Source organism: Arcobacter sp. F2176 (assembly GCF_004116465.1).
Taxonomy (GTDB): domain Bacteria; phylum Campylobacterota; class Campylobacteria; order Campylobacterales; family Arcobacteraceae; genus Arcobacter; species Arcobacter siniprincipis.
On the sequence record NZ_PDJV01000002.1, the window covers coordinates 57672 to 115342 of the forward strand.

Genomic DNA, 57671 nt, shown 5'->3' on the forward strand with positions numbered 1-57671 from the left:
CTATGGTATTAAATGGTGCTTTAGCAGGACTTGTATCTTGTACTGCAGGACCAGACTTAGGTATGATGGTTGCATTTATTGAAGGTATTGTTGGTGGTGCTTTAGTTGTATTTGCTGTTCCTATGTTTGATAAATTAAGAATTGATGATCCAGTTGGTGCATTATCTGTTCACTTAGTTGCTGGTATTTGGGGAACTTTAGCTGTAGGTATTTTCAATCCAGAAGTTACAATTATGGCTCAAGTAAAAGGTATCGTTATTGTTGGTGCATTTGTTTTCATAGCTTCATTTGTAGTATGGAAAATTTTAGATCTAATTGTTGGATTAAGAGTAAGTGAAGAGATTGAGGTTCAAGGTTTAGATATTCATGAAACTGGACTTGAAACTTACCCTGAGTTTAAAAGAGCATAAGTGCTTATAAGAAGGTAAGAAATCTTACCTTTTTAGAAAAGATGAATTTTTTGAAAAAATATTAAAAGGAACAAAGAATGAAAAAAATCGAAGCAATCATCAAGCCTTTTAAACTTGAAGATGTAAAAGAAGCTTTAGTTGAGAGTGGTGTTACTGGTATGACAGTAAATGATGTTAAAGGTTATGGTAGACAACAAGGTCACTCTGAGTTATATAGAGGTGCTGAGTATATTGTTGATTTTTTAGCAAAAATCAAAATTGAATTAATAGTAAATGATGAAGATGTAGATAAAACTATCGCAACTATTTCTGATGCAGCAAAAACAGGTAAAATCGGGGATGGTAAAATTTTCGTTACACCTATTGAAAATGTTGTAAGAATTAGAACTGGTGAAACTGGTAGCGAAGCAGTTTAGTTTTTAAAAAAAAGTAAAGTAACAAATTACTTTTGCAAGATACAAAGAGTGTTAACTTTAACACTTCTTTGTTTTGTATATAAATTATACAAAAAAATTTCCACTTGACTCAATATCTAAAATAATCACTTTAATTTGTGTATAAAAAACACCCACTTAAATAAACAAAAAATTAATTACATAATATATAATTTGTTAAAATATTAAAAGGATAATAATGGATGCAAATATTGCTTATGTGATTGACACCTTTTTTGCTCTTTTTGCAATGACTTTAATCATTTTTATGGTTCCTGGTTTTGCTATGTTGGAAGCGGGACTTGTGCGTACTAAAAATGTGAGTGCTGTCTTGATGGTAAATACAATGATTTATGCAGTGGCTTCACTGGCTTTTTTATTGCTTGGTTATTCTGTGGCATTTGGTGATTTTGGAAGTGATAGTATGAGTAAATGGGCTGCATTTTTATTTCAAATGGCATTTGTTGGTAAGGTTATCAATATTATGTCAGGGGGAGTTAGTGAAAGAGCAAAAGTTTTACCACTTGGATTATTTACAATTGTTATGGGTGCATTAATTTATCCTATAATTGTAAATTGGTCTTGGGGAAATGATATGTTAAAAAGTACAATATTAGATTTAAATATGTACGATTTAGCTGGTTCAACTGTAATTCATAGTACTGGTGGTTGGGCACTATTAGCTGCAATAATAATAATTGGTGCAAGAAGGGGAAGATATCCTAAAGAAGGAGGAGTAAGAGTTATACCAGCTTCTAATATTCCCCTTGTAACTTTAGGCGCTTTTCTTTTATGGATTGGATGGTTTGGTTTTAATGGTGGAAGTATTGGTTCAATTGCATCTAAACAGAGTGCTGATGCTGTTGCTTTGACTATTATGAACACAAATACAGCTGGTCTTTCAGGGGCAATTCTTGTAGGTATTTATATGTACTTTAGATATCATAGACTTGATATTACAATGGTATTAAATGGGGCACTTGGTGGTTTAGTTGCTATTACAGCAGGCCCAAATTTATATGATATTTATACTCCAATATTAATAGGTGCAATAGGTGGAGTTTTGGTAATCTTTGGAGTTAGTTTTTTTGATAAATTAAAACTTGATGACCCAGTTGGAGCATTATCTGTTCACTTATTAAATGGTATTTGGGGAACTTTAGCTGTTGGTATTTTTGCCTCAAACGGGAATGATATAACACTTTTAGGACAATTAAAAGGTATTGTTGTTGTAGGAGTATTTGCTTTTATTTCATCTTTTATCGTATTATATGTAATTAATAAGTTTGTGCCACTAAGAGCAGAAAAAGATGAAGAGATGCAAGGATTAGATGTAGATGAGTGTGGACTAGAAGCATACCCAGAGTTTAAACGAGCTTTCTAAGTCTGTATAAAAGCTAGTAAATTAAGCTTGATTTAAAAAGATTAGGTTTATTTAAAATTATTTTGTTAAAATAGAGAATCAAAAAAAGGATTAAAATTGAAAAAAATTGAAGCAATAATCAAACCATTTAAGCTAGAAGATGTAAAAGATGCATTAACTGAGGCGGGAATAACAGGTATGACAGTTTCTGATGTAAAAGGTTATGGTAGACAACAAGGTCATTCAGAACTATATAGAGGTGCTGAATATGTTGTAGATTTTTTACCAAAAATTAAAATAGAACTTATAGTTGCAAATAAAGATGTTGATTCAACTATACAATTAATTACTGAGGCTTCTAAAACTGGTAAAATTGGTGATGGTAAAATATTTGTTTCTCCAATTGAAAAAATTGTAAGAATTAGAACTGGTGAAGAAGATGAGGAAGCAATTTAGTGAGTAAAGAAATAACTCTTAATTCACCTTTAGATATGCATCTTCATTTAAGAGATGAACAGATGCTAAAATTAGTTGGTCCTCTTACTTCAAAAACTTTTGCAGGTGCTTTAGTTATGCCAAACCTTGTACCTCCTATTACAACTAAAGAGGCTTTATTATCTTACAAGTCTAGAATACTTGAAGCATGTAAAGGTGATACTTTTGAGCCTTTTATGACTCTATTTTTCCAAGAATATTCAAGAGAATTCTTGGAAGAAGTAAAAGATGAAATAATAGGTATAAAACTATATCCTGCTGGAATTACTACAAATTCTGAAAATGGAGTAGCAGCTATAGATGCAGAGAGTTTAAGACCTACTTTAGAGACTATGAGTGATTTGGGTATTCCTTTATGTGTTCATGGTGAAACTAATGGTTTTGTAATGGATAGAGAAAAAGAGTTTATGCCAATATATGAAGGTTTGGCAAAAAACTTTCCTAAATTAAAGATTATTATGGAACACATTACAACTAAAGATGCTGTTGATTTATTGGATAAATATGATAATTTATATGCGACAATTACTTTGCATCATTTAATAATAACTTTAGATGATGTAGCAGGGGGAATGCTTCAACCGCACCTATTTTGTAAACCAATAGCAAAAAGATATGAAGATAGAGATGCTTTATTAAATGCAGCAATTACTGGTAATCCAAAGGTTATGTTTGGTTCTGATTCTGCTCCTCATCCTAAGCATAAAAAAGAGTCTTGTGGTTGTGCAGCTGGTGTCTTTACATCTCCTATTGCCTTGCAAGTTTTAGTTGAACTTTTTGAGAAACATGATAGTTTAGATAATCTAAATGGTTTTTTAAGTCTAAATGCTCAAAAGATATATGATTTTAAAGCTTTAAAAAAAGATATTACATTGGTAAAAGAAGAGTTTACTGTACCTAATATCTATGAAGAGTTTGGTGAAAATGTTGTGCCTATGTACAATAATCAAAAACTAGCTTGGAGTTTGAAGTAAGAGACTTAATCGTCTCTTTCTGATAATAATTGAGCAATCTTATCTTGAGTCTCTTTGGCTTTTATAATTCGTTCTTCTCTCATTCCTCTTAAGGTTTCAAGTGTTTCCATTTTTTCATGATCAATATTAGCTTTTATTTGAACAGCTTTTCTATTATTTGATAATCCACTAATTGCTAAGAATTTCTCTTTTTTGTTTATATAAATTTTAGATGTAGCAGATGTTGAATTTTTGTTAAATACTATTACATCTCCTTCTTTTAAATCTAATATTTCTGAAGTTTTTAAAACGGTTTCAGCCATAATCGCTTCTATATTCATTTTTGCACCAGAAATTAAAGTTGTAATGTCTTTCTTTCTACTTGCTTTTTTATTTCTACCTTCTGCAAAGATTTTTGTTACAATTTTATTTAATAGAGTTTCTATGTAAGAAATTGGATAACAAATAGATAAAAATCCAGATTCTTCATCAATTGTAAATTCTAAAACAACAAGTAAAACAATCTCATGATCTGAAATAATTTGAATGGCATTTGCATTTGTATCTCTTGATTCTATTTTAAAATTTAAAGTTGTAATTTCATCCCAAGCTCTGTACAAATGTGAAACAATTAGTTTATAAAAGTGATCAAAAATCTCAACTTCAATTTCAGTTAATTCCCTATCTAAATTATCCCCTGATGCAACAGACCCACTACCTAATAACTCAGCAATTATCTTATGTGAAATTCCAGGATTACACTCAATTACTATTCTTCCATCTAGTGGTTTGATAGATAAAGTATTTAATGAAGTTAATTGTGGAATTGACAAAATAAACTCACCATAAGTCATCTGTTCAATTGAATATAGTTTTATATCAACAATTTTTCTAAGCATTGCAGAAAGGTCAGTAATAAGATCCCTAAGCATTTTATCATGTAATGTTGAGAATGCTTTAAATTGTTCATTTGAGATACGATTTGGTTTTTTAAAGTCATAAATAGAATAATTTTTTTCTTTTGATATAATAGGTTCATCAGCCGTCTTGTCAATATCTTCACCTTGTTCGGCTATGTCTAAAAGAGCATCTATTTCATCTTGACTTAAAAATTCTGCCATCTCTTATCCTCTTATCTCAAGTTCTGCATCAAGAGCACCTAACTCTTTTATTAATTTCAATGTATCTATTATATCATTCATTGGTAATTTCATAACTTTCATAGCTCGTACTAAATCAGAAACTTTAGGTTGTCCTTTAGTATTTACCATAGTATTATCTAAATCAACAATAGGCTTATCAGCAATTACTATATCATCACCAATATTCATTCCTTTATTTACTTCTATATTATCCCATTGTTCGTTATTTAAATCTGATTTTTTAATTCTTATAATGAAATTATCTTTTGAAACGGTAACAGGACCAATAGGAACTTCATTTCCTGATATTATCATTTGTCTATTTAAATCAATTATAATTCTTTTTTTGAATGATGAATCTAAGTTTATAGTTTGAACTTGGGCGATAAATCTAACCATAGAAATATTAGCTGGTTTTTTTACAGTTACAGTTCTTGTATCTTCTGCAAAAGCAATTTTATCACCAAATTTTTCATTTATCTTTCTTTGAATCATATCTGCATCAGTAGCAGATGCTTTTATTAAACTTAGTGTTAAATCTTTTTCATTTCTTAGTGTAAAAGGAACTTCATTTTCAATCATGGCTCCCTCATAAATCATACCTGTAGTTTCATTATCCCTATCAGCTATAATTGTTCCTTGTGCAAGGCCATATACATTACCGTCTACACCTTTTAATTGAGTTAATAAAAGTTCTCCATTATTGATTGATTTTGCATCCCCAATGGCAGAAATTTTTATTTTTATTTTATCGCCTTGCCTTGCAAAAGGTGGAAGCATAGCTGTAACCATAACAGCTGCTATATTTTTTGATTTAATAGATGAAGTTGGTATTTTTATGTATGAATTTCTAAGTAAATTTTGCAAACTTTGCATAGTAAAAGTTGACTTGTCACCAGTCCCCGCAAGTCCTACAACTAGGCCATATCCTAAGAGTTGATTTTCTCTAATTCCCACAATATTTGTTATATCTTTTATTGTTTGAGCGTAAATTGATGTAAAAAATAAAAATAATAAAAAAATGAATTTCAAATAGTTTACCTCGTATAAATATTGATTTATTTTATCTAAATTTATATAAATTTTAGATATTATAAATGAAAAAATAAATTAGGAATATCTTTGAATATTTATATTTATGGCAATCAAAACTTTAAAAAAGATATTAAAGGTGAATTAAGTAGAACTTTAATTGATTATAAATTAGAAGGAAAAGGATTGATTCAAGAAGTTCAATCTTTGAGTACATTAAAAGAACTAATTGAAGATAATAGTGATGATATTTTTTTAATAGATGATGCTAAAATAATAAAAGAAAATTTGATTAATTCAAAAATAAAGTTTTTAAAACCTAAAGATGGTATTGAACAAGAATATCTTAAAAATAAGGGAATTGAAGATTTTAGTGTTGATTCAATAAGTGATATTTCTAAATATATTTTAAAAAAAATGAAAGATTTAAATTTAGATGATGAATCTGATGAGGGGACACAAATTCATGACTCAATTACAAACATTGTAAATGATGCTTATGAAAGTGAAAATTTAGAGGAAGATTTAGATGAACATTATGAATTAAGTGATGACTTAAAAGAGTTATTATCACAAGATGACAATGAAATTGAAGAAGAAAATGAAATTATCAATAAAGATGAACAAATGATTGAAAATAATGAAAATCAAATTACCCAAACACAACCAAATGAGTCTATGAAATCATTAGAAGATATTGAAGAATATATTAATTTGGAAGATATCACATCTTTAGATGAACTAAGTGAAGATGATATTTTAAATGTATTTAGTGGAAAAGAGATTAAGCCAAAAGTTGCAAAAAAAATCCAAAATAAAGCAAAAGAGATGAGTATTAAACTTGATAATCCTAATGATATAAAAGAGTTCTTATCTAAATTATTAGAGAGCAAAGCCTTAGAAATCACGGTAAAGATTAAAGAATGAACATGGACTTAATGGGTATTGCTCAAAGTACAGTAAAAATTATTCTTTTACTAGCATTGCCTTCTTTACTTGTAAGTATGGTAATAGGATTGTTGATTTCTGTATTTCAAGCAGTAACTCAAATCTCTGATGCAGCATTATCTTTTGTACCTAAAGTTATTTTAGTATCTGTTTTTATATTGATCTCTTTGCCTTGGATTGGTGATAATGTAAGTACATATACTAAAGAGTTATGGAATATGATTTTAATGTATGGAAATAATGGATGATTAAAAAACTTTTTAATCTCAAAAAATCTCAAACAGATCAAAAATTGATGTTTAAAGCTGAGCTTTTAAATTCAATTTCACTCTTTGAAGAACAAATTGATGATTTAAAAAGAAATATAAATACCGCAAGTGTTGATAGATATGGAGCAATTTCAGATTTTATGGTGTTGGAAATTCATAAAGAATCACTCAGAAGAGAAGCTAAGAAATTAGAATCTCAGAAAAACTTTTTACTTTCAAAATTGACAAAAGTAAACTTAGAAATTGTACAATTACAAAAAGAGTCTGAACAGTACGATTATTTACTAAAAGAACAGAAAAAAGAGTTATACAAAAAATTACTTCTTGCTGAAGAAGAACAAGCAAGTGAGTTTATACAAAGTAAATATATTACAGGATGACAAGGACAAAGATTGAATAAATTTTTAATAATAATTTTAATTTTAGGAACACATTTATTAGCAGAAGATACAGCTGGAAGTTTTATAAAAGAGAAAAAAGAGATTATTGAGTTAAAAAAAGAGTTAAACCAATTTTATACAATAAAAGAAGCTGAGTATAAAACGAGAAAACAAGAACTAGAAACTTTATTAGCCAAAATAAAATCAGAAAAGAAGAATATTCAAGATATATATGATAGAAATCAACTACTTTTAAAAGATATAAAAGGGGAAGTTGTTACAAAAACTTCGAAAATATATAATGCAATGAAACCAAAAAATGCAGCTGAAATATTTAACAAATTGATAGATGATGGAAAAATTGAAGATGTTTTTGATATAATCTTGAAATTAAAAGAAGCAAAAGTCACTCAAATAATGAAATCAATGACTGTAAAAAATGCTTCGAAGATTACTGAAAAGCTTCAAAACTATTCAGTAATTGATGAAAGTAAGAAAGGGAAATAATGGCTGAAGAAGTTGTAGAAGAAAAACCAAAAAGTACTGGTGGAAAAGGTTTGATGATAGTGCTTATTGCACTAATTGTAGTTTTGTTATTAGCTGTTATTGGAGGTGGATACTTCTTGTATTCACAAGGTGTTTTTAGTCCTCAAGAAGAAAAAGCTATGCAAGAGATGGCTAAAAAAGAAGAGAGTAATTCTAAAGAGATGTATAAAGCTGCTATTAATGATTTAGTATTAAATATTACTAATGCAAAAGGTAGAGAAAAACTTATGAAACTATCTTTTACCATTAAAAGTAATGATCCTGCAATAGAATCAATAGTTGAGTCATATAAAGCAGAAATAGTAGATGTTGTTATTTCTCAAATTAGTGCTAGAAGTTCAGAAGAACTTTTAACAGTAGGTGGTAAAGCTTTACTAAAAGATGAATTAGTTGATGAAATAAATAAAGTTTTAAATGATGCTACAGCAACAAATTCTGATGTTCAAAAAAATAGTGTTAAAGAAGTTTTATTTACAACTTTTGTTATTAAGTAATAAAAATGATAGTAACAGTAAAAAATAGTGGACCAAAAAATTATGTAATGAAAATAATTTCAGTAGTTGCATTAGTTGCTATGTTTACTGCTTATTATTTTCATATGAGTGATGAATTCTCTTCAAATAATGGAAAATTAACTTCTAAACAAAGTGTAGAGGATATGAAAAAAGAAGACTCAAAAGAAGTTGAAAAATTAATATACAAAGAAGTAGAAACAGCAGTTGAATTGGTTGGACAAGAACATATTCAAGATGTAAAAATAGTGAAAAATAAAATACTTTTAGTTTGTGATACAGATACAAATTTAGATGCTTTAAAAGTAAGGTATGGGACTTTGGCTTTGATTAAAAACGATTTAAATAATATTAAAATTGCAATAGATATTAAATATATAATTGAGAGTAAATATAATGAAAAGTAAATATTTTTTAATTTTAGCATGTGCATTTTTTTTAAACTCTTGTGTTCCAACTGAACAAGAATTAAAATTTGATAAACCTCCGGCTCAAGTATTAAAACCAAAGCCTCAAGTTACATATAACAAAGGCTCTTTATATTCACGAAAAGGACCTTCTTTATTTGCTGATAAAAAAGATTTACAAGTTGGGGATATAATTCAAGTAGTTATTGATGAATCTTTAACTTCAAATACAAGTAATAAAAGAGAACTTACAAATACAAGTTCTGAGAAAATTGGAGGAGGATTAATTACTCCTGCTACTGGAAATACTCTTCCTTTGAATTCCACAGTACAATCTGTAGCAAATAAAATTAATAGTTTTGGTGGGGTACAATTTAATTCAAGTAGTGATAGTTCATTTAAAGGAAAAGTAAAAGCAAATGCTGATGAATCTTTTTCTACGACACTTTCTGTTATAATAGAGGAAACATATCAAAATGGAAACTATTATATAAAAGGTTCCAAAGAGATGTTAATAGATGAACAGAAGCAAGAGATAATAATTTCGGGGGTTATTAGGCCTTATGATATAAGCCCAGATAATTCTATAAAGTCATCTCAAGTTGCAAATTTAAAAGTTTTGTATAAAAAAGATGGTGAAGAACAAGATGTTATGCATCAGCCATGGGGTACAAAACTCCTAAAAATGCTTTGGCCCTTCTGATTTAATCTAATTTTAAGAATTGTAATGCAATAATTAGGGATATTATCCCAAAGGAAGGTACAAATGTTAGATGCGTTAAATGTAGCCCAATCAGGTTTACGAGCAGCACAAATAGCTGTTGAAAATACAATGAATAACCTTGCTAATGTAAATACTGAGGGATATAAAAAAAGAGTTGTAGAAACAAGTGAATTAAGTCAAAGTGATAATAGACAGTGGGGAAGAGGTGTATCAGTTGATAATACATCTAGAATCACTAGTCAATATTTGTATGATAATATTATAAAGCAAAATAGTAAAGATAATTATCAATCAGAAATGTCTTTAATGTTAGGAAATATCGAAGCAGTATTTAAAGAGACTGATACAGCTGGGTTATCATCAGACTTAGATGCTTATTACCAAACAATTGAAAGTATAAGAGCAAATCCTAATAATGAAGTTTACAAAAATCAATTACAAATTACTGGGCAAAAAGTAATTGATGACTTAAATAATCTTTATGATGGAATAGAAGAACAAGAAGCTACTTTCAAAAAGTCTTTAACAGAAGATGTTGGTCAAATAAACTCAAAACTCGAACAAATTCAAAGAATTAATCTAAAAATAAAAGAGCAGGGTTTTGCTTCTAATGACTTACTTGATAAAAGAGATTTATTAGAAAAAGAAATATCTACATATGCTAATATAACTGTTGATAGGGATCCTGATTTTTATGAGTTGAAAATTGGTAATCAAACAGTTATTTCAAATACTACAATGTCAAAATTAGAAGTAGGTGAAGAAAAAACTGCGCAAATTGATAGGTATGTTACACAAGAAGGAACTAAAAGTAGTATTTTAAATCCTTCAGATACTTTTGATGAAGAGGATGTAATTACTTTTGAATTGGACAATGAAAATTCAGTTAGTGTTGAATATGGTGAAACAATGGTTTTTGACCTTGATGGTGATGGAACTGATGATATTGTAAAGGTTGATGAAACTAACTATGTAAGAGCATTAGTTCATAAAATTAATACATCTGATTTAGCAGATAAAGTAAAAGCTTATAATGGTACATATGATGTCGATAAAAATGGAAATAAATCGACAATTGATAGTCAAGATAAGTTCTTATTAGTTGAATCAAAAACTCCTGGTATTGAAGGTAAATTTGATAGTAGAGTTACTTTTACAGAAGAACCATACTCTATAAATCAAGGTACAGTTACCGTTAGTCCTGTGATTAACAATAGTTCAGTCTCAATTGAAAGTAAATTTGCACAAGATGGTTTAAGTTTAACTCATACAGTAAATTTAGGAGCAACTACGACAGCCCCTGAAGTTTTTGATATTGATTTATCTAGTAATCCTTCAACATCAGGAGCTACACCAACTTTTGTTCCTTCAAGTATTACATATAATGCAACTACAAAAAAACTTACAATTCCTGCAGGTGTTGATTCTTTTACGATAACTATTAACTCAGCTGAAGGTGAAACAAGTACTCCTGAAGAAGCAGCTGCTTTGTTTGGAGTTAATCAAAAGTATACTTTATCTTTAACCGAAACTAATGGCTCAGATACTAGTAATATCACTTCTGTACTTAATGTTGTAAATGATGGCAAAGATATAACGCAAGATTTTGAACTTTCAACAGAAAATACGAATTCAAACCCATTAGTTAGTGCAATTCCTACTGTTAATCCAGTTACAGGTGCTACACAAGCTAGTGGAACAACACAAGTAAGTTCTATAAAAAGTTTAAGTGCAGTTGATGGAAGTAGTATTAAACATACTGTTGAATTAAAAAATACAACAACAACAGCACAAGTAATGAAAGTATCTTTTAGTGATGATACAGGTAGTTATTTTGACTTGTCACCTAAATTTACACCTGATTCGATAACTTATGATGCACAAACAGGAGAAATAACTATTCCTCCGGGAGTTAAGAGTTTTAGTTTTACTACAGATACGAATGAATTGGCACCTGTTAATACGAATCAAACATATAGCTTTTCGATAACAGATAATGCAGCACCTAGTGGTTCAACACCTGTTACTATGACATCAACTATGGTTATAAATAATAAAGAAGGTGTTGTTTCAAACTCTATTTATAAGAATGAGCAAAGAAGTGATTTAGCAAATTCTGCTGTAAGTATAACTTCAAAAGGTGATCCAATATCTTTTTCAAGTGGTAAACTAAAAGCTATAGTAGAAAACTTGACTACAGATTCTGGAAAAAATAAATTTCAAGAATACAAAAATGCATTAGATGCTTTTGCTAAAACTTTTGTTGATATGACTTCTAGTTATATCAAAAATGATGATGGTACATACATTAGCGGTGAAATTGCAACAGATAATAATATCAAAGTCGCAGATGACATAAACTTATTTAGTGGTTCTAGTGTTAGAACAATGACTTTTCATTCAGAAGTTGTTGGAACTTTAGAACAAAAAGATTATGATTATTTAGCAGGTCATCAATGGAAAGAGGATATTTCATTTTTAGGTTATGGTCAAGATAGCTCAAATGATAAAGTATCAAGTGATACTGAACGTATGTCATTTACTGAATATTTGCAAAATCTTAGAACAAATATATCAAGGGACAAAGAGAGTAGTGATTTTACAGTTGAGACTCAAAAGGCAGTTACTGAATCAATGAATAATTCATATGATTTAATAACAAAAGTTGACAACGATGAAGAGATGATTAATTTAATTAAATTTCAATCAGCATATACAGCAAATGCAAAAATGATAACAACTGTTGATGAAATGTTACAAACTCTTCTTGGAATCAAGAGATAAGGAGTAAATTATGGCTGAAGGTGTATTAGGATTAGGAGCAGGACAAGCCTCTTCTTTAAATCAAGAGTTAATTGATAAGTTAAAAGCAGCAGAGAGAAAAGCTACAGTTGAACCTATTGAAACAAGTCAAAAAGATTTGGATGAAGAAGGTGTAAAACTTGCAAATATTAAATTGCAAGTTCAAGATGTACTTGATGCAATTAAACCATTTGACTTATTTGCAGCAGGTGGTGTAAATGCATTTAATCAAAAATCAGCTACAACTACAGGTGATTCCGTAGTATTTGATGCTGTTGATGCAGGGAATTTAAATACAGGAACAACAAATGTAAGTGTAAGTCAAATTGCCCAAAGAGATGTTTATCAAACTTCAACATTTAGTGATAAAGATGCAATAATTTCAACTACAGCAGGTTCTATGATAACCGTAAATGGAGTTGAATACTCAACTTTTAATAAAACATATCAAGAAGTAGCTGATAAGATTAATTTAAGTTCAAAATTAAATGCTTCAATAGAAGCAGTAGGAACAAATTCTTATAGAATGGTTATAAAAAGTGAAGATTCAGGTATTGATAATGCTTTAAGTATAACTCAAACTGGTTCTGATTTAGGACTTAATGATTTTACTTCAAGTTCAACAATTGCTTCAGGAACAGTTCCAGCTTCTAATTTATCATTAACTTTAAATGGAACAACTTTTACTACCAATGGAACTGAAACAAATAGTCAATTTATTTCAAGAATTAATGATAATGCTTCATTTGATGCATCAATTGATGCCGATGGTAAAGTGATAATTAAAAAAAGTGATGGAAGTGCGCTTGAAGTCACAAATGATGATTTAGGCTTAAATTTAACTAATAATAACCACACTTTAACTGCACAAAATCTGAAAGCAAAAATTGATGGTGTTGATTATGATATTTCTTCAAATGTCGTAACTGTTGATGGAGGATTGAAGATTTCTGCTTCTAAACTTGGAGACTCATCTATTTCTATAGAAAAAGATAAAACACAAATTGGAACATTATTTAAAAGTTTTATTGATAAATTTAATACTTTGTCAAAATCAATTAATGATGAACTTTATTCAGGTAATTCAAAAATACAAGATAGATCAGCATTAAGAGACATAGAATCTCAAATAAAAAATATGATGTTTGGTAATTATGGGACAAACGATGATTTAAATTTATTTAACTATGGATTAGAAGTTGATAAAAATGGTAATTATTCATTAAAGGATAGTGATTTTAATAAAGCAGTTAGTGATGATTTTGATAATCTAAAAGATTTATTTATTGGAAAAGCTGAAAAAGAAGGATTTGGTACACAATTAAAAACAATAGTTGATTCTATGGATGCTACGGGTGGTGTTATAACTACATATGAAAATAATATGACATCAAGAAAGACAGAACTTGAGGAACAGTTGACAAAAGAGACGGAGAGTTTAAATTCAAAGTATTCTCAGCTTGCAAATCAGTTTTCAGCATATGGAGTAATCATAAATCAGTTTGAGTCGCAATTTTCTAGTTTGAAAATGATGATTGATCAAAGTTCTTCTAAGTAATTTAAGTTTGAATATACTATACTCCTATGTATAAATAAATGGAGATGATTTGTGGGAATAGAGGTTTATAATCAACAAAATGCAGTTAGTAATGATCCTTATGTTTTAATACTAAAGCTTTATGAGGGATTATTGAGATATCTATCTTTTGCAGAAGAAGCAATGGAAAATGGAGATGTTGAAGAAAAATTTATTTATATTAACAAATCTATCGCAATTTTTGATGAACTAAGAAATATATTAGATTTTGATGGGGGAGATATCGCTCATTATTTAGATGGTTTATATCTTTATCAAATAGAGACACTTTTTACATCAGGTATTAACGATAATGTAAATTTAATACACCAAGTTAAAAGAGTAACTCAAGGTCTAATTGAAGCATGGAAAGACGAGACTGGTCTTTAGAAGCACTAAAGAGATTGACTTATGTTGATTCTTTAGATGAGGAGCAAAGGGCTGAGGGCTTAAAGTCTTGGACTGAAACTTATTTAACTACTACAGATATTACTGATTTTGAATTATCACATGAAGAACTTTTAAAATTAAGAGAATTACTATTTAAAAATGCTAATTTTTTATTTACTCATAGAGAAAATATTTTAGAAGAGATGAAAAATATAACTACAATGAAAAAATTCTTAAAAAAATAAATCTTTTGGTTCAATACTTTTTTCAAAAAGATATGCTCTAATGTTTTTTGGGATTTTAAGTACCCTACAAACTTCTTTAAACTTTTTATCCATTGTATTTTTAGTTTTTGGGCAGATATAAATATACTCTGTTGAAATACAAATATTTATTTTGTCAGATATTGTTATTTCTTTTTGCTTAATTATTTCATCTCTTTGTGCTGATGATAAAAGTATTCCTCTTTTTTTTAAAGACTTATCTATTATTTTAATATTTAGATTGTCATCTTTTTTATTTTCAAAAATTTCTAAAGATTCTTTTTCATATATTGGCTTAAAATTTATATTTAAAGATTGAATATCATTTTTTAAATATGTGAAACTATTTTTAATACCGGTTTTGTATTCTTTTATTAACTCATTTACAAAGTTTTTTCTAAAGTAATTTCTTTTATATTTTTCATCGTAATTAGAATCATCAATAAAATACTTATGATTATTCTCTTCTAAAAAGATTAGAAGTTCTTCTTTTGATAACTCAAGAAGAGGTCTATAAATAGTGTAGTTATCTTTTTTTGTTTTTTCTTCCAATCCAATTAGTTCAACTAATCCAGCACCTTTGCTTAGCTGCATCATAAACCACTCTAATTTGTCATTTAGTTGATGTGCTGTGAGTAAAGTATCATAATTATATTCTTTGATTATTTCATCAAAAAAAGTATATCTTATATCTCTTGCTTCTTTTTCGAAGTTAGAAGTGTTTTTTAAAACTACTTCTTTAAAAAAACACTTTTTAGTATATTTTTCTGCTAATTCTTTTGCATAAGTAACTTCATCTTTTGATTGTTCTCTGATATTATAATTTACAATTGCAATATCAAAAGGAATATTTTGTTCTAGTAGTAAAAAAAATAACGCAGAAGAATCAATACCACCTGAAAATGCTAAAAGATTTTTAGTGGTATTGATATTAAATTTAATCATTAAATTTCTTTAATTGCTGTTCCAAGTAATTTATCACCTGCCAATTCACTTATTTTTACTTGGTATGATTTTCCTACTGTTAACTCTTTTCCTGTTTCATTGTCATTGATATAAATCTCTCCATCAATTTCAGGTGCCCAAATTGTTTTTCTAGCACTAAGTAAATATTCATGTTCTTCACTTTCTCCATCAATATATACATCTACTATTTGTCCAATCTCTTTTTCTAAAGATTCTAACGTTTTTCTTTGAATTATTTCACCCAAAATCTCAGCTCTTTTATCAATAATCTCTTGATCTACTTTTCCATCTAGTTCATATGCAGTAGTTCCATCTTCATCAGAATATGAAAATACATTTGCTCTATCAAAACTATACTCTTCTACATAAGAACATAACTCTTCAAAGTCTTCTTGTGTTTCACCTGGATGACCTGCAATAAAAGTAGTCCTTACAAAGGAATTAGGAGTGTTTCTCATGGCACTCATAAGTTCCTTAAGCTTTTCTACTCCTTTACCTCTTTTCATGATTTTAAGCACCTTAGAGCTTATGTGTTGTAATGGCATATCAAAGTAGTTTTCAAATACTGTAGACTCTTCTATTTTTTTGATAAGTGATAAAGTTGTTGTAGAGGGATAAAGGTATAAAATTCTGGCACTTTTGATTCCTTCTATTTTTTCAACTTCATTAACAAGTCTTTCTAATCCATCATTGATATTTAAATCTCTTAAAAAAGATGAACTATCTTGTGAAACAAAAGAAAAATCACAAAATCCTTGTGACACAAGATTCTTAACCTCTTTAACAAGTGATTCTAAAGTCCTAGAGTGAAGTTTTCCTTTAAATGAAGGAATAGCACAGAACGAACAAACTTGATTACACCCTTCAGATAATTTGATATAAGCATGGTAATTTGAACCAGTGATAACTCTATCGTTTGTCTCATTTAATAAAAACACTTCATCTGTAAAACCACTTCTTTTTTCTTTTACAAGTGTGTCGATTTTATCATAATCTCCAACTCCTGTGAAAATATCAATTTCTGGTAACTCTTTTTGCAACTCTTCTTTGTATCTTTCACTTAAACATCCAGCCATAACTAAAACAGAATCTTTTTTTCTTAGCCCATGTAATTCAAGAATTGTATTTATACTTTCCTCTTTTGCACTATCAATAAAACCACATGTGTTTACGATAATTACATCAGAGCTTTTAGCATCATTTGATATTGTATAATCTTTTAGTTTACCAAGCATGATTTCAGAATCAACTAAATTTTTAGTACAGCCAAGGCTTACTAAGTGTAGTGATTTCTGAGGATTTTGTGTTGAAAATTTCATATATAACCTATTAGTTTTTTTGGAATTTTAGCATAATAGTTTGAATTAATCAAAAATAGGAAAAATTATAATATTTAATTATAATTAAATATTATAATTAAATTTGACAATTTTATCTTTAATTTGTATAATTCAAGATAAGAAAAACTTATCTTGTAGGAAATGAAAAATGAACAAATTTGATAAAATAAAACTTTTTTGTAGAAAATTTAGAATAGCTATTGGTATTATTTTAATATTAGTAGGATTTTATACAGGGATTGCTTGGTTTTACTTAGGAATACTGCCTTTATTAGCAGGACTTACTAACTTTTGTCCTTTATGTATAATAAGCAAAAAATGTACGATATAAACTCTTAAAAGAGTTTATATCCACATATTATCAATAAGTCTTGTAGTTCCAACTTTACATGCAATAAGTATTATTGTATTTTTTACTTCTATTGTTTGAATCTCTTCAAAATTTCTATTTACTATTGCTATATATTCTACATCTAAGTTTGACATTACTTCTTGCATTTTTGTTTTTATAGTTTGGGCATCTCTTTCACCTTTTGTAACAGCAATAATTGTCATATTTAAAGATTTTGAAATAGCTAATGCTTCTTTTCTCTCTTCAGATGATAAATATATATTTCTAGAACTCATTGCAAGTCCATCTGCTTCTCTTACAATGTCACATTCAACTATATTTATAGGTAAAAAAAGATTTTTAACCATTTGAGAGATTAAAGAGAGTTGTTGAGCATCTTTTTTCCCAAAGTATGCATTTGAAGGTTGAACCAAGTTAAATAGTTTTAAAACAACTTGTAAGACACCATCAAAGTGTCCAGGTCTTTTTTCACCTTCTAAAATAAAGCCAGTTATTTTTGGAGCTTTTAGTGAAACTTCATCATTACTTTGATACATAGAAGTTACCTCTGGCATAAATAAATAATCAACTTTACAAAGTTCACAGATTCTTTTATCTGCTGCATCTTTTTTGGGATATTTATCCAAATCTTCATTTGGTAAGAATTGTGTTGGATTTAGAAAAATAGAAACTATTACAATGTCATTATTTATTCTTGCATTTTTGATTAATGAAATATGTCCTTCATGTAAAGCACCCATAGTTGGAACAAATCCAATTGTTCCCTTTAGCTCTTTTCTAATAGCTTGTAACTCTTCAATAGTATTAATTATTTTCAATAAATCTCCTTTAATAACTTTTTTTATTTTGTATCAAAATTTGGATTGAGTTTTAGTAGAACTAAATCAGCCAACATATTTCCAAGAAGCGTTAAAAAAGCTCCAATAATTAGTATTCCCATAATTACTGGATAATCATGAGCTAGGGCACTATGAAAAAATAGTAAGCCCATTCCATCTATTGAAAATATTGTTTCAAGTATAACAGAACCACCAATAATCCCTGGAAGTGATAATCCAAGTATTGTAATAACAGGTGGGTATAGATTTGGTAAAATATAGTATCTTAAAATTTGATTTTTACTTAGTCCTCTAGCTTTTGCAAAAAAGATATAATCACTTTTTAGTATTTCAATTGTAAGTGATCTAATATATAAAGTCAAACTTCCAATTCCACCAAAAACAATTATAAAAATCGGTAAAATTAAATGCTTCGCAAAATCTATGTAGTAAGCAAAACTTCCATCATCTTTTACGCTATGCAATCCAGATATTGGCAAAATTTCAAAATTAACAGCAAAAACTAAAACTCCAAGTAATGCCAAATAAAATGAAGGCATAGAAAAACTTAAAAGTGAAAGTTGACCAGTAAATTTATCAAAAAATGATGATTTATTTAAAGCTGATTTAATACCTAAATAAAGTGATAGTATAAATATAAAAATCATTGAAATAATATTTAAAGCAAGGGTAATTGGAATTCTATTTAAAATCTCATTTTTTACCATTTCTCCTGAGCTAAAAGATATACCAAAATCAAGATGAAGTATTGAAAAAAGCCAAGAAAAGTATTGTACATAAAGAGGTTTATCTAAGCCATAAATAGACTTTAGGTGTTGAATTGACTCTTCTGTGATATTTGGGTTTAAATCTCCACTTGCAAAAAATGAATTAGGAGCAAGATGTATAGCTAAAAAAGATATTAGACTAATAATAAAAAGCATAATTAATAAGTACAAAAGCTTGTTTATTAATAATTTCAATTCTATTATCTCCTAGGTTTTTTAAATAAAAAAGTATTTTAGCATTTGTTATATTATTTTCAGTACTAATTACTAACGAAAAGTTTGATACTGTTAACTTTTTATTAAAAAGCTATTTACAAAATTAAGATAGAATTATACAATTAATAAATTAAGAATAAATATTTAGGGTAAAAATGATTGGTATAGATGTAGTAAGTATAAAAAGAATTGAAAAAATGTATGAAAAGTTTGGGAATAAAGCTTATCAAAGATATTTAAATGATGATGAAATAAAACTTGTCAAAAAAGTAGAAACAGCAGCTGGCTTTTGGGCTGCAAAAGAGGCTGCAAGTAAAGCTCTTGCTTGTGGGATAGGAGAGGAGTGCGGTTTCCATGATATTATTATCTCTAAAACAGTTAAAAATGCTCCTCTTATAACTTTCTCACAAAAAGTTTTAGACAACTTTTCAATAAAAAATGCTCATCTTTCTATTACCCATGATACTGGCTTTGCAATAGCAGTTGTTGCTTTAGAGAAAAACTAGTTATGACTAAAAGAGGATTTGTAAAACTTTTTTTTACTAGCATATTTATATTCTCTTTTTATGGATGTGCTGTTATAAGTGGATATGAAGACTCTTTGAATAATTTTGATAACAATTTAGAATCAAAAAATTGTGATTACACTCAAATAGAAGAAAAGATAAAAGAGAATGATGATCCAATACTTTGGGGTATTCAAGGTGGCTCATTGGCTAGAAATTGTTTTGCTTATAAAAAAAGTAATGGCTTTTTTGATGAAGCAGAAGAGAAGTATAAACAAACAGTAGATAAAGATACAATTTTTGATAATACCTTAGAAGCTTCAAAAAGTATTTTAGTAAATAATAATGCAAATGAGTATGAGGGAAACACCTATGAAAAAGTGATGGTAAATACTTACAAAGCTTTAAATTATGTAAGCTTACATGATAATGTAAATGCAAGAATAGAGTTTAATAGAGCTTTGGATAGACAAAGAAGAGCAAAAGATTATTTTAGAAGTGAGATAGAAAAAGAACAAGTAAATTTAGAAAAAGAGAATAAAGCAGCCAAAAATACTGTATATAAACAATATGATAGCTTGTTAAATGATTTTAAAGCATATCCTGATTTTATAAATCCCTTCACAACTTATATGGCTGGAATATATTTTTTATTAGATGGAGATACAATAAAGGCAAGGGATTTATTAAAAGAGTCTATGGAAATGCAACCCTCAAATGAACAAATAAAAAGTGATTATGAACTTAGTAATAAATATTTTGATTCATCTTTGAGGGAATCAAAAGAAAAATATGCTTGGATTATTTATGAAAATGGTAAAGGAATGATAAAAGATGAGACAAGAATTGATATTCCACTGTTTATATTTTCAAGAAATGTGATATATACAGGCATTGCTTTGCCAAAGATTGTTGAAAGAAATAGTTCATATTCTTATTTAGATATCGCTGGAAAAAATACAAAAGAAGTTTGTAATATGGATAATGTAATAAAAACAGAATTTAAAAAAAGATTTCCAGCTATTTTAAGTGAAGCCATAGCAAATACAATTACAAAGACAATCACACAAAAACAACTCAATGATACTAGTCCCTTAGCTGGGTTTTTAGGAGTTTTGTATCAAGCTTTGACAAATAAAACAGATGTCAGGTCTTGGAGTGCTTTGCCTAAAAACTTTCAAAGTTTAAGGATAAAACTTGATGGAAAACCAATTGAAATTAAAAATAATGAAGGTAAAATTATAAAGGAAGTTTTTATTCCTAATGATAAAAATGCATTAATTTATGTAAAATCACAATCAGTAGGAAATAATATAATTCATAAGATTTTATTTTAAAGGAGATTTATGAAAAAGATATATTTAATTATGACAATAATAAGTGTTATACTTCTTAGCGGGTGTGCACAAAAAGAAGTAAAAGTTGAGCCTAAGCTAAGTGATGATTCACATATTGTCATTGATAAGACATTGGATACTTGGCTAAAACTTGAGAAACTAAACTATTTTCAAAAAAGTGATGGCTTTTGGGTTGTACAAGCTAGATTTAAAAACACAACTTATATGAATAGAAATGTAGCTTACAAAATAGATTGGATAGATAAAAATGGTTTTATTGTAAAAACAATTTTGTCTAAATGGAAAATGGCAACAGTGGAAGAGAATAGGGATTTTACTATTAATGGCGTATCCCCTTCAAATCAAATCAAAGATTTTGTAATAAGAGTGCAAGATACAAGTAGAGATGATGAACAAAGAAAAGATAGTAGCCATTATGAATATCAAAACTAAGGAATAAAATGAAAAATAAAAAACTAATAATTTCAACACTATTTATAGGAACAATATTTTTTGCAGGTTGTACACATAAACCTGAGTATTTACCAGAAAATTCCCCAAAATCTTCAGTTGTAACAATGGGAATTGATAGACAAGATTTTGAAAAAGCAGCTAGTGATATGGCTAAATCATTGTTATCAAGTGGTGCTTTAGATAAAAGAGGTGGTGGAAAAAATGTTGTTATGATGAGTGATATTATAAATGATACTACTCAAAGATTTGATGTCAAGTTCTTAACTAAAAAAATGAGAATATTAATATTAAACTCAGGAAAAGCAATAATCACATCAGCTGTTGGAACTCAAAGAGATGATTTAGCACAAGATAGTAGAAAATTAAGAGATAATGAGGAGTTCAAAAAAAGCACTACAATCCAAAAAAATACACTTTATGCTCCTAGCCTTTCATTATCAGGAAGTATCTTACAAAGAACAGCAAAAGCAAACAAAGATGATCAAATAGTTGAATACTATTTTCAACTCTCACTAACAGATATAAAAACTGGACTTGTAACTTGGGAAGATGAGGTAGTTATAGGAAAAATTGGCTCAAATGATACTGTGACTTGGTAGAGTGATTAATTATAGGGAAATCCCTATAATTAATTTTTAGCTAAATATCTCTCAAGTATAATTTTAGCAGCAAGGGAATCAACCCTTCCATCTCTTTTATATTTTATATCACCTTTCATTAGCTCTTCTGCTTCTATGGAACTCATGTTTTCTTCTTGAAAAATAATTTCACCTTCAAATTTCAGAAGAGTTACAAAGTGCTTAACTCTTTTTTGCATATCATCACTGGAACTAGGAAATCCTACGATTAATTTATCTATTTCCCACTCTTTTAAAAAGCTATCAACATCATTTGCCGCTTGATTTCTATTCTTTCTTAATATGGCTGTTTGTGGGGTAACTATGGTCTTTGTAAGGCTTAAAGCTACACCAATTCTTTTTAATCCTATATCAATAGATGCTAATTTCAATTATTATCCTTATGTTTACTTTGAAACCGTAAAGTAATCATTTTAGTATAATTTTGGTAATATATGTCTTTTTAAAATAAGAACAATGATATATAAATAGGGAAAATGATGAAATTAGCTGTATTTGATTTTGATTCAACTTTGATGGATGGAGAGACTATTGATTTTTTAGCAAAACCATTAGGTCTTGAAGAAAAAGTTGCAAAAATCACAGAAGAAGCTATGTCAGGAAGACTAGACTTCTTTGAATCTCTTATTGAAAGAGTAGCTTTATTAAAAGGATTGGAAAATTCTTTGGCTGTGGATATTTGTAAAAATCTACCACTTATGCCAGGTGCAATGGAAACAGTTGCAAAACTAAAAGAAAAAGGTTACAAAGTTGTATGTTTTTCAGGTGGCTTTAGAATAGGAACAACTCCTGCAAAAGAAAAACTTGGGCTTGATGCAGACTTTTCAAACATCTTACACCACAAAAATGGAATTCTAACTGGACTTGTTGGTGGAGATATGATGTTTGGCTTTTCTAAAGGTGATATGATTCAAAGAGTTCAAGCAATGCTAGGAGTTTCTAAAGAGAATACACTAGTAGCAGGTGATGGAGCAAATGATGTGTCGATGTTTCCATATGCAGACAAAAGAGTAGCTTTTTGTGCAAAAGATATTTTGAAAAAAGAGGCAAATATTATTGTTGATACAAAAGATTTGACACAAATCTTGAAGCATATCTAAAAAGCATTTTCTCAAAGAGAGTACAAGCACAGGATTCTTTTAATAGGAATTTATTTCCTATGCTAAAAAGAAGACATAAAAGAAAAGGTCCCTATTAATAGGGACTATTAAAAGGAATAAATATGAGTTTAAAAGAAGATATAAATTTTTCGTTATGGTGTGATTTTATTGAAAGAGATTTTTTAGAAAATCAGTTTCAAGACTTGGTAAAAGATGAAGTTATTCAAGGTGCTACATCAAATCCTGCTATTTTTGCATCATCAATTTCAAACTCTGTTGCTTATAAACAACAACTAGGAATTTTACAAGTAAATACAGCTAAGACTATTTATGAAGAAGTAGCTATGACTGATATTAAAAGAGCAGCTGAAATATTAGAACCTATGAATAAAAATGATAGTGATGATGGATTTATTTCACTAGAAGTTGACCCAACACTTAGTGATGATGCAGAGGGCACTATTGAAGAGGGAATTAGACTTTATAAAACAATTGCATATGATAATGTAATGATTAAAGTTCCTGCAACAAAAGCTGGATTCAAAGCTATGGAAGAGTTGTCTTCACAAGGTATAAATGTAAATGCAACACTAATCTTTTCACCAGAACAAGCTATTAGCTGTGCAAATGCTTTAAATAGAGGTATGGAAAAATCAATTACAGAATCAAAAGCTGTTATTTCTATTTTTGTATCTAGATTTGATAGATTGTGTGACAATAGATTTGGGGCAAAAGGTATAGAAAAAGCCAAATTAGGTATTATAAATGCTGTAAAATGTTATCACGAAATAAACAAATTCCATAATGATAACATTAGAACACTTTTTGCTAGTACTGGTGTAAAAGGTGATGAATTACCATCTACTTATTATGTGGATAATTTACTTTATCCAAACAGTGTAAATACTGCTCCTTTGGCTACTATTGAAGATTATGTACAAAGTGGTAGCACTGAACCTAGTAAAATAATTAGTGAAGATGAGTGTGATGAGTTTTTCAAAATGCTTACAAAACATGGTATTGATACAAATGAGATTTATGAGACATTATTAAGTGATGGATTAGAAGCATTTAAAGTATCATTTGAAGAACTTTTATCAAAGTTAAAAGTATAATAATTAAAATAAAAAAAGGCAAAGAGTATGAATAACTGGAACCCAACTACTTGGAGAGACTTTCCAATAAAGCAACAACCAACTTATAATGATTTAGAAAAACTTACTAAAGTAGAAAAAGAGTTAGCTTCCTATCCTCCTTTAATTTTTGCAGGTGAAGCAAGAAATTTGAAAAGTAAATTAGCAGATGTTGTTGAAGGGAAGGCTTTTTTACTTCAAGGTGGTGATTGTGCTGAATCATTTGATGCATTTAATGCAAATAACATCAAAGATTTATTTAAAGTAATGATGCAAATGGCAGTTGTTCTAACTTTCTCAGGTGGGTGCCCAGTTGTAAAAGTAGGAAGAATTGCGGGACAATTTGCAAAACCAAGAAGTTCTGATTTTGAAAATATAAATGGAATTGATTTACCTTCATATAGAGGAGATATTGTAAATTCTGTAAAGTTTGATGAAAAATCAAGATTACCAAAACCTAAAAAACTTTTAAAAGCATATAATCAAAGTGCCGCAACATTAAACCTTTTAAGAGCATTTTCAAGGGGTGGAATGGCAGATTTACAACAAGTTCATTCTTGGAATTTAGATTTTATTAAAGATCATGCTTTAGGTGTAAAATATGATGAGTTGGCAAATAAGATTTCTGAAACTTTAGCATTTATGAGTGCCTGTGGAATAACATCAGAAAATACGCAACAACTAAATCAAACTACACTTTATACTTCCCATGAAGCACTTTTACTTAACTATGAAGAAGCCCTTACTAGAAGAGATTCTTTAACTGGTGATTGGTATGATTGTTCTGCTCATATGTTATGGATAGGAGATAGAACAAGAGAATTAGATGGGGCACATTTAGAGTACTTTAGAGGTATCAAAAATCCAATAGGATGTAAAGTAGGACCTTCAATGAAAGAGGATGAATTAATAAAATTAATTGATGCTTTAAATCCTGAAAATGAAGCTGGAAGATTAAATCTTATTGTTAGAATGGGTGCCCAAAAGATAGGTGATATCTATCCAAACTTACTAAAAAGAGTAAAAGCTGAAGGTAAAAATGTATTATGGTCAAGTGATCCTATGCATGGAAATACAATCAAAACTGATAATGGATACAAAACAAGAGATTTTGAATCTATTTTAAATGAAGTAAAACAATTCTTCCAAATACATAGTGCCCAAGGTACAATTGCAGGTGGAATTCACCTTGAAATGACAGGTCAAAATGTAACTGAGTGTACAGGAAGTACAAGTTCTGCTATTACTCAAGAGGGACTTGCAAGTAGATATCATACACAATGTGATCCAAGATTAAATGCTGACCAAGCCTTAGAGTTATCATTTATGATTGCTGAGACTTTAAAGGAAGCTAGAAAATAAAACTTCAAAAGGGAAGACTATGTACAAAGAGATTATTAAAAGAACTTTAGACCTGCTTTTTGAAAAGAAGTATATTTTAATGAGAGCTTTGTTTATACCTTTTCTTATATTATGTGTTATTGAGTATTTTAGTACGCATATAATGATAAGTAAAAGCACTTTTTATATCTTAACTGCATTATCTTTTTTAGTGACAATTATTATGTCTATAAATGTACATAGGATATTACTTTTAAGTGAAGAAGATACCCCAAAATGGGGTGTTTATAAATTTGGTCAAAGAGAAATAAGTTTTATCTTAAAAGGTATTGGCTTAGGTTTACTTATGGCTTTGGTATTTTTCTCAATATATTTTATTTCACTATTTATTGGCAAGTTTATTCAAGGTTTCTTTGGCTCTAATGTTGCATATTTTTACAATATATTAGTTGTTGTAATTCTTGTAGGTTTTATAGGAATGATTACTTCAAGAATATCTTTAATCTTCCCTTCTATTGCTATTGATAAACCCTTAGATTTTGGTGATGCACTTGTTTTATCAAAAAACTATAAATTATTAGTGTTTATGATGGTGATTGTTTTTCCTATTGTTTTTGCCTTAGTTGTTAATTTTGTTTATGGATTAGCTATTAAGTTTCTTATGGCTTTAATTTCTCCTGATTTAAGTATTTTGTATTCATTATTAAATATTTTTATTACAGTATTCTCTATTGGTTTTTTATCTGTAACTTATGAATATATAATTTCCAAACAACCTATTATTGAAACCCAAGAGAAGTTAAATGAAATAGAATTTATTGACAATGAAAATAGTTTTAAAATGATTATCGATGATAGATATGACACCACTTATGAACAGCTCAAAGATGATTTATTTAAACAATATACCCCATTAGGGTTTGATGAAATTGTAGTTGATAAAGATACATCTTTTATGCTAAAAAATAAAGATAATCCAAAATCATATATTTTAGTAACTCATATGAACAATGAGTTTATAGTAGAGACTTTTAATGTAAAAGATAAACCAATTTTGAGTATAGATTAACTATTTAAAATATAGAAACTGAAAACAAATAAGTACTTATAATATTTTCATTTCTTTAAGTTTATTGGATTACAATAAAGAAAAAGGAGATATATTATGGAACTATGGGGTATAACATTAGATTTTAAAGATATGAAAACTTGTGGATTATTACCTGACTTATGTTTACATTGGGATATTAAATATGATGAACTCGGTGATAATGAGGAACTCTTAGAATATTGGCAAAAACACATAGATAATATTTTTAAACAAACAAAAAATGTTGTTTATGTAAATAATGATAAGGGTAGGTCTTTAATATATTCAGCAGATTATGTGGCTATTGATATAATTTCAAAAGAGTTTAAAGATTTGAAACTAGAAAAAGTAATGTATGATGATATTATCTCTTGTGAGACTTGTATAGGGCATGATTATTTAGCTTCTTCTTAAACCTTTGTATAAAAAGACTTAAAGAAAAGTCTTTTTATACATCTCTTCATCAAAAGCAACAACAACTTTATCATCAAACTCTATTACAGGTCTTTTGAAAAGCATTGGTTCTTTACATAACCATTCATATTTACCATTTTCATCTAAATTTAACTCTTTTAATTGAAGGGTTTTATACTTTGTGCCTTTTGAATTAAAAAGTATATTTATATCTGATTTCGCAGTCCAATCTTTCACTTTTTCAGCACTTGGTGTATCTTTTTTAAAATCAAAAAAATCAACTTCTATGTTGTTTTCTTTGAAAAATTTTAGTGCTTTTTGTACACTTCCACAAGTTTTTATTCCATAAACAGTAATCATTTAAGAGCTCTATTCTATGATTTTTGGAACTATAAAGTATCCATTTTCACTTTTTGGAGCATGTGAAAGTATATGTTTTGACATCTCTAAATCTTGACTAGCAACATCTTCTCTAAGTGGTGTTCCACCTTCAACTGTTGTGAATGTTGCATCGATATGGCTTACATCAATTTCATTTAAATTTTCAACGAAATTAATAATATCACCTAGTTCATTTTTTAGTGATTCTCTTTTATTTTCATCAATTTCCAAACTAGAAAGTTTTGCTAATTTATCAATTGTATTATCATCAATAGTCATTTCTTTTCCTCTAAAAGGTGCCCTTTAAAAGGGCACCTGAAATATTTGTCTGCTTTTTAACAGGATTTATAAAAATCCTTAAAAGTAGTTTTGTGCTTGCATTCTCTTTGAGAAAATTCTAAGAAGAGCAAGCAGTTGCTCTTTTAATTTTTTGGATTATATCTAAAAAGAGTTTTGTCTGGGGTTAAGCCACTTAAATCTCAATGCCTCTTTTTTTATAAAACTCTTTTTTAAACTCCACCCAATTATCAGCTAAAATGGCTTCTCTAGCTTCTCTCATAAGAGTTAAGTAGTAGTGAATATTATGTAATGTTGCAAGTCTATAGTATGTTATTTCACCTGCTCTAAATAGGTGATTTAGATATGCTTTTGAAAAGTTTTTACATGTGTAACATTCACAATCTGGATCTATAGGTTCAGAATCTTCTTTAAATCCTGCATTTTTAATCGCTATTTTTCCATATGTTGTAAAGATTGAGCCATTTCTTGCATTTCTTGTTGGCATTACACAATCAAACATATCAACACCACGCTCAATATTTTCTATTAAGTCTTCAGGTGTTCCAACTCCCATAAGGTATCTTGGTTTATCTTCAGGCATAAAATTAGTTGTCCACTCAACTGTTTCATACATATCAGCATTTGGTTCACCAACACTTAATCCACCAATTGCATAACCATCAAAGTCAGTCAAAGAACATAATTGTTCGGCACTTAGTTTTCTAAACTCTTTATCTGTTCCACCTTGGATAATAGCAAAGATATTTTGATTTAAGCCTATACCTTTTTCTTGTTGGCTTTTATGATATGTAATAGCTTTTTTTGCCCAATGGGTAGTTCTTTCAATTGATTTTTTGATTCGCTCTTTTGTATTTGGAAGAGCTACTAAATCATCTAATATCATCATGATATCACTTCCAAGTTCATATTGCGTATCAAGTACACTTTCAGGTGTAAAGTAGTGTTTGCTACCATCAAGGTGTGATTTAAACATAATTCCATCTTCATCAGGTTTCGAATTATCACTTAATGAAAAAGCTTGAAAGCCACCAGAGTCAGTTAAAAAAGAGTTTGGAAATTTTGAAAAGCCATGAAGACCTCCAAATTTTTTAATTAGTTTACTTCCTGGTCTTAAATACAAGTGATAGGTATTACCTAGAATAATTTTTGCACCAAGGCTTAGCATATCATTTGCATCTAAAGCTTTTACAGTAGCTTGTGTTCCTACTGGCATAAATACTGGAGTTTGTATTGCACTGTGAGCTGTTTTTATTGTACAAGCTCTTGTTTTGTGAAAAGATTTTCCATCTATGTTAAATTGCATTAATAAATTTCCTTTAAAAGTTGGGATTATATCATTTAAATTTATATTTATAAATTAAAAGCAATTTGGTAAAACACACTATCAGTAAGAAAAAGGTATAATACCTTAATGAAAAAGATATTAATTATATTAGATGGTATTGTTGCTAAAAAACTTCTTCAAAGAGTCATTGAGACAAATACTGGTGATAACTCATATGATGTTGTTTACATGAATGAAGCTATCATTCCTGAGAAAAGACCTTCAAATTTTACATTTTTTAAGTTTGACCCAACTTCTAAATCAAAACTTGCGATGGTATTAGATAAAGATATCCATGCCCAAGCTCTTATTGCACTTAACTCAAAAGATGAGATGTTAAATGTAATAAAAAACATAAAAGAAGAAAAACCGAAAATGCAAATGAGTATTTTGGATTATTGGGGAATTGACCTTTCTGACCAACACATAAATATTTATAAAGGAATAGATGTTCTTGCAAATGGAATGGTTGAAAGACTCCCAAATATTCCAGTTGTTGCACAAAATATAGGTTTAAAGCAAGGTGAAATAATGGAAATTAGAATTCCATTTGGTAGTTCATATGCTTATAGATATATAGGTTCAATTGAACAGCGAGAGTGGAAAATTTTTGGTTTGTATAGAAAACAACAAATGATAAAAATCAAGCCTTCTCTTATAATAAAACCAAATGATGTGATTTTGGTAATTGGAAAACCTGAAGTTTTGATGCAAGTGTATAATGCAATTGGTAAAACACAAGGTCAGTTTCCTATGCCATTTGGACATAATTTATATTTATATTTAGATTTGTATTTACAATCAGAGCAAACAGTTAAAAAGTGTGTTACAGATGTAAAATATCTGAATCAAGTAATAAAAAACCAAAAACTTATATTAAGAATAACAAGACCTACAACTGTTGATTTGATGGGGTTTATTAAAAATGAATTAGGCGAAGTTAATAATCTTACTATAGAAATAGATTATGGAAATTTAGGTTTTGATGCACTATTGAAAAAAGATTTAAGAACATTTGATATTGGTCTTATGATGATTTCTTATGAGCTATTTAAAAATAAAGAGGGAATCTCTAAACTTGTTGATCTTAGAATTCCTATTTTAAAAGCTGGATTAGGTGATATAACAACGATAAAAAATAGTATAATTTTATTAAATGATACAAAATCATATGAACAAATTTCTCCAATAATATTTGATGTTTCAAGTCAGTTAAAACTAAAAACAAAAATATTTAATATGGACCCAACAGGACAATCTGATAAATCATATATTTTAGATCACTTTGAAAATTTGGCAAAAATATTTGGGCAAAAAGTTGAGATTATTTCTAAAGAAAAAAATCCTATAAGAGAGCTAAAAAATCAAAAAAATATACTTCAGATTTTGCCTTTAAAAAAAGATATGTTTTTAAGAAGAAAACTTAATAAACTTTTTTATACAAATTCTGATTTATTATCTTTTGACATAAAAGAAAATAATCAACTATTAATCCCAGTAATAGAAAACTAAAAAAAGGTAAGAGATGGTATTTGAAAAATATCCTTTTGAGAAATTAAATGAATTATTAGATGGAATTGAGCCAAATAGCTCATACGAAGCAAGTGCTTTAACTATTGGTGAACCTCAGTTTGAAACACCACAATTTATTCAAGATAGTTTAGCTAATCATACTAAATTTTTAAGAAATTATCCAAAGACTGCTGGTGAAAGTTTTTTAACAAATGCAATGATAGAGTTTGTAGATAAAAGATTTGATGTAAAATTAGAGGAAAATCAGATTATTCCTTGTTTTGGTACAAGAGAAGTTTTATTTAACTTTCCACAGTTTTATTTGTTTGATAAATCTAACCCAACAATTGCTTTTACAAATCCCTTTTATCAAATATATGAAGGTGCAGCAATTGCTAGTAGAGCAGAAGTTGTTCATATAAATTTAACTAAAGAGAATGATTATAAAGCTTTTTTAGATGATGAAACACTTAAAAAATGTGATTTAGTAGTACTAAATTATCCAAATAATCCAACAGCTGCAAATATGAGTAAAGAAGAACTATCTTTATGGGTTAAAAAAGCACTAGAGTTTGATTTTGTTTTGATAAATGATGAGTGTTATTCTGAAATATATTTTGATGAAAAAAACAAACCTTGTTCACTTTTAGAAGCTAGTATATTTGCTGGAAATAGTGAGTTTAAAAATGTACTTGTTCTTAACTCTATTTCAAAAAGAAGTAGTGCACCAGGTCTAAGAAGTGGATTTATAGCAGGTGATGCAGATATTTTAAAAGATTATATGAAGTATAGAACATATATAGGGTGTGCAGCACCTATTCCTTTACAGTATGCAGCTGCAACTGCTTGGAGTGATCAAAATCATGTGCAAGTTTTTAGAGATACTTATAAAAAGAATTTTGAATTAACCAAAGAAATTTTGGGACTTGATATGCCACAAGCGACTTTTTATATTTGGCTAAAAGTTGGTGATGAATTGGAATTTACTAAAAGATTATATAAAGAAAAAAACATAAAAGTATTACCTGGAAGTTTTTTAGGAAGAAATGGTATAGGACAAGGTTATGTAAGAATTGCCTTAGTTGAAAATGCACAAAAAACAAAAGAGGTATTAAATAGATTGAAGGATTTTATGAATGACTAATGAAGAATTACATGAAGCTAGAACGAACCCAGAGTTTTTAAGCTATTTAGAAAAAACAAAAGATGATGCAATTGAGAGTAAAAATATCTCTGCCCTTTATGAAGTTTTAGATTCTTTATTGATTTTAGACTTAGAAGAAGAAAAAATAAATACAGTTTATGAAAATATATTAAAAATATCTTTTGAAAATGTAGAAAATATAGTAAATAATGGAAAAAAGATAGCTTTAGAAAGTGATGGACTTTATTACACAAGAGCTTTTTATGAACATGCTATTGAGAAATGGAGTTATAATGATCTAAAAGGTGCCAAAGAATTATTTTTTGTTTTGGCAAACATAATTGAAGATGAACTTTTATGCAATGCTTTAAATGTGCACTTGATTGCTTGTTCTAAAGATTTTGATTTAGATAAGTTTTATGATGAAAATGTAAATACTTCAACTCCTGCTGTAGATGAAAAATATGGTTATTTTATTGTTTCTTTTAATTTTAAAACAAAAGAATTTTTAGAACAAAATAGGGCAGTTTTAGAGACAGAATATACAAATTTAAAACATTTACTGGATTAAGATGAAAATACATTTTATAGGAATTGGTGGAATTGGTCTTTCTGCCTTAGCAAGATTTTTAAAACATAGTGGTCATGAAGTTAGTGGTTCAGACATGAAAGAAACACCAATAACAGATGAATTAAAAAAAGAAGGAATAAAAGTTTATTCTCCTCAAAGTGCTTCAAATATAAAAGATCCAGAGATAGTTATATATTCAGCAGCAGTAACCGATGAAAATCCTGAATTAATAGAATCAAGAATCAGACAAATAAGAACATTATCAAGAAAAGAGGCTTTGCCAATAGTTCTTGGAGATAGAAAAAATTATTGTGTTGCAGGAGCTCATGGAAAGTCAACTACCACATCTATTTTGGCTTCAATTTTAGATTGTACAGCTATTATTGGAGCTATATCAAAAGATTTTGGTTCAAACTTTAGATACAAAAATGGAATAGTTGCTTTTGAAGCTGATGAGAGCGATGCTAGTTTTATACTTTCAAATCCTTATTGTTCAATTGTTACAAATGCAGAACCTGAACATATGGAGTATTATAACTATGATTATGAGAAATTTTTTGATACATATAAAAAATTTGTAAATCTTGGTACAAAAAAAGTTATAAATGCAGAAGATGAGTATGTAAAAAAACTTGAAATAGAAGATGCAACTGAACTTTATCCAAGTGTTGATATAAAAAACATCTCTTATATTTTACAAGATGATGAACCTTATACAAAATTTGAGTTAAAAGATTTGGGTTATTTTGAAGTTTGGGGTTTTGGTTATCATATTGCTGTTAATACTTCTTTGGCTGTATTAGCTGCTTTAAATGAGCTTGACGTTGAGCAAATAAGAGTAAATCTTAAAAACTATAAAGGTATCAAAAAAAGATTTGATATTTTACAAAAGTGTGAAAAATTTGTCTTAATAGATGATTATGCACACCATCCAACAGAAATAGAAGCTACTATAAAATCAGTTGAGCTTTATGATAATCTTAAAAATCTTAAAAAAAGAGTAATTATTTGGCAACCACATAAATATAGCCGAACATTTGATAATCTTGAAGGTTTTAAAAGATGTTTTAAAGGATGTGATGAATTGGTAATATTACCAATTTGGACTATTCCAGGAGAACATGTTTTAGAAATAGATTTTGCTGAAACTTTTAAACAATATAATCCAATCTTTGCTGATAAAATACTTGCAAAAAATTGTGCAATTGATATTATAAAAGACAATAAAGTTTTAAAAACATATAATGAAGGCATAGTAGTTGGTGTTGGTGCAGGAGACATAACTTATCAATTAAGGAAAATAGTTAAATAATTTAAAAGGATAGATATGAAGATTTTAGTAAATAATTTTATGAAAAGTGAGACATCATCGGGAATTATTCTTATCTTTGTAACTATCTTTGCCTTGGTTTTAAGAAACTCTTTTCTTTCTGAATATTACTACAGCTTTTTACATGTCCCTATTCATTTCTCGGTTAATGATTTAGTTATAGATAAGCCACTTTATTTGTGGATAAATGATGGTTTGATGGCTCTATTTTTTTTAGTTGTTGGGTTAGAAATTAAAAGGGAGTTACTACAAGGACATCTCTCCTCTTGGTCTAAAATATCTCTTCCTGCTTTTGCCGCTCTTGGTGGGATGCTTTGTCCTGCTTTAATATACTTTTTTTTTAATCAAAATGATTCTAATGCATTAAATGGGTGGGCAATACCCACAGCTACTGATATTGCATTTTCTCTTGGGATATTATCACTACTTGGAAAAAGAGTGCCTGTTTCTTTAAAAATATTTTTAATGGCTTTAGCAATTATTGATGATATTGGTGCAATTGTAATCATAGCTTTATTTTATACCTCAAATTTATCAGTTGAAGTTTTATATGTATCTTTATTTATAATTTTTGTTTTATTTGTGATGAATCGTATGGGTATTGCAACTATTTCTTTATATTTTATTGTTGGAATTATATTATGGGTTACTGTTTTAAAATCAGGAGTTCATGCAACATTAGCAGGGATTATCTTAGCTTTTGCTATTCCTCTTAAAACAAAAATTGATGATAAAGTAAATTCTCCTGTTAGACATATGGAACACAATTTACATAATTGGGTTGCTTTTTTCATTTTACCTTTATTTGCTTTTGTAAATGCAGGTGTAGATTTAAGGGAAATTGATTTTACAAAAATGACTCATGGTGTTCCTCTTGGTATTATGTTGGGACTTTTTTTTGGGAAACAATTAGGTGTTTTTATTTTTAGTTTTGTAGCTGTAAAACTAAAACTTGCACATATTCCAAAGTGTACAAGTTGGCTTCAAATCTATGGAATAGCAGTTTTAACAGGTATTGGATTTACTATGAGTTTGTTTATTGACTCATTAGCCTTTGCAGATGATACAAGATATTTTTACACTGATAGACTAGCAATTTTAATTGGTTCACTTTTTTCTGGCATTTTAGGTTATTTAATTTTACGATTTGCAAAATCAAAAAAAGCTTGCAGTGCATAATTTATGGAAGAGTTATAAAACCATTTTTAATTTTAATCTTTCCAGTTAGTTCATACTCATATACTAAAGAATCATATTTTATAATTGCTTCTTCATAAGCTGGGTTCTTTTTACAATACTCTAAAAAGGAATCTTCCTTTTCTTCTTTTAAAGGAGTTTTTGCATATTGTTCTACAAACTCATCTATATCATAGATAACTTTTGCCAAACCATTTTTTGCTAATAGAGTTGTTCCTTGACTTTCATTTATTCTATGGGGTAACACAAAAATCTCTTTACCCATTTTCAAAGCATATTCAACACTTCTTAGACTTCCACTGTTTAAATCAGCCTGTGTTACTATTAAAATATCACCCAAGGCAACAACTATCTCATTTCTAAGCACAAAGCTGTATCTTGTAGATTTAAAGTCTTCATCAAAAGAACTAAGTATTAAACCTTGTTGTTCTATCTCTTCTATGAGCTTTTTGTTTATTGCAGGATATCTATGATTTAATCCACAAGGACTTACTAAAATAGTATTATTTGTTCCTGCAGCTTTATGGGATATGGCATCAACTCCAATTGCTCCACCACTTACTATACAATTTCCTGCGAAGGAGAGTTTTGATGCTAATTGATGTGTTGCAAATTGTGTATAGTTTAATGCTCTTCTCGTGCCTACAATGGATATCTTTGGTTTTTTTAATAGTTTAATATTACCTTTATAAAACAATTTTTTTATAGGTTTTTTTAAGTTTCGTAATTCAGGTATTTCAAAATCAATAGTAGAAATCATTTTACTCCCAAAAAAAAGTAGGTTTAAAATTATATATTAATTTCCTTTAAATTACATAATTACTATTTTTTTATATTATTCTCAAGTCTTTTTGTGTAATAAGAAATGGGGTAAGTAAGTAACAAATAACCTATAGCTAAAGGGATATAGCTTTCAAATGTTGAATAAGTGTACGCATTTACTTCTTGTGCATTCATAGTAAACTCGCTTATAGAGATAATAGAAAGAAGAGATGAGTCTTTTATTATAGAAGCAAATTGTCCTGTTAGTGCGGGTATCATTCTCGTAAATGCTTGGGGGAAGATAATATATCTATACATTTGGTAATTAGTCATTCCTAAACTAATACTTGTTTCATATTGTGCAATATCAATTGACTCAATTGCTCCTCTTATTATTTCACATACATAAGCTCCTGCAAATAATGCTAAAATAAAGATTCCAACAATATATCTATTTTCAAAACCTAAATTATTTGCAAATACATAAAAAAAGATTAGAATCTGAACTAAAAGAGGAGTTCCTCTTATGATTTCAATGTAAAATCTAGAGAAAAATCGTAGCATTAAAAGTCTTGAGTTTTGTGCATATGTAAAAAAAAGACCTATTGCAAAGCTTAATATAAGAGCAAAAAAAGATATTATTATGGTCATAATAAAACCATCAATAAATTTTTGTTTATATTCGAAAACACTATCCCAATTAAAAGTGTAAGAGACATTTTTAAACATGAAATAAAATATTATGACAATGAAAACTATAAGAAGAACTAGATTAAAAAGATAAATTAATGGATTTAATTTTTTCTTTCTTTTATAACCTAGTTCATGTATAAATAAATCTTTTAGTTTAATAATAATTTCCTAAAAAAAGAATGGAATATTTAATTTATCAAAAGTCTTTTTTGCATCACTTAAATATTTATCTGCAAGATTGTCAAAAGTACCATCTTCCTTTGCTTTTTTAATAAATGCATCTACATCAGATTTTAAAGGACTTCCTTTTTTTAGCGCAACTCCCCAATACTCAAAATCTTTTTGAAAAGGTTGTAATAAAGGAACAGTTGTATTCATATTCTTTGCATAGTTTTTATAAATAGTTAATTGGTCATAAATAAAACCATCTGCTTTACCTTGAACAACTTCAAGTACACAAGCGGCCTCTTTATCAAATACTAGAACTTGTGCATTTTGTAGATTATCTTTTGCATAAATATGTCCTGTAGAACCTTTTTTAACTGCTATAGTTTTTCCTTTTTCATTTAAATCATCAATTGATTTAATACCAGAATCTTTATTTGCCAAAATTGCTAAAGATGATTGTGCATAAGGAATAGAAAAATCAATTGATTTTTTTCTTTCATCTGTAATTGTCATTGAAGAGATTATTAAGTCGATTTTCCCAGTTTTCAATGAAGGTATTAATCCATCCCATGCAATGTTTTCAATAATAACATCTCTTCCAAGATATTTACCTAATGCTTTTGCAAAGTCAACAGAAACACCAGAAGGATTTCCCTCTTTATCGCTCATTTCAAAAGGAGGATAAGCTAATTCCATACCAACTTTTAAAACTTTTTTTTCACTTTTTTGTTCTTTTTCATTTTCTCCACAGCCTGCTAAAATAAATACAAGTAATGATGATAATAGTACATATATAAGTTTTTTCATATGATTACCTTTTAAGTTTTAATATATTATCTCTATAAATAACTTATTTTATGATTAGATATTGTTTTAATAAGCTTATGCTAGTTATTACTTTATAGACAAATAATTATTTTTAAATATAAATTAAGAGAAAGTGTATATAATTCGACATATTTTATTAAAAGAAAAAAATTATTATCTGGAGGATATATGTTTAAAAATATGACTATTTCAAAAAAACTTTATTCAGGTTTTTTATTTATGATAGCAATTATTATCATTATAACTATAATTGGCATTTTCAAAGTGAATTTTATTGATAATACTTTGAATCAAATTGTAGAAGTAAATTCTGTAAAACAAAGATATGCCATAAACTTTAGGGGAAGTGTTCATGATAGAGCAATAGCAATTAGAGATTTGGTATTAGCAAAAAATAAAGATGATGAATTATTTAAAACATCACATGCCAATATAAAAAGATTGCAAGCTTATTATATAGAATCAGCAAAACCATTAAAAAAGATATTTGATGAAGGTTTAAATGTAGATGACAAAGAGAAAGAGATTTTGAAAAAGATAAACGAAACAGAAGCCAAAACTCTTCCTATAATATCAAAAATTATTGAATTAAAAAGTAATAATAAAAATGAAGAAGCAAAAGATTTATTGATTACACAAGCAAAAGGCAATTTAAGAATTTGGTTAAATGAAATAAATGAGTTTATAGATTATGAAGAGAATAAAAATCAAATTGCAACACCAAAAGCTAGAGCAGTCGCAAGTAGTTTCTCATATGTGATGATTTCTGTATTAATTGTCTCTTTGATAATTGGAGTATTAATAGCCTTTTTAATATCTAATCAAATTGTTAAATCAGTAAATAAAGTTAGAATTGGGCTTCAAGACTTTTTTGATTTTTTAAATAAAAAAACTACTAATTCATCAACGATAGATTTAGATAGCAAAGATGAATTTGGGCAAATGGCACAAACTATCAATACAAATATTCACCTAATAGAAGTATCAATTAAAGAAGATGAAGAGTTTGTAAAAGATATTGCAAGATTTGCAAAAGAGATTGGTGATGGTAATCTTGTAGCTAAAATAAATAAAAATACTCAGACAAAATCATTGATAGAATTAAAAGAGATTTTAACTAATATGCAAAATGACTTAGACAAAACAATTGCAAAAAATATTCCTATGCTTTTAGATGTTTTAGAGAGTTTTAAAAATCATGATTTTAGAGCAAAATTTCCAGATGCATATTCAAAAGTCTCTATTGCAATAAATAAATTAGGTGAAGTTATTTCAACTTTATTAAATCAATCATTAAGTGTAGGAAAAACATTAGAAAGTTCTTCAGCATCTTTAATTCAAAATGTTAATGATTTAAATATAAGTTCTAACGAAGCAGCAGCTTCACTAGAAGAAACAGCAGCAGCTCTTGAACAGATAACAGGAACAGTTAAAAGTAATTCAAATAATGTTATACAAATGTCTAATTATGCAAAAGAAGTTAACACTTCAGCAAAAGAAGGGCAAAAATTAGCAAAAAATACAAGTTCTGCTATGACAGAAATATCTGAACAAGTAAATACTATAAATGAATCAATAGGAGTAATTGATCAAATAGCATTTCAAACAAATATTTTAAGCCTAAATGCAGCAGTTGAAGCTGCAACAGCAGGAGAAGCAGGGAAGGGGTTTGCAGTAGTTGCGCAAGAAGTAAGAAATTTAGCAAATAGAAGTGCAGAAGCAGCTAAAGAGATAAAAAATATAGTTGAATTGGCAACATCAAAAGCAAATTATGGAAAGTCTATAAGTGATAAAATGAGTATAGGATATGAAGAATTATTACTAAATATTGGAAAAACAACTGACACCATTCAAGATATTGCAAAAGCTTCAAAAGAACAAGAACAAGGTATCTTGCAAATAAATGACGCAGTTAATTTATTGGATAAACAAACGCAAAAGAATGCAAGTATTGCAGCGCAGACTAAAAGTATTGCATTAAAGACTGATTCAATAGCAAAAGATATGGTTTCAGATTTAAGCAATAAAAAGTTTTAAGAAGTAGGATTATTTCCTATTTCTTTTAATATACTCATTTAAACATAAATATAATAATCAAAAAATAATAATTCACTTAAATCTTTAAAACTATTGATAGTACAATTAAAGTACCATTTAAAAGGAGATATTTTGAGAAAGATTATTTTTAACATTGGATTATTATGTATTATTACTTTTTTTACTGGTTGTTATAATAGTTTAGAGAATACTACTATTTCATCCATGAATAAAAAAATCGAAAATACAAACCAACCATATGAATTTGTAAAGTACAAAGAGACTAATAGTGCAAGATACTATTCTAACACAAAAATAAGAGGTGAAAAGGCTAAAAGTATAGTTCAATCAGAAGTATTATTTAATGATATTATGAGAAATATTTACCTTAAGTGCGATTATACAGAGTTTGATTTAGTTGAGAAAAGGGTAGTGTTTCATAAAATTCCTTATTTTTTTGAAGTATGGATTTTTACAGACCAAAAATCTAAAACAAAAGATAAAACTACAGCTTTAGGAATTAGCATGAACCAATTGCCAAATGGCAATGGAGTTGATTTTTCTATAATTGGTAATTGTCCTGCTATCCCAAAGAGTTTTGTATTTACAAAATAGGAAAAAATATTTAGTGAACGGGTAATTTATTTATATATACTAAATCTAAATCTTTTAGTAAATATTTAGATTTTTTTAATACTTCCATTGTGATAGGATATGGATGCCCAATTGCTATTGCAGAACCTGTTTTTTTAGCTATTCTTATAGCTTTTTTTAGTTGATTTTGAATATAGTTAAAGTCTTTGTTATTATCCAAAAATATATTTCTAGCAATATAAGGTACTCCAAACTCTTTACTTACTTCTTTAACTACACTATGAGCAGTTGTTCTACTATCTATAAATTGGAAATTATATTTTTTAAGGGCTTTTATTAAATATTCCATTGATGTTTTATCAGAAGTAAAAACACTTCCTGTATGATTATTTGTATATTTTATTTTTGGATACCATTTTCTAATTTGTGCAACTCTTTTTTCAATTTTTTCATAAGAATCTCCCACTTTTAATGTATTGTCTTCTTCAAATCTAATACTATTCTTTCCTGCTTGTAGGGGAAAATGAACTAGAGCAAACGGTAAATTTCGTGCAATACGAGCAGAGTTTTTATGGCCTTTTGTTGGAGGCATTAAAGATATATTAACAATATATCCAATATCTTTAATATGATTTATTTGGGATTGAAGTGTAACATCATCAATCACAATAGAGAGTTTTGGTTTATTAGAAGTTTTAGTTATTATTTTTTCTTTTTTATTTTCAACTTCTTTATGCATTTTCCCATCTTCTAAGGCTGGTAGAAGTGGTTTTCCTTGTGCATTTTGTTTTTCTAAGGTTTGTTTATTTTCTGGGAAAACTTTTTGTTCTATTGATTGTATTTCTTCATTTTTTTCTTTTAAATTAGGTTCTTTTTTTTGAGAATCTATTGGATGAATGTATTCATTTTCAAACTCTTTATTGTACTCTTCAAATTTATCGGCTTTGGTATCTTTAGAAGTTTTATTATACTCTTCAATAATATTATCAATATTATTTTCTTTTGCATGCTTTATTTTTTCTTTTTGTATTTTTGTTGATTCATTTATTTTATCATTATGATTTTTTAAAAGAATAAAATATGCTGCTAAGGTTATAAGTAAAGAAGATAGTAATAATGCTAAAAACTTATTTACAGTAGAAATTTTATAGGTTTTTTTACTAGGTTTTTTACGTCTTTGAGGTTTTCTTTTCGCCATTAAGTTAGAATATCAAAGTAAGGTATTAAACCTTACTTTAAAATTAGTTTTTATTTAAGTCTACGATTTTGCTTGAAGAAATCCAAGGCATCATTTTTCTTAATTTATTACCAGTTTGCTCAATTAAAGAAGCTTTTGCATTAGCTCTTTCAGCATTCATTCTTGGGTATCCAGCTTGACCTTCTAAGATGAAATCTTTTGCAAATCTACCATCTTGAATCTCTTTTAAGATTTCTTTCATTGCTGCTTTACTTTCAGCATTGATAACTCTTTTTCCAGATACATAATCACCGTATTCAGCAGTATTAGAAATAGAATATCTCATATCAGAAATTCCACCCTCATACATTAAGTCAACGATTAATTTTAACTCATGTAAACATTCAAAATATGCCATTTCTGGTTCATATCCAGCTTCAGTTAAAGTTTCAAATCCAGCTTGAACTAAAGACACAGCTCCACCACATAATACAGCTTGCTCTCCAAAAAGGTCAGTTTCTGTTTCATCTTTAAATGTAGTTTCAATAATACCAGTTCTTCCACCACCAATAGCTGATGCGTAAGCTAGTGCTACTTCTTTTGTATCTCCACTTGGATTAGTTTCAACAGCAATAAGGTCAGGAATTCCTCCACCTTTTGTGAATTCATTTCTAACTGTATGACCTGGAGCTTTAGGAGCAATCATCATTACATTTGTTTTTGCATCAGGAATAATTCTTCCATAATGAATATTAAAACCATGTCCAAATGCTAAATAAGCACCATCTTTAAGGTTTGGTTTAATTTCTGAATAATAAATTTCAGATTGATTTTCATCTGGTAATAAAATCATTACAACATCAGCACCAGTTGTTGCTTCTGCAACTGTTTTTACAACAAAACCTTTTGCTTCTGCTTTAGCCCAAGAACTCCCACCTTTTCTTAGTCCAATAACAACTTCAACTCCAGAATCTCTTAAGTTCTCAGCGTGAGCATGCCCTTGTGATCCAAAACCTATCATTGCTACTTTTTTTGATTTGATTAGTTCTATATTACAATCTTTATCATAGTAAACATTTATTGCCATTAAATAATCCTTTAAAATAATTTTTGAGGATTATATCAAAAGTAACCTAAATGTAAATAAAAGAGTTATATAATGTATACTTAAATAAAAGAAAATTAGGATAAGTTTTGATTCAAACTATTTTTAGAAAAGTTATATCTGGCAGTGAAGATTTTGCAGAAAATGAAAAAGAGTATTTAGTGCCATTTATAAAAGATGATATTGTAAGTTATGAAGATGGCATTTATAAACTTAATTCAAAGTATAGAGTGGGAATTGTAAAAATAAAAAATAAATTTGCTTTTTTGAGTGACTTGGATAATGAGCACAAAAATTTAAAACTGGATATAGATGATTTGAAAGGTGCTTATAATAATGACTTAATTTTGGTAAAAAGAGTATTTAATCCAAGATCTTCATTTAAAGCAAAAGTTGAAAAAGTATTATATACCCATGCAACTTCACTATTAGTTTATGTAAATGAAGGTGAAGTATTTAGTGTAAAAGAGGGAATAAAGTTAGAACTTAAAATAGATTTTAGCTCTTTTACAAATGGAAATATTTATGTGATAAATAGTAAAACATTTGAAATAGAAAAAGATGTTGGAAATATACAAGATCCAAAAGTTGATCAATTTATTTCACTGTTTTTATATGATGAACTTATAAGATTAGAAAAGCATTTAGATGTTGATGCAAAGATGAATGATACAAATGAAAGAGTTGATTTAACAGCTTTGCCATTTACAACTATAGATCCTGCAAGTGCAAAAGACCATGATGATGCTATTTATTTTGATGTAAAAGAAAATACACTTTATGTGGCTATTGCTGATGTTTCATACTTCGTAAAAGAGAATAGCGAACTTGATAAACAAGCCTTACAAAAATCAACTTCTATTTATCTTCCAAATAAAGTTTTACCTATGCTTCCTCCAAGTTTAAGTGAAGAGATGTGTTCACTTAAAGAGAATGTTGACAGATATTCTTATGTTTTTAAAATATATTTAGACAAAGATTATGAAATAATCAAATCAGAACTTTTTGAAGCCATTATTAAATCACATAAGAAATTCTCTTATGGAAGGATTGATAGGGTAATAGAAGGACACTTGGATAAATATAGCGAAACAGAAAAAGAGATTTTTGATTATTTGATTCCTTTGTATGATATTACTAAAAAAATTAGAGCAAAAAGATTACAAAAAGGTTATGATTTTATAAGTAAAGAGTATAGACAAAAATTAAATCACAATTTAGAATTAGAAGGAATCTCTGTAGAAGAATCAACGGCCTCTCACCAACTAATAGAAGAGTGTATGTTAATGGCCAATATTGAAGCAAGTAAAAAACTAAGCAATGTGGGAATTTTTAGAATTCATGAAGAACCATCTTTTCAATCTTTATCAAAACTAGTTGATGAGGTAAATTTACTTGGAATAAAAGCAGAAGTAAAATCATCTGTTCATGAGACAATTACTGATATTCAAGCAAGAGCAAAAAATAGTGTTTTGATAGAAGAGATAAATGATTTGATAATAAAGTCCCAATCACAAGCAAAATATTCATCTAAAAACTTAGGTCACTTTGGTTTGGGCTTTGATTCTTATTCACACTTTACAAGTCCTATTAGAAGATATTCAGATTTAGTTCTTCATCGAATGTTAAAAACTAAAAAAGCACCTGCAATTATTGATGATATATGTGAACACATATCTGCAAATGAGAGAAAAGTAGATCAACTTGTTTGGGATTATGAAGATAGAAAATATGCTAGATGGGCAAAAAATCATATTGGAGAAGAGTTCAAAGCTCAAATAGTAGATATAGAAAGAGGAATTGCTAAATTTTATAAAGATATGCCAGGACTTAGAATTCATCTAGATAACTACAGAGGTGAAAAACTTTTTCTTAAAATAAAAATAACAATAAAATCAAGTGATTTGATTAGTAAAAATATAGTTGGAACAATAAAAAATGTATAAAAATGAGTTTGATGGATTGTTAAGAGCAAATAAAGAATTCTCTGCATATATGTTTTATGGGCAAAGTGATTATTTAGTAGAAAAGTATGCAAATCTTGTAGCAACAGGTGTTTCAGCTGGAGAAGAGATAGAAAAAGTCTATTTTGATGATTTTGATTTTAAATATGTAAAAAATAAACTTTTACAATCATCTCTTTTTGCAAGTAGAAATATCTTGCTTATAAAATTAAATAAAAAATTAAATAAAAATGAGACTACAGAATTAATAGAGGCTTGTAATATAAATAAAGATTCAAAAGTGATATTTGCTTGTATGGGAGATGGTGATTTTAAAACAATGGGTGGATATTTTACAAGTAAAAATAATAGTGTAAGTGTAAGAATGTTTACTCCATATCCAGGAGAAGCTATTCAAATACTTGAAAGTGAAGCTAGAGCATTAGGTTTGAAGTATGAAGTATCTGCATTAAACCATTTGTATTTTATGCACAGAAATGATTTAAATTTGAGTGTAAACGATTTAAAGAAATTATCTATATTAAACGAAGAATCTATCTCTTCAAAACTTGTAGAGCTACACTGTTTTGGAATAGGGTCTGTTTCTTTAGAAGATTTTTTGTTTAATTTATTAAGTGGACAATTAATAAAAAGAGATTTGCACTTTTTACTTGAAGAGGGAATGAATGAAATAAATTTATTAACTCAAATTGGAGCTTTTTTACATCAACTTTTTATGATAAGTTCATATTCAAGGACAATTGGAACTCCAAATGCAAAAGAGATACTAGGATATATTCCTCCACAAAATATTTGGGAAAAGAAGACAAAACTAGCCATAAAAATAAAACCAGAACTCTTTTTAGAGTTGTTTAATTTCTTAAATGATTTGGAATTAGATTTAAAAAGTTCAAAAATTCCAGACCATAATGCATATATTCAAGCAAGTCTAAGAAAATTTTCAGACAAACTTAGATAAAATCTCAGACTTTACAAAAACCTTGCTGATATTTTTAATAATACCGGCGAAAACTAAAAGGAGAATGAATGTCAAGAATAAAACATTATGAAACAATGTTTATTGTAAAGCCTACAATGACTGAAGAAGAAACTGTAGCACAGATTGAGTTGGTGAAAGCTAACATTGAGAAAAATGGTGGAGAAATTGTATCTTTTGATGATATGGGAACTAGACAACTAGCTTACGAAATTGAAAAACATAAAAGAGGTCATTACTATGTAATGTACTTTAAAGCACCAACAACTTCTATCTTAGAATTAGAAAGAAATTATAGAATTAATGAAAACATCATCAGATTTATTTTCATTAAATATGAGAGTAAAAAAGAAGTTACTGCTTGGACAAAACTAAGTGATGAAGCAGCTAAAAAGTCTGCTTAAGGCATAATTTTATAAAAGGAGCCGTAAATGTATAATAAAGTAGTTATGATAGGAAATCTTACACGAGATATTGAATTGAGATATTTACCAAGTGGTGCAGCAATAGCAAAAGGTGCAATTGCAACATCTTATAATTATAAGACTAGTACTGGTGAAAAGAAAGATGAAGTTTGTTTTTTAGATTTCAATATTTTCAATAGAAGTGCTGAGGTTGCCAATCAATATTTACGAAAAGGCTCTAAAGTATTATTAGAAGGAAGACTTGTTTTTGAGCAATGGACTGCACAAGATGGAACTAACAGAAGTAGACACTCTTTAAGAGTTGATAATATGAAAATGTTAGATTCAAAATCTGATTCACAAAATGGTGCTAATACTGGGTATGAAGGTGAGTATTCTCAACCACAAACTCAACAACCATCTAGTAATCAGTATAATCAACCGCAACAACCAGCTCAAAACAACTATGCTCAAGGTGGTATTAAAACTACAACTGAAAATAGTAGTTATAAAATACCAGAAATCGATATAGACGAAGACGAAATACCGTTCTAGAAAGAGGATAATAAAATGGCTGAGAGAAGAAAATACGGAAAAAAATATTGTAAATATACTGAGATGAAAATTGATTTCATTGATTATAAAAACACTGAAATTTTAAAAATTTCTATGAGTGAAAGAGGTAAAATCATGCCTAGAAGACTTACAGGAAATTCTAAAAGAGCTCAAGAGATGGTAGAATTAGCAATCAAAAGAGCAAGACATATGGCATTAGTTCCATATATCGTTGATACTAAAAACCTTACAGATGCTGCATACGCAAGATAAGTTTTAGTTATTACTTTAAAAAAGGAAAGAAGATTATCTTCTTTCCTTTTTTTATGCCTAAAAATCTATATAAAACTAAATTTTGTTTTTAACAATATCTTAATGAAACCCACTGTACAATTCTTAAATATAGATAAAAGGATTGAATATGAAAATAGATTCTTATGAAGTAAATTTACAAGCAAATAGTAGCTTTGTTCAAAAATACGAAAAAAATACAAACGCTAGTTCTTTTACAAAAACAGAAAATCCAGATGAGAATAAAGATTTGTCAGTAAATATTGACCCTAAAAAACTGGTCTTTAGTAGTGAATCAGACTTATCAGTTGTAGATACAATTAAAAAAAGAATAATAGAACAATTACTCAATCATTTGTTTCAGGGGAATCAAAAAATCAATTTATATCCAAATGATTCTTCAAGTAAAGCTCAAGTGCCAGATAATCCTTACACTACAGGTAATAATCAAGAATGGGGTTTTTCATATGAAAGCACAGAAGAATATTATGAAAAAACAACTATAGATTTTAGTTCCCAAGCTACTATTAAAACATCAAATGGTGAGTTTAAAATAAATCTTAGTCTTTCTTATTCAAATGAGTTTTATAGAAGAAATGAAACCAAGATAAATGCCTATGGAAAAGGGGATAACCCATTTTCTATTGATATGAAAAAAGATGGGAGAGATACAAGTGAAGTGCCAAGAGATATGGGCTTTGAATTTGATGTAAATAAAGATAAAAATAATAGTGATATATCAAAATTACAGAATAATGCAAGCTATTTAGCAATAGATAAAAATGGAAATAATAAAGTTGATGATGGGAATGAGCTTTTTGGTGTAAACACAAATGATGGCTTCAAAGAATTAAGTAAATATGATGAAGATGGAAATGGTTGGATTGATGAAAATGATTCTGTTTTCAATGACTTAAGAGTTTGGGAAAAGAAAGCAAATGGTGAAAGCTCACTAGTAACTTTGGCTGATTCTGGAATTGGAGCAATTTACTTAGCAAATGTATCTTCAGTAAATGGAGGACAAAGTTCAATGTTTTTGAAAGAAAATGGTGAAGCGGGAGTTATTAGTAGTGTAGATTATAGGGTTTAGAAGAAGTTTATAACTTCTCCCAAACTACACCGTTTGGTGTATCCATAACAGATATTCCTAAAGCTATTAGTTCATCTCTTACACTATCAGCAGTGGCGAAATCTTTTTCTTTTTTAGCTTCAGTTCGTTTTTCAATTAATTTTTCTATTTTATTTTTTGTATCTTCATTTATTCCAAATTGGAAGTATTCATATGCATCATTAAAACATATTCCTAAAATCTCATTTATAAATTCAAAGTTTGCAATTAACTCTTTTTTTAGGTTTTTGTCTTTTGGATTTTTGTCTAATTTATCATTTGCATTATTTATCATATCATCAACTATAGAGATAGCTTTTGAGCTATTTATATCATCATTTAGGGCACTTAAAACTTTTGCTTTAAATTCACTGTTTACAGCTGAGGCAGTGCTTCCATAAACTCTTTTTTTCACTCTATAATATTTATCAAGTCTTTTTTTAGATGAGATTAAATCCTCTTCATTGAAGTTAAAATCTGTTCTATAATGGGCTGTTAATAAATAAAATCTTACAACTTCACCACTATAAGATTTTAAAATATCTTTTAAGAAAAATGAATTCCCAAGTGATTTACTCATCTTTTCACCATCAATAGTTACAAAACCATTGTGCATCCAATATTTTGCCAACTCTTTATGGGAAGAACATCTAGTTTGTGCAGCTTCATTCTCATGGTGTGGGAAAAGTAAATCAGCTCCTCCTCCATGAATATCTATTTGAAAATCTTTATCTTTGTATGCTAAGTGTTTTTGAATCATAGCACTACACTCTATGTGCCAACCTGGACGACCTTTTCCAAAGTTAGCTTCATATGACACATCATTTGCTTTTTCAAACTTCCATAGGGCAAAATCAGATGAATTTCTTTTTTGAGTATTTACTTCAACTCTAGCAATTGAGTTTTCATCACTTGCTCTTTTTGAGATATTTCCATAAGATTTATCTTTTGAAACATCAAAATAAACACCATCTTCGATTATATAAGCGATATCTTTTGAAAGTAAATCATTTATCATCTCTATCATGGCTTCTAGATTTTGTGTTGCTTTTGGTTCAATTGTATTATCTAAGATATTAAGTGAATGCATATCAGCTTTGTAAGCATTTATGTATTGAGTTGTGATATCTTCTAAAGATCTTGATGATTCGTTCATTTTTTTTATGATTTTATCATCAATATCTGTAAAATTTTTTGTCATAGTCACATTTATATTATTCATTTTTAAGACTCTATGTAACATGTCAAAAGCAATGGCACTTCTGGCATGACCAAGATGAGAATCATCATATACTGTTGGTCCACAAACATATATCTTTGCTTGGTTTTCAACTATTGGTTCAAATAAAACTTTCTCTTTTTTTACAGAGTCATAAATGAATACCTTTTCCATTATTTAAATAAAGCCTCTAATTCTGAAGTATCTTTTCTTCTTTCATCATTTGGAATTTCTGTTGAACCTTCACTGCTTTGCGTATTATCTCCAACTTCCACAAGTTCAATTTCACATTTTGTAAGCATTGAAGCTAGTCTAATATTTAAACCTGATTTTCCAATTGCTTTTGATTTTTGGTCACTTGAAATTGTAACAATTGCTTTATCTTTTTCATCATATTTTTCAGATTTCATAATTTGAACACTTTTGATAATAGCTGGACTTAAAGCTCTTGCTACAAACATTTCAGGAATAGTTGAATATTCAACACAATCAATATTCTCTCCATGCAATTGTTGACTAACTGCTGTAATTCTAACACCTTTAACTCCAACAACAGAACCAATAGGATCTATTTGTGGATCCATAGTTGAAAGTGCTATTTTAGCACGACTACCTGGGATTCTTGCACTTGCTTCTATTGTGATTCTTTCATCTTTTAGTTCAGGAACTTCTAATGCTAAAAGAGATTCAAGAAATTTAGGGCTTGTTCTTGATAATTCAATTATTAAACCATTTGTTTTATCAATATTAACAGCTTTTACTACAGCTTTTAAGTTATCTCCTACTTTAAAAGTTTCACCTTTTATTCTACTTTTTCTAGTAAGCATACCTTTTACTTCACCAATTTCAACAAAAGTGTTCTCAGCTCTATCAACTCTTGTTACAGAACCATTTATGATTTTTCCGATTTTAGATTTGTATTTTGATACAAGATTTTCTTCTATATATCTTTGAAGTCTATATTCAAAATTGTTATGAAGAATTGTTGCGGCATTTCTTCCCATATTTTCAAACTCTAAATCATAATCTAAAAAGTCTCCAATATCTAAATCTGCATCAATCTCTTTTGCTTCACTTAAAGGAATAAAATTTTCAGGGTTTATAATGTTGTCATATTGATCAACTTCTTCACCTTGAAGTCTTTTATCATCATCTTTTACAACTTCAATTTTTTGAAAAAGTTTTAATCTTTTATTTTTTCTATCAATCTCTGCATCAAAAATTAAAGTATGATCAACCATCTTTTCACCAGTTTTAATTAGTGCTTCTTTCAACGCAGTTTCAACATGCTCAGATTTAATTCCTTTTTCATAAGCAATAGAATCTAATATATCAATTATTTTATCCATTTATAACCTTTTTTTTAACATTGAACTATGATTTTTGTGATTTTCAATGTGAATGTAGAACAATATTATATCTAAAACTTCTTTTATAAAAATAAAAGTAACTTTAAGATAAAATATATAGTTAAATTTAAACATAAAAGGCTTATAGAGATGGAATTATTGTTCGCAAGAAACGAATTGAATGAAAAACCAAAAAAAGTAAAAATTGATAAGATAGTTGAAGAGCTAAAAGAACTTGGACAAAAAATATTTTATTTTGATAAAGATAATTCACATAAAGATATGATGGCATTAGTAGATGGCTTAGAAGGTGAAGGGTTTAATGTATATTTTAGAGAAGTAAAATATGGTTTAGCTGAGGATGAGTATATGTATGAGGTACATGCACTTTAATTTAAAGTGAAATTATAATGAGTAGAGAAGAATCTAAAAAATTATTTATACAAACGCTTGGTTGTCAGATGAATGATACTGACAGTCAACACATAATTGCTGAACTAGAAAAGTATAAAGATTATAAAACAACTGATAATATGGAAGATGCAGATCTTATTATTATCAACACTTGTTCAGTACGAGAAAAGCCAGTTCAAAAACTTTTTTCAGAAATAGGGCAGTTTAATGCAAAGAAAAAAGATGGAGCTAAAATTGGTGTTTGTGGTTGTACTGCCTCACATTTAGGAAAAGATATTATTAAAAGAGCGCCTTATGTTGATTTTGTTGTAGGTGCTAGAAATATTTCAAAAATAAAAGATATTATTGATGTAAAGGGTGCTGTTGAAATTTCAATAGAAAATGATGATAGTACTTATGAATTTGCTAGAAGTGAAACTTCTATGTACAAAACTTCTGTAAACATTTCAATTGGGTGTGATAAAGAGTGTACATATTGTATTGTTCCTGCAACAAGGGGTGATGAGATATCTATCCCACCTGAAATGATTGTTCAACAAATCCAAAAAGATGTGGACAAAGGTGCAGTAGAAGTTATGCTTTTAGGGCAAAATGTTAACTCTTATGGAAGAAGATTCTCAGATAAAAGAGCAAAAACAACTTTTACTAAACTTTTGCAAGAGATATCTAAAATAGAGGGTTTAAGAAGAATAAGATTTACATCTCCCCATCCTTTACATATGGATGATGAGTTTATTGAAGAGTTTTCTTCTAACCCAAAAATTAGTAAATGTATCCATATGCCACTTCAAAGTGGTTCTACTTCTATTTTAAAAGCTATGAAAAGAGGATACACAAAAGAGTGGTTCTTAAATAGAGCAGAAAAAATTAGAAGACTTGTACCAAATGTTAGAATTACAACTGATATTATTGTTGGTTTTCCAGGGGAAACACAAGAGGATTTTGAAGATACTATGGATGTAATAGAAAAGGTTAAATTTGATCAAATATTTAACTTCAAATATTCTCCTCGTCCAAATACAGCAGCCTTAGCTTTAAAAGATCAAGAGATAGATGATGAAATTGCAGGTGCTAGATTAATAAAAGTAATCGACTTGCATAAAGAACATTTAGTTGAACACATGAATTCATATGTTGGAAAAACTGTTGAAATTTTAGTTGAGAATCTAAAATCTGATGGTGAAGTTTGTGGATTTACAGATAATTGGTGTCAGGTTTTTGTAAAAGGAAGTGATGAACTTCTTGGAAAATTTGTAAAAGTAAAAATAAATGATGCAAGCAGAACAGCATTAAAAGGTGAAGTAATAAGCGAATGAAGCTTTTTTTTATAACACGAATTGTGCCATTTTTTTTGCAATTATTTGTAAGATTTGTATATTTAACAAATAAAAAGAATTTTCACCATCCAAAAGAGTTAAAAGATGATGTTTACATCGTCTCTTTTTGGCATGGTGAACTTTTAATGCAACCATTTAATTATCAAAAACTTAAACCAAAAGGTAAAGTAAGTGCTATGATAAGTGACCACAAAGATGGAGAAGCAATTACTAAAACTGTTGAGTATTTGGGAATTTATTCTATTAGAGGATCAAGTACTAGGGGTGGAACTAAAGCTTTAATTGGTGCAATAAAAGAGTTAAAAGGTGGAGATGATATTGCAATCACTCCTGATGGTCCAAAAGGGCCTAGATTTTCTGTTGCTGATGGAATAGTAGCAATTCATAAGAAAACTGATGCTAAAATTTTAGCATTCAATTGTAAGCCAAGTAAATATTGGCAATTTAATTCTTGGGATAAGTTTATTATTCCAAAACCATTTGGTGTGATAGATTTTTATGTGAGTGAGCCGTTTAGTGTATCGAATTTAGATATGCCCCAAGCTAAAGAGTTTATACAAAATAAACTTTTAGTTAATGCAATGAAATAAAAGAGGTTTTTATGTTTGCAAAAAATTCTCAATATATAAGTATTTTAAAATATGATACACAATTAAAAATTGACTTTAAAAAACTTAAAAATGAAGATTTAGATAAAACAGAAGAATCAACTTTTATAATCCATGATGAAATACTTTCAAGGGATATCGCACAAAAAATAAATCAATGGCAAGAAGCAATTCCTAAAACTTTTATTTCAACTTTGTGTTTATGCCAAGATGAAAAGATAATCAATAAAACCAATAAAAAGCTATTAGAATACTCAAAGGTTCAATTAAATAATAGTTTTGATGTGGTTGTTAAAAAAGAGAAACTTTTTGAAGTAGAGCACTATTTTGAGTTTACTGGATTAGATTATGTATTTTCTCCTTTTCAAGTTTTAAATCTTCATTTAGAACAAAATCCAACTTCTAATACACTAGTTGTTTTAACAGTTAGCGATTATATTTATATTGTAATTGTAAATGAGTTAAATAAGATTGTTTTTAATAAAATACAAAAAGTTCCTGAGTTCAAAGATATAAAAAGCTCTAGATTTTATGAATCAGAAGTATTGGGTCAAAAACTTTATGATGAAGTTTATTTTTTAGAATTACAAAATTTTATTTCTAAAACACTTAAAGAATTTTATACTAATAAAAGCGAGTGTTTTGTAGATAAAATAGATATTTTGTATACAATTAAACAATTAAGTGATGAACAAATTCAGCAATTAGAAGACGATATAATGATAAGTACGCATTATCACTATATTTCATTAAAAGATTCTATTTATGAACTTTCAAGAGGTCCTAATAGATTATTACAAACTTATGTAAAACCAAGAGTTAAAAAAGGCAAGTCTTCAACTAAATGGATTATATTACTATTGATATTTTTATTAGCAATAACTGGTAGTGGGATTTATTATAAAGATAAAGTTGTACAGATTGTTCAAAAAATTAAAACAATTAAAAAAGAAGAACCTAAAAAAATAACTATTGAAAAACAATATACTTTGCCAAATCATATAAATGCAAATAATCAAATAAGAGATGATATAGTAGTTTTATTAAATGCAGTTCCTTATGATATGGTGGTAGACACTTTAGAAGTTAAAAGTGATAATTCTACAATTACTGGTAAAATGCTAACTCCTGATTCTTATATTAAAGATATACAGCCTAAACTTTTAAAATTTTATAAATACTCAAATATACAAGTAAAAGATTCAAAAAATATTGCTCTTGATGTAAGTATATATAATAGTGATCCCGTTGAAATTGATACAAGTAAGATATATAATGAGGCACTTCCAAAATATATAAATGATGGATTTATGCCTGTAAAAAGAGTAAGTGATCAGTTGAAAATTATATTGCCAAAAAGTGCAGTGTTAGTGTATGATTCAACATTTAATTTAAATATTTCAACATACAATTATAGAGTAAATATGATAATAAATTCACCTATAGAGTTTTTTAATTTATTGAGTAACTTAAATAAAGAGTTATACTCAATAAATGTATCTTATCCAATAATATTCTTGAAAAATCAAGATTTAAGTATTGAAGTAGATTTTGGACTTCAATTTAATCAGAACAGATAGTTTACCAAACTTTTAGTTCCTTATAAACTGAGTCTCTTTCAACTGGAATAAATCCAGAATTTTTAATCAAATCAACAAATGAACTAATAGGTAGACCATTTGCACTTGCAGCTCCTGCTGCACTTTGAATTGATTCTTTTTCTATTGTTCCATCTAAATCATTTGCTCCAAATTCTTGTGCTACAAGAGCTAGTTTAACAGTAGAAGTTACCCAATAAGCTTTTATATTAGGAATGTTATCCAGTAAAATTCTTGAGATTGCCATAGTTTTTAGTATCTCTTGTCCTGTTAGGAAATCTTTTACTTTTAAGAAATTATTTTCTTTTTGATAAACAAGAGGAATAAAGGCATTAAATCCACCACTTTTGTCTTGTAAGTCTCTTAATCTTAATATATGGTCAATTCTATGCTCTCTTGTTTCTATATGTCCAAAAAGCATAGTAGCATTACTCTTTTTGCCTTTTTTATGCCAAAGTTCATGGATATCAAGCCATTGTTGTGAAGTGACTTTCCCTCCACAGATTCTTTTTCTCACCTTTTCATCAAAGATTTCAGCTCCACCACCTGGCATTGAATCAACACCATATTCAACCATCAAATCAATTATCTCTTCATAACTTTTATTATACTGCTCACTCAAAAAATGAATTTCTGCTGCTGTTAAGGCTTTTATGTGGATATGTGGATAAGCAGTTTTTATTTTTTTGAAAATTTCTAAATACCATTCCAATCCAGTTTCTGGATTATGGGCAGATACTATATGGACTTCTTTTATGCCATTTAATGAAGAGTTTTTAACAACTTCCATAATCTCTTCATGTTTTAAAGTATAAGGTTTTGGATTTTTTCTACTTGCACTATATGCACAAAATTGGCATACATCTTTACAAATATTTGTAGGATTTATGTGTCTATTTATGTTAAAATAACTTTTTTTGCCATGTTTTTCTTCTCTTAGTTTATTTGCATATTTACCTAAAACAAATAAATCTAAATCATAAAGCTCTAAAGCTTCTTCATAATTTAATCTTTCATTTTTCTCTAACTTCTCTATAATACTCATTTTATTTACACTCTATTTCTTTTTTAAATTTTCCATTATGTTCATTTATAAATCCATAACACTCTTGTTTGGTTTCTTCATTAGTAAAACCAACTTTAAATAATTTACTTCTTATTCTAGTTTCTTCATCTTCTACTTGTGAAACATTATATACCGTCACATTACTTACATTTTTATAGCCAAGTGAACTTAAAACTTCTGTTATTTTAGCGTCCCTTGATAGTGTGATTAATAAATATCCAACAATAGCTAAAATAATTAAAACTACTATAATAATTATACTTTTTCTAGGTATTTTTCTAACTTCTGTTTTACTCATATTGTAAATTCCTTTAATGGCTTAAAATTATCTTCACTTTTATCATAAAAATCAATATTCCCAGTTTCTATATCATAATACCATCCATGAATTAAAACTTCACCATTGTCAAATCTTTTTTTTACTTCAGGATAAGTTAATAAATTTTCAAGTTGATTTCTAATAGAGTTTCGCTCTGTTGCTCTATATTTCTCTTCTAGTGTTGTAAATTTTTGGCTTTTTAAAGTTCTTTGTTTAGCTTCTTCACCAAGTTTAAGCCAAACTTTTACATGTACCATTTTAGGATCATCTGAAATGTCATCATATAAAGCTTTACATGCACCACAGTGAGAATGCCCACAAATAATAATATTCTTAACATTTAGAACAGAAACTGCAAACTCAATAGCAGCAGCACTTCCATGGAAGTCTTCATCTTGTTTATATGGTGGCACAAAGTTACCAACATTTCTTAAAATAAACATATCACCTGGCTGAGTATCTAACATCAATTCAGGAGTAACTCTACTATCTGAACAACCAATAAATAGAACCTCTGGTCTTTGTCCTAATTGAACACTCTCTTTTAAATCTTTTTCAAAGTAAGGGAAATATTCTTTTTTGAACTTTTCGTTCCCTTTTATCAATCTTTTAATAGTATTCATAATTTCCTTCCAATTATTTTTTAATTAGTTTACAAACTTTTTGTAAATCATTTATTGAAACATCTATTTTAGAAATAAGTCTAATGATAGCACTTTTTACTGTTGGTTGCCTAATCGCACCTACTATATAACCTTTTTCTAAAACTTTTTTTTGTATTTCTAAAACTTTTTTGTTTTCACCAATGTCATAAGCTATGATTAAAGACTTTGCTTCAATTCCTAACTCATCTTTTACAACTTCTTGTCTATTTTTAATTTTCGTTTTTATTTCATTTGTATTTGTTAATATATATTTCAAAGATTCATTAGCTAAGGCTATGTCAAATAAAGATGGAGCAGTTGTGTAAATAACAGCTTTTGCTCTATTTATCAAAAAATCAATTATATTCTTTGATGATAAAATATATGCTCCATAGCTTCCATAAGCTTTTCCAAGAGTTCCCATTTTTATGTGATTTTTTTGTGGTTTGATATTGTAATAATCAAATATTCCTAAAAGATTCTCTCCAATAACTCCTGAACTATGTGCTTCATCAACTATTAATAAAGCATCATATTTATTTGATATATCGAAGAACTCTTTATGGGGAATATTTCCACTCATTGAATAAACACCCTCAATGGCAATAATGAATCTACCTTTTAATTCTCTAGTTTTAATTTTATTTTCTAAATCTTGGTAATCATTATGTGAAAAAAGAATTACTTGTTCTTTTTTTAACAGTTTTGTAGCAAGTATTCCACTTGCATGATACTCTTCATCTATAAAAAGTGTATCACCTTTTCGAACTAATGCTTCTATCATAGAGACATTTGCCAAAAATCCACTTCCCACCACCAAAGCTTCTTCAAATTTGTTTGCTTTTTTTAAATCATCTTCAAATTTTTTGTGAATTTGACTATATCCATTTACTAAGATTGAGGCTTTTGGGGATTTGTATTTTTGTTTTAACACATTTTCATAGGCATTTTTGAAAAGTGTTTCATTACTTGAAAGACCTAAGTAGTCATTTGAAGCTAAATCTATTAGCTTTTCATCAAATATCTTTCTTTGTCTATATAAGTTAGATTTTTTTATAGCATTAAGTTCTTTTTCGTACAAAAGAATCTCCCTAAATTTAGTTAGGGATTATAGTTAATTATTCATTAAATACGATTTAAGCCTTTTGGCTATGTTTTTGCTATTTTTATAAGTTAGTATTCAATATTAATTTTTTATATACAAGTCTTAAATTTACAATCTTTATAATTGACATTCACAAAAATAGTCAAATATTAAAGATTGTTTATTGAACTTCCAAACTCTCTTTTACAAGCAGTTCAGCAACCTCTTGATAAGCATATACAAATTTTTTGATATTTAATTCTTTTAGCATTTTTTTCTCTTCTATACTATCAACTTTTACAACCAAATTTGCATCTTTATAAAATGATAAAACAGCAGTACAAATAAGACTTATTTTATTTATATTATCAAGTGTTATTATGATACTTGAAGTTTCATCCGCTTTCAATGACTCCAATACTGGAAGTTTATCTAAGTGTCCAAAGTATGCTT

At 28.2% G+C, this 57671-nt stretch carries 64 protein-coding genes and 1 pseudogene (2 of these 65 cut by a window edge); 43 read left to right on the forward strand and 22 right to left on the reverse strand.

What is annotated here, in order from left to right; translation table 11 throughout:
* From CRU95_RS01965 to pyrC, 5 genes are all read left to right on the forward strand, one after another.
* Positions 1–410, forward strand: the 3' portion of a protein-coding gene (locus CRU95_RS01965; RefSeq protein WP_129099475.1) for an ammonium transporter. Its footprint begins 805 nt before the window's first position; the window shows 410 of its 1215 coding nt (coding positions 806–1215); its start codon lies off the left edge, out of view; it ends in the stop codon at positions 408–410.
* 77 nt (positions 411–487) lie between these two features.
* Positions 488–826 (forward strand): P-II family nitrogen regulator, encoded by a 339-nt coding sequence (locus tag CRU95_RS01970; protein ID WP_129099476.1) that lies wholly within the window; start codon positions 488–490, stop codon positions 824–826.
* 217 nt (positions 827–1043) lie between these two features.
* The gene (locus CRU95_RS01975; RefSeq protein ID WP_129099477.1) at positions 1044–2228 is read left to right on the forward strand and encodes an ammonium transporter; all 1185 of its coding nucleotides are present in this window, start codon (positions 1044–1046) and stop codon (positions 2226–2228) included.
* A gap of 96 nt (positions 2229–2324) precedes the next feature.
* Positions 2325–2663: a P-II family nitrogen regulator gene (locus CRU95_RS01980; protein ID WP_129099478.1), complete on the forward strand. Its 339-nt coding sequence runs from the start codon at positions 2325–2327 to the stop codon at positions 2661–2663.
* Complete coding sequence (pyrC, locus tag CRU95_RS01985; protein WP_129099479.1) at positions 2663–3676, forward strand: dihydroorotase; 1014 nt, start codon at positions 2663–2665, stop codon at positions 3674–3676. Before CRU95_RS01980 ends, pyrC begins: the two co-directional genes overlap by 1 nt.
* 5 nt (positions 3677–3681) lie before the next feature.
* On the opposite strand, the gene fliM is transcribed toward pyrC, so the two are convergent.
* Both fliM and CRU95_RS01995 read right to left on the reverse strand, forming a co-directional pair.
* Complete coding sequence (gene fliM, locus CRU95_RS01990) at positions 3682–4776, reverse strand: flagellar motor switch protein FliM (RefSeq protein WP_129099480.1); 1095 nt, start codon at positions 4774–4776, stop codon at positions 3682–3684.
* Between the two features lie 3 nt (positions 4777–4779).
* Entirely contained in the window at positions 4780–5829 is a 1050-nt protein-coding gene (locus CRU95_RS01995) for a flagellar basal body P-ring protein FlgI (protein WP_129099481.1), read from the reverse strand.
* Between the two features lie 90 nt (positions 5830–5919).
* Here CRU95_RS01995 and CRU95_RS02000 point away from each other — a divergent pair, with 90 nt between their 5' ends.
* From CRU95_RS02000 to CRU95_RS02050, 11 genes are all read left to right on the forward strand, one after another.
* The gene (locus CRU95_RS02000) at positions 5920–6756 is read left to right on the forward strand and encodes a hypothetical protein (protein ID WP_129099482.1); all 837 of its coding nucleotides are present in this window, start codon (positions 5920–5922) and stop codon (positions 6754–6756) included.
* On the forward strand, positions 6753–7025 hold the full coding sequence (locus CRU95_RS02005) for a flagellar biosynthetic protein FliQ (RefSeq protein ID WP_258238600.1): 273 nt from the start codon (positions 6753–6755) through the stop codon (positions 7023–7025). Before CRU95_RS02000 ends, CRU95_RS02005 begins: the two co-directional genes overlap by 4 nt.
* Entirely contained in the window at positions 7022–7426 is a 405-nt protein-coding gene (locus CRU95_RS02010; protein WP_129099483.1) for a hypothetical protein, read from the forward strand. Before CRU95_RS02005 ends, CRU95_RS02010 begins: the two co-directional genes overlap by 4 nt.
* 12 nt (positions 7427–7438) lie before the next feature.
* On the forward strand, positions 7439–7933 hold the full coding sequence (locus CRU95_RS02015; protein WP_129099484.1) for a MotE family protein: 495 nt from the start codon (positions 7439–7441) through the stop codon (positions 7931–7933).
* Entirely contained in the window at positions 7933–8466 is a 534-nt protein-coding gene (fliL, locus tag CRU95_RS02020; RefSeq protein ID WP_129099485.1) for a flagellar basal body-associated protein FliL, read from the forward strand. The genes CRU95_RS02015 and fliL overlap by 1 nt, the downstream gene beginning before the upstream one ends.
* Positions 8467–8471: 5 nt before the next feature.
* Positions 8472–8891 carry a hypothetical protein gene (locus CRU95_RS02025; RefSeq protein WP_129099486.1) on the forward strand — a complete coding sequence of 140 codons (420 nt, stop codon included), beginning with the start codon at positions 8472–8474 and terminating at the stop codon, positions 8889–8891.
* Positions 8881–9594, forward strand: coding sequence for a flagellar basal body L-ring protein FlgH (locus CRU95_RS02030; protein WP_258238601.1), 714 nt, complete (start codon positions 8881–8883; stop codon positions 9592–9594). The genes CRU95_RS02025 and CRU95_RS02030 overlap by 11 nt, the downstream gene beginning before the upstream one ends.
* 63 nt (positions 9595–9657) lie before the next feature.
* Positions 9658–12399 (forward strand): flagellar basal body rod C-terminal domain-containing protein, encoded by a 2742-nt coding sequence (locus tag CRU95_RS02035; RefSeq protein ID WP_129099697.1) that lies wholly within the window; start codon positions 9658–9660, stop codon positions 12397–12399.
* 10 nt (positions 12400–12409) lie between these two features.
* A complete protein-coding gene (fliD, locus tag CRU95_RS02040; protein WP_129099487.1) occupies positions 12410–13975 on the forward strand; it encodes a flagellar filament capping protein FliD in 1566 nt (521 codons plus the stop codon).
* Between the two features lie 51 nt (positions 13976–14026).
* A complete protein-coding gene (gene fliS / locus CRU95_RS02045) occupies positions 14027–14383 on the forward strand; it encodes a flagellar export chaperone FliS (protein ID WP_129099488.1) in 357 nt (118 codons plus the stop codon).
* Positions 14359–14628, forward strand: a complete 270-nt coding sequence (locus tag CRU95_RS02050; protein WP_129099489.1) for a hypothetical protein — start codon at positions 14359–14361, stop codon at positions 14626–14628. Before fliS ends, CRU95_RS02050 begins: the two co-directional genes overlap by 25 nt.
* Here the strand turns inward: CRU95_RS02050 and tilS are convergent.
* Together tilS and rimO are read right to left on the reverse strand one after the other, a co-directional pair.
* The gene (gene tilS, locus CRU95_RS02055) at positions 14617–15591 is read right to left on the reverse strand and encodes a tRNA lysidine(34) synthetase TilS (protein ID WP_129099490.1); all 975 of its coding nucleotides are present in this window, start codon (positions 15589–15591) and stop codon (positions 14617–14619) included. The genes CRU95_RS02050 and tilS overlap by 12 nt on opposite strands.
* Positions 15591–16931: a 30S ribosomal protein S12 methylthiotransferase RimO gene (gene rimO, locus CRU95_RS02060; protein WP_129099491.1), complete on the reverse strand. Its 1341-nt coding sequence runs from the start codon at positions 16929–16931 to the stop codon at positions 15591–15593. The genes tilS and rimO overlap by 1 nt, the downstream gene beginning before the upstream one ends.
* Before the next feature lie 169 nt (positions 16932–17100).
* Here rimO and CRU95_RS02065 point away from each other — a divergent pair, with 169 nt between their 5' ends.
* Positions 17101–17283 carry a DUF2892 domain-containing protein gene (locus tag CRU95_RS02065; RefSeq protein WP_129099492.1) on the forward strand — a complete coding sequence of 61 codons (183 nt, stop codon included), beginning with the start codon at positions 17101–17103 and terminating at the stop codon, positions 17281–17283.
* A gap of 14 nt (positions 17284–17297) precedes the next feature.
* Here the strand turns inward: CRU95_RS02065 and panC are convergent, their stop codons facing one another.
* Together panC and CRU95_RS02075 are read right to left on the reverse strand one after the other, a co-directional pair.
* Positions 17298–18122 (reverse strand): pantoate--beta-alanine ligase, encoded by an 825-nt coding sequence (panC, locus tag CRU95_RS02070; RefSeq protein WP_129099493.1) that lies wholly within the window; start codon positions 18120–18122, stop codon positions 17298–17300.
* A gap of 23 nt (positions 18123–18145) precedes the next feature.
* Complete coding sequence (locus CRU95_RS02075) at positions 18146–19105, reverse strand: ABC transporter permease (RefSeq protein WP_129099494.1); 960 nt, start codon at positions 19103–19105, stop codon at positions 18146–18148.
* Positions 19106–19281: 176 nt separating this feature from the next.
* Here CRU95_RS02075 and acpS point away from each other — a divergent pair, with 176 nt between their 5' ends.
* From acpS to lpoB, 4 genes are read left to right on the forward strand one after another with little or no spacing between them, the layout of a single operon-like run.
* A complete protein-coding gene (acpS, locus tag CRU95_RS02080) occupies positions 19282–19632 on the forward strand; it encodes a holo-ACP synthase (protein WP_129099495.1) in 351 nt (116 codons plus the stop codon).
* Positions 19633–19634: 2 nt separating this feature from the next.
* Complete coding sequence (locus CRU95_RS02085; protein ID WP_129099496.1) at positions 19635–20969, forward strand: COG3014 family protein; 1335 nt, start codon at positions 19635–19637, stop codon at positions 20967–20969.
* A 9-nt stretch (positions 20970–20978) separates the two neighbouring features.
* Positions 20979–21422: a YcfL family protein gene (locus CRU95_RS02090; protein ID WP_129099497.1), complete on the forward strand. Its 444-nt coding sequence runs from the start codon at positions 20979–20981 to the stop codon at positions 21420–21422.
* Between the two features lie 8 nt (positions 21423–21430).
* A complete protein-coding gene (gene lpoB / locus CRU95_RS02095) occupies positions 21431–22042 on the forward strand; it encodes a penicillin-binding protein activator LpoB (RefSeq protein ID WP_129099498.1) in 612 nt (203 codons plus the stop codon).
* Positions 22043–22071: 29 nt separating this feature from the next.
* Here the strand turns inward: lpoB and ruvX are convergent, their stop codons facing one another.
* On the reverse strand, positions 22072–22452 hold the full coding sequence (ruvX, locus tag CRU95_RS02100) for a Holliday junction resolvase RuvX (RefSeq protein WP_129099499.1): 381 nt from the start codon (positions 22450–22452) through the stop codon (positions 22072–22074).
* Between the two features lie 108 nt (positions 22453–22560).
* Here ruvX and serB point away from each other — a divergent pair, with 108 nt between their 5' ends.
* The 5 genes from serB to CRU95_RS02125 all read left to right on the forward strand — a co-directional run bounded on the left by serB (position 22561) and on the right by CRU95_RS02125 (position 27159).
* Entirely contained in the window at positions 22561–23181 is a 621-nt protein-coding gene (gene serB / locus CRU95_RS02105; protein WP_258238602.1) for a phosphoserine phosphatase SerB, read from the forward strand.
* Positions 23182–23303: 122 nt separating this feature from the next.
* Positions 23304–24296: a transaldolase gene (locus CRU95_RS02110; RefSeq protein WP_129099501.1), complete on the forward strand. Its 993-nt coding sequence runs from the start codon at positions 23304–23306 to the stop codon at positions 24294–24296.
* A gap of 27 nt (positions 24297–24323) precedes the next feature.
* The gene (locus CRU95_RS02115; RefSeq protein ID WP_129099502.1) at positions 24324–25676 is read left to right on the forward strand and encodes a class II 3-deoxy-7-phosphoheptulonate synthase; all 1353 of its coding nucleotides are present in this window, start codon (positions 24324–24326) and stop codon (positions 25674–25676) included.
* A gap of 19 nt (positions 25677–25695) precedes the next feature.
* Positions 25696–26724 carry a hypothetical protein gene (locus tag CRU95_RS02120; RefSeq protein ID WP_129099503.1) on the forward strand — a complete coding sequence of 343 codons (1029 nt, stop codon included), beginning with the start codon at positions 25696–25698 and terminating at the stop codon, positions 26722–26724.
* A 96-nt stretch (positions 26725–26820) separates the two neighbouring features.
* Entirely contained in the window at positions 26821–27159 is a 339-nt protein-coding gene (locus CRU95_RS02125) for a hypothetical protein (RefSeq protein WP_129099504.1), read from the forward strand.
* Between the two features lie 18 nt (positions 27160–27177).
* Here the strand turns inward: CRU95_RS02125 and CRU95_RS02130 are convergent, their stop codons facing one another.
* The 3 genes from CRU95_RS02130 to tgt form a co-directional block, all read right to left on the reverse strand.
* On the reverse strand, positions 27178–27519 hold the full coding sequence (locus CRU95_RS02130) for an arsenate reductase family protein (RefSeq protein ID WP_129099505.1): 342 nt from the start codon (positions 27517–27519) through the stop codon (positions 27178–27180).
* Between the two features lie 9 nt (positions 27520–27528).
* The gene (gatC, locus tag CRU95_RS02135) at positions 27529–27819 is read right to left on the reverse strand and encodes an Asp-tRNA(Asn)/Glu-tRNA(Gln) amidotransferase subunit GatC (protein ID WP_129099506.1); all 291 of its coding nucleotides are present in this window, start codon (positions 27817–27819) and stop codon (positions 27529–27531) included.
* Positions 27820–28012: 193 nt separating this feature from the next.
* Positions 28013–29143: a tRNA guanosine(34) transglycosylase Tgt gene (gene tgt / locus CRU95_RS02140; protein WP_129099507.1), complete on the reverse strand. Its 1131-nt coding sequence runs from the start codon at positions 29141–29143 to the stop codon at positions 28013–28015.
* A gap of 108 nt (positions 29144–29251) precedes the next feature.
* Between tgt and CRU95_RS02145 the strand changes: the two genes are divergently transcribed.
* From CRU95_RS02145 to nhaA, 5 genes are read left to right on the forward strand one after another with little or no spacing between them, the layout of a single operon-like run.
* Positions 29252–30676, forward strand: a complete 1425-nt coding sequence (locus CRU95_RS02145) for a COG3400 family protein (RefSeq protein ID WP_129099508.1) — start codon at positions 29252–29254, stop codon at positions 30674–30676.
* A 13-nt stretch (positions 30677–30689) separates the two neighbouring features.
* Positions 30690–31820, forward strand: a complete 1131-nt coding sequence (locus CRU95_RS02150) for a succinyldiaminopimelate transaminase (RefSeq protein ID WP_129099509.1) — start codon at positions 30690–30692, stop codon at positions 31818–31820.
* Positions 31813–32391, forward strand: coding sequence for a hypothetical protein (locus CRU95_RS02155; protein WP_129099510.1), 579 nt, complete (start codon positions 31813–31815; stop codon positions 32389–32391). The genes CRU95_RS02150 and CRU95_RS02155 overlap by 8 nt, the downstream gene beginning before the upstream one ends.
* A 1-nt stretch (position 32392) precedes the next feature.
* Positions 32393–33703 carry a UDP-N-acetylmuramate--L-alanine ligase gene (gene murC, locus CRU95_RS02160; protein WP_129099511.1) on the forward strand — a complete coding sequence of 437 codons (1311 nt, stop codon included), beginning with the start codon at positions 32393–32395 and terminating at the stop codon, positions 33701–33703.
* 15 nt (positions 33704–33718) lie between these two features.
* Positions 33719–34900, forward strand: coding sequence for a Na+/H+ antiporter NhaA (gene nhaA / locus CRU95_RS02165; protein WP_129099512.1), 1182 nt, complete (start codon positions 33719–33721; stop codon positions 34898–34900).
* A 1-nt stretch (position 34901) separates the two neighbouring features.
* Here the strand turns inward: nhaA and CRU95_RS02170 are convergent, their stop codons facing one another.
* The 3 genes from CRU95_RS02170 to CRU95_RS02180 form a co-directional block, all read right to left on the reverse strand.
* Positions 34902–35678 carry a DNA-processing protein DprA gene (locus CRU95_RS02170; RefSeq protein WP_129099513.1) on the reverse strand — a complete coding sequence of 259 codons (777 nt, stop codon included), beginning with the start codon at positions 35676–35678 and terminating at the stop codon, positions 34902–34904.
* Between the two features lie 62 nt (positions 35679–35740).
* Positions 35741–36409 (reverse strand): amino acid ABC transporter permease, encoded by a 669-nt coding sequence (locus tag CRU95_RS02175; RefSeq protein WP_258238603.1) that lies wholly within the window; start codon positions 36407–36409, stop codon positions 35741–35743.
* 132 nt (positions 36410–36541) lie between these two features.
* Positions 36542–37348: a transporter substrate-binding domain-containing protein gene (locus tag CRU95_RS02180; protein ID WP_129099515.1), complete on the reverse strand. Its 807-nt coding sequence runs from the start codon at positions 37346–37348 to the stop codon at positions 36542–36544.
* 189 nt (positions 37349–37537) lie between these two features.
* On the opposite strand from CRU95_RS02180, the gene CRU95_RS02185 reads away from it, so the two are divergent.
* Positions 37538–39406, forward strand: a complete 1869-nt coding sequence (locus CRU95_RS02185) for a methyl-accepting chemotaxis protein (RefSeq protein WP_129099516.1) — start codon at positions 37538–37540, stop codon at positions 39404–39406.
* Positions 39407–39538: 132 nt separating this feature from the next.
* Complete coding sequence (locus CRU95_RS02190; RefSeq protein ID WP_129099517.1) at positions 39539–40021, forward strand: hypothetical protein; 483 nt, start codon at positions 39539–39541, stop codon at positions 40019–40021.
* 10 nt (positions 40022–40031) lie between these two features.
* On the opposite strand, the gene CRU95_RS02195 is transcribed toward CRU95_RS02190, so the two are convergent.
* Both CRU95_RS02195 and ilvC read right to left on the reverse strand, forming a co-directional pair.
* The gene (locus CRU95_RS02195) at positions 40032–41198 is read right to left on the reverse strand and encodes a divergent polysaccharide deacetylase family protein (RefSeq protein ID WP_258238604.1); all 1167 of its coding nucleotides are present in this window, start codon (positions 41196–41198) and stop codon (positions 40032–40034) included.
* Between the two features lie 43 nt (positions 41199–41241).
* Complete coding sequence (gene ilvC / locus CRU95_RS02200; protein ID WP_129099518.1) at positions 41242–42264, reverse strand: ketol-acid reductoisomerase; 1023 nt, start codon at positions 42262–42264, stop codon at positions 41242–41244.
* Between the two features lie 107 nt (positions 42265–42371).
* On the opposite strand from ilvC, the gene CRU95_RS02205 reads away from it, so the two are divergent.
* From CRU95_RS02205 to CRU95_RS02230, 6 genes and pseudogenes are all read left to right on the forward strand, one after another.
* On the forward strand, positions 42372–44228 hold the full coding sequence (locus tag CRU95_RS02205) for an RNB domain-containing ribonuclease (protein ID WP_129099519.1): 1857 nt from the start codon (positions 42372–42374) through the stop codon (positions 44226–44228).
* Positions 44221–45204 (forward strand): DNA polymerase III subunit delta, encoded by a 984-nt coding sequence (gene holA / locus CRU95_RS02210; protein WP_129099520.1) that lies wholly within the window; start codon positions 44221–44223, stop codon positions 45202–45204. Before CRU95_RS02205 ends, holA begins: the two co-directional genes overlap by 8 nt.
* A 77-nt stretch (positions 45205–45281) precedes the next feature.
* A pseudogene (gene rpsF / locus CRU95_RS02215) lies at positions 45282–45617 on the forward strand (30S ribosomal protein S6); the annotation flags it as partial.
* A gap of 36 nt (positions 45618–45653) precedes the next feature.
* Positions 45654–46181, forward strand: a complete 528-nt coding sequence (locus CRU95_RS02220) for a single-stranded DNA-binding protein (RefSeq protein ID WP_129099522.1) — start codon at positions 45654–45656, stop codon at positions 46179–46181.
* Positions 46182–46196: 15 nt separating this feature from the next.
* Positions 46197–46454, forward strand: coding sequence for a 30S ribosomal protein S18 (rpsR, locus tag CRU95_RS02225; RefSeq protein WP_013136624.1), 258 nt, complete (start codon positions 46197–46199; stop codon positions 46452–46454).
* 148 nt (positions 46455–46602) lie between these two features.
* Positions 46603–47562 (forward strand): hypothetical protein, encoded by a 960-nt coding sequence (locus CRU95_RS02230; protein WP_129099523.1) that lies wholly within the window; start codon positions 46603–46605, stop codon positions 47560–47562.
* A gap of 7 nt (positions 47563–47569) precedes the next feature.
* Here CRU95_RS02230 and cysS read toward each other — a convergent pair whose 3' ends face one another.
* Complete coding sequence (gene cysS / locus CRU95_RS02235; RefSeq protein WP_129099524.1) at positions 47570–48973, reverse strand: cysteine--tRNA ligase; 1404 nt, start codon at positions 48971–48973, stop codon at positions 47570–47572.
* Positions 48973–50148 carry a transcription termination factor NusA gene (gene nusA / locus CRU95_RS02240; protein WP_129099525.1) on the reverse strand — a complete coding sequence of 392 codons (1176 nt, stop codon included), beginning with the start codon at positions 50146–50148 and terminating at the stop codon, positions 48973–48975. Before nusA ends, cysS begins: the two co-directional genes overlap by 1 nt.
* 150 nt (positions 50149–50298) lie before the next feature.
* On the opposite strand from nusA, the gene CRU95_RS02245 reads away from it, so the two are divergent.
* The 4 genes from CRU95_RS02245 to CRU95_RS02260 are packed head-to-tail and all read left to right on the forward strand — an operon-like array spanning position 50299 to position 54087.
* Complete coding sequence (locus CRU95_RS02245; RefSeq protein ID WP_129099526.1) at positions 50299–50541, forward strand: HP0268 family nuclease; 243 nt, start codon at positions 50299–50301, stop codon at positions 50539–50541.
* A gap of 17 nt (positions 50542–50558) precedes the next feature.
* On the forward strand, positions 50559–51878 hold the full coding sequence (gene miaB / locus CRU95_RS02250; protein WP_129099527.1) for a tRNA (N6-isopentenyl adenosine(37)-C2)-methylthiotransferase MiaB: 1320 nt from the start codon (positions 50559–50561) through the stop codon (positions 51876–51878).
* Positions 51875–52489, forward strand: a complete 615-nt coding sequence (locus CRU95_RS02255) for a lysophospholipid acyltransferase family protein (RefSeq protein ID WP_129099528.1) — start codon at positions 51875–51877, stop codon at positions 52487–52489. The genes miaB and CRU95_RS02255 overlap by 4 nt, the downstream gene beginning before the upstream one ends.
* A gap of 11 nt (positions 52490–52500) precedes the next feature.
* The gene (locus CRU95_RS02260; RefSeq protein ID WP_129099529.1) at positions 52501–54087 is read left to right on the forward strand and encodes a hypothetical protein; all 1587 of its coding nucleotides are present in this window, start codon (positions 52501–52503) and stop codon (positions 54085–54087) included.
* 1 nt (position 54088) lies between these two features.
* Here CRU95_RS02260 and mqnE read toward each other — a convergent pair whose 3' ends face one another.
* From mqnE to CRU95_RS02285, 5 genes are all read right to left on the reverse strand, one after another.
* Positions 54089–55150, reverse strand: coding sequence for an aminofutalosine synthase MqnE (mqnE, locus tag CRU95_RS02265; RefSeq protein ID WP_129099530.1), 1062 nt, complete (start codon positions 55148–55150; stop codon positions 54089–54091).
* A gap of 1 nt (position 55151) precedes the next feature.
* Positions 55152–55469 carry a hypothetical protein gene (locus CRU95_RS02270; RefSeq protein ID WP_129099531.1) on the reverse strand — a complete coding sequence of 106 codons (318 nt, stop codon included), beginning with the start codon at positions 55467–55469 and terminating at the stop codon, positions 55152–55154.
* Positions 55466–56113: a carbonic anhydrase gene (locus tag CRU95_RS02275; RefSeq protein ID WP_129099532.1), complete on the reverse strand. Its 648-nt coding sequence runs from the start codon at positions 56111–56113 to the stop codon at positions 55466–55468. Before CRU95_RS02275 ends, CRU95_RS02270 begins: the two co-directional genes overlap by 4 nt.
* Before the next feature lie 13 nt (positions 56114–56126).
* Positions 56127–57215, reverse strand: a complete 1089-nt coding sequence (locus CRU95_RS02280) for a pyridoxal phosphate-dependent aminotransferase family protein (protein ID WP_129099533.1) — start codon at positions 57213–57215, stop codon at positions 56127–56129.
* A 184-nt stretch (positions 57216–57399) separates the two neighbouring features.
* Positions 57400–57671, reverse strand: the final stretch of a protein-coding gene (locus tag CRU95_RS02285) for a cation:proton antiporter (protein WP_129099534.1). It continues 1333 nt past the right edge of the window; the window shows 272 of its 1605 coding nt (coding positions 1334–1605); its start codon lies off the right edge, out of view; it ends in the stop codon at positions 57400–57402.

Coding starts and splice junctions, on each gene's coding strand:
- CRU95_RS01970 (WP_129099476.1), top strand. CDS start 488: ATGAAAAAAATCGAAGCAATCATCAAGCCTTTTAAACTTGAAGATGTA.
- CRU95_RS01975 (WP_129099477.1), top strand. CDS start 1,044: ATGGATGCAAATATTGCTTATGTGATTGACACCTTTTTTGCTCTTTTT.
- fliM (WP_129099480.1), bottom strand. CDS start 4,776: ATGGCAGAATTTTTAAGTCAAGATGAAATAGATGCTCTTTTAGACATA.
- CRU95_RS02005 (WP_258238600.1), top strand. CDS start 6,753: ATGAACATGGACTTAATGGGTATTGCTCAAAGTACAGTAAAAATTATT.
- CRU95_RS02010 (WP_129099483.1), top strand. CDS start 7,022: ATGATTAAAAAACTTTTTAATCTCAAAAAATCTCAAACAGATCAAAAA.
- fliL (WP_129099485.1), top strand. CDS start 7,933: ATGGCTGAAGAAGTTGTAGAAGAAAAACCAAAAAGTACTGGTGGAAAA.
- CRU95_RS02025 (WP_129099486.1), top strand. CDS start 8,472: ATGATAGTAACAGTAAAAAATAGTGGACCAAAAAATTATGTAATGAAA.
- CRU95_RS02030 (WP_258238601.1), top strand. CDS start 8,881: ATGAAAAGTAAATATTTTTTAATTTTAGCATGTGCATTTTTTTTAAAC.
- CRU95_RS02035 (WP_129099697.1), top strand. CDS start 9,658: ATGTTAGATGCGTTAAATGTAGCCCAATCAGGTTTACGAGCAGCACAA.
- fliD (WP_129099487.1), top strand. CDS start 12,410: ATGGCTGAAGGTGTATTAGGATTAGGAGCAGGACAAGCCTCTTCTTTA.
- CRU95_RS02050 (WP_129099489.1), top strand. CDS start 14,359: ATGGAAAGACGAGACTGGTCTTTAGAAGCACTAAAGAGATTGACTTAT.
- tilS (WP_129099490.1), bottom strand. CDS start 15,591: ATGATTAAATTTAATATCAATACCACTAAAAATCTTTTAGCATTTTCA.
- rimO (WP_129099491.1), bottom strand. CDS start 16,931: ATGAAATTTTCAACACAAAATCCTCAGAAATCACTACACTTAGTAAGC.
- CRU95_RS02065 (WP_129099492.1), top strand. CDS start 17,101: ATGAACAAATTTGATAAAATAAAACTTTTTTGTAGAAAATTTAGAATA.
- acpS (WP_129099495.1), top strand. CDS start 19,282: ATGATTGGTATAGATGTAGTAAGTATAAAAAGAATTGAAAAAATGTAT.
- CRU95_RS02085 (WP_129099496.1), top strand. CDS start 19,635: ATGACTAAAAGAGGATTTGTAAAACTTTTTTTTACTAGCATATTTATA.
- CRU95_RS02090 (WP_129099497.1), top strand. CDS start 20,979: ATGAAAAAGATATATTTAATTATGACAATAATAAGTGTTATACTTCTT.
- lpoB (WP_129099498.1), top strand. CDS start 21,431: ATGAAAAATAAAAAACTAATAATTTCAACACTATTTATAGGAACAATA.
- serB (WP_258238602.1), top strand. CDS start 22,561: ATGAAATTAGCTGTATTTGATTTTGATTCAACTTTGATGGATGGAGAG.
- CRU95_RS02110 (WP_129099501.1), top strand. CDS start 23,304: ATGAGTTTAAAAGAAGATATAAATTTTTCGTTATGGTGTGATTTTATT.
- CRU95_RS02115 (WP_129099502.1), top strand. CDS start 24,324: ATGAATAACTGGAACCCAACTACTTGGAGAGACTTTCCAATAAAGCAA.
- CRU95_RS02120 (WP_129099503.1), top strand. CDS start 25,696: ATGTACAAAGAGATTATTAAAAGAACTTTAGACCTGCTTTTTGAAAAG.
- CRU95_RS02125 (WP_129099504.1), top strand. CDS start 26,821: ATGGAACTATGGGGTATAACATTAGATTTTAAAGATATGAAAACTTGT.
- CRU95_RS02130 (WP_129099505.1), bottom strand. CDS start 27,519: ATGATTACTGTTTATGGAATAAAAACTTGTGGAAGTGTACAAAAAGCA.
- gatC (WP_129099506.1), bottom strand. CDS start 27,819: ATGACTATTGATGATAATACAATTGATAAATTAGCAAAACTTTCTAGT.
- tgt (WP_129099507.1), bottom strand. CDS start 29,143: ATGCAATTTAACATAGATGGAAAATCTTTTCACAAAACAAGAGCTTGT.
- CRU95_RS02145 (WP_129099508.1), top strand. CDS start 29,252: ATGAAAAAGATATTAATTATATTAGATGGTATTGTTGCTAAAAAACTT.
- CRU95_RS02150 (WP_129099509.1), top strand. CDS start 30,690: ATGGTATTTGAAAAATATCCTTTTGAGAAATTAAATGAATTATTAGAT.
- CRU95_RS02155 (WP_129099510.1), top strand. CDS start 31,813: ATGACTAATGAAGAATTACATGAAGCTAGAACGAACCCAGAGTTTTTA.
- murC (WP_129099511.1), top strand. CDS start 32,393: ATGAAAATACATTTTATAGGAATTGGTGGAATTGGTCTTTCTGCCTTA.
- nhaA (WP_129099512.1), top strand. CDS start 33,719: ATGAAGATTTTAGTAAATAATTTTATGAAAAGTGAGACATCATCGGGA.
- CRU95_RS02170 (WP_129099513.1), bottom strand. CDS start 35,678: ATGATTTCTACTATTGATTTTGAAATACCTGAATTACGAAACTTAAAA.
- CRU95_RS02175 (WP_258238603.1), bottom strand. CDS start 36,409: ATGTTTAAAAATGTCTCTTACACTTTTAATTGGGATAGTGTTTTCGAA.
- CRU95_RS02180 (WP_129099515.1), bottom strand. CDS start 37,348: ATGAAAAAACTTATATATGTACTATTATCATCATTACTTGTATTTATT.
- CRU95_RS02185 (WP_129099516.1), top strand. CDS start 37,538: ATGTTTAAAAATATGACTATTTCAAAAAAACTTTATTCAGGTTTTTTA.
- CRU95_RS02195 (WP_258238604.1), bottom strand. CDS start 41,198: ATGGCGAAAAGAAAACCTCAAAGACGTAAAAAACCTAGTAAAAAAACC.
- ilvC (WP_129099518.1), bottom strand. CDS start 42,264: ATGGCAATAAATGTTTACTATGATAAAGATTGTAATATAGAACTAATC.
- holA (WP_129099520.1), top strand. CDS start 44,221: ATGTATAAAAATGAGTTTGATGGATTGTTAAGAGCAAATAAAGAATTC.
- CRU95_RS02220 (WP_129099522.1), top strand. CDS start 45,654: ATGTATAATAAAGTAGTTATGATAGGAAATCTTACACGAGATATTGAA.
- rpsR (WP_013136624.1), top strand. CDS start 46,197: ATGGCTGAGAGAAGAAAATACGGAAAAAAATATTGTAAATATACTGAG.
- CRU95_RS02230 (WP_129099523.1), top strand. CDS start 46,603: ATGAAAATAGATTCTTATGAAGTAAATTTACAAGCAAATAGTAGCTTT.
- cysS (WP_129099524.1), bottom strand. CDS start 48,973: ATGGAAAAGGTATTCATTTATGACTCTGTAAAAAAAGAGAAAGTTTTA.
- nusA (WP_129099525.1), bottom strand. CDS start 50,148: ATGGATAAAATAATTGATATATTAGATTCTATTGCTTATGAAAAAGGA.
- CRU95_RS02245 (WP_129099526.1), top strand. CDS start 50,299: ATGGAATTATTGTTCGCAAGAAACGAATTGAATGAAAAACCAAAAAAA.
- miaB (WP_129099527.1), top strand. CDS start 50,559: ATGAGTAGAGAAGAATCTAAAAAATTATTTATACAAACGCTTGGTTGT.
- CRU95_RS02255 (WP_129099528.1), top strand. CDS start 51,875: ATGAAGCTTTTTTTTATAACACGAATTGTGCCATTTTTTTTGCAATTA.
- CRU95_RS02260 (WP_129099529.1), top strand. CDS start 52,501: ATGTTTGCAAAAAATTCTCAATATATAAGTATTTTAAAATATGATACA.
- mqnE (WP_129099530.1), bottom strand. CDS start 55,150: ATGAGTATTATAGAGAAGTTAGAGAAAAATGAAAGATTAAATTATGAA.
- CRU95_RS02270 (WP_129099531.1), bottom strand. CDS start 55,469: ATGAGTAAAACAGAAGTTAGAAAAATACCTAGAAAAAGTATAATTATT.
- CRU95_RS02275 (WP_129099532.1), bottom strand. CDS start 56,113: ATGAATACTATTAAAAGATTGATAAAAGGGAACGAAAAGTTCAAAAAA.